The organism is Synechococcus sp. UW69 (assembly GCF_900474185.1).
Lineage (GTDB): Bacteria > Cyanobacteriota > Cyanobacteriia > PCC-6307 > Cyanobiaceae > Parasynechococcus.
In genome coordinates, this window is record NZ_UCNW01000009.1 from 511,431 (window position 1) to 567,780 (window position 56,350).

The 56,350-nt window shown below is 58.5% G+C and carries 54 protein-coding genes and 1 tRNA gene (2 of these 55 only partly in view); 30 read left to right on the plus strand and 25 right to left on the minus strand.

Annotated elements, in window-relative coordinates:
• Positions 1–599: the beginning of a selenide, water dikinase SelD gene (gene selD, locus DXY29_RS10140; protein ID WP_115024879.1), read on the minus strand. Its footprint begins 1,429 nt before the window's first position; only the first 599 of its 2,028 coding nucleotides appear in the window; its start codon is at positions 597–599; its stop codon lies beyond the left edge, outside the window.
• Positions 596–1,630, minus strand: a complete 1,035-nt coding sequence (galE, locus tag DXY29_RS10145; protein ID WP_115025051.1) for a UDP-glucose 4-epimerase GalE — start codon at positions 1,628–1,630, stop codon at positions 596–598. Before galE ends, selD begins: the two co-directional genes overlap by 4 nt.
• A gap of 115 nt (positions 1,631–1,745) precedes the next feature.
• On the opposite strand from galE, the gene DXY29_RS10150 reads away from it, so the two are divergent.
• From DXY29_RS10150 to DXY29_RS10195, 9 genes are all read left to right on the plus strand, one after another.
• Entirely contained in the window at positions 1,746–2,516 is a 771-nt protein-coding gene (locus DXY29_RS10150) for a peptidylprolyl isomerase (protein ID WP_244279370.1), read from the plus strand.
• Entirely contained in the window at positions 2,513–5,443 is a 2,931-nt protein-coding gene (locus DXY29_RS10155; protein WP_115024881.1) for a type I secretion system permease/ATPase, read from the plus strand. The genes DXY29_RS10150 and DXY29_RS10155 overlap by 4 nt, the downstream gene beginning before the upstream one ends.
• Positions 5,443–6,696, plus strand: coding sequence for an HlyD family secretion protein (locus DXY29_RS10160; RefSeq protein ID WP_115024882.1), 1,254 nt, complete (start codon positions 5,443–5,445; stop codon positions 6,694–6,696). Before DXY29_RS10155 ends, DXY29_RS10160 begins: the two co-directional genes overlap by 1 nt.
• An 88-nt stretch (positions 6,697–6,784) precedes the next feature.
• Positions 6,785–7,954: a glycosyltransferase gene (locus DXY29_RS10165; protein WP_371411083.1), complete on the plus strand. Its 1,170-nt coding sequence runs from the start codon at positions 6,785–6,787 to the stop codon at positions 7,952–7,954.
• Positions 7,955–7,995: 41 nt separating this feature from the next.
• The gene (hisS, locus tag DXY29_RS10170; RefSeq protein ID WP_115024884.1) at positions 7,996–9,288 is read left to right on the plus strand and encodes a histidine--tRNA ligase; all 1,293 of its coding nucleotides are present in this window, start codon (positions 7,996–7,998) and stop codon (positions 9,286–9,288) included.
• A 2-nt stretch (positions 9,289–9,290) separates the two neighbouring features.
• Positions 9,291–10,241: a UDP-glucuronic acid decarboxylase family protein gene (locus DXY29_RS10175; protein WP_115024885.1), complete on the plus strand. Its 951-nt coding sequence runs from the start codon at positions 9,291–9,293 to the stop codon at positions 10,239–10,241.
• The gene (locus tag DXY29_RS10180) at positions 10,238–11,641 is read left to right on the plus strand and encodes a nucleotide sugar dehydrogenase (RefSeq protein WP_115025052.1); all 1,404 of its coding nucleotides are present in this window, start codon (positions 10,238–10,240) and stop codon (positions 11,639–11,641) included. The genes DXY29_RS10175 and DXY29_RS10180 overlap by 4 nt, the downstream gene beginning before the upstream one ends.
• A complete protein-coding gene (locus tag DXY29_RS10185; RefSeq protein WP_115024886.1) occupies positions 11,641–12,660 on the plus strand; it encodes an NAD-dependent epimerase in 1,020 nt (339 codons plus the stop codon). Before DXY29_RS10180 ends, DXY29_RS10185 begins: the two co-directional genes overlap by 1 nt.
• 1,438 nt (positions 12,661–14,098) lie before the next feature.
• A complete protein-coding gene (locus DXY29_RS10195; RefSeq protein WP_115024888.1) occupies positions 14,099–16,468 on the plus strand; it encodes a glycosyltransferase in 2,370 nt (789 codons plus the stop codon).
• Here the strand turns inward: DXY29_RS10195 and DXY29_RS10200 are convergent.
• Entirely contained in the window at positions 16,465–17,487 is a 1,023-nt protein-coding gene (locus DXY29_RS10200) for a sulfotransferase family 2 domain-containing protein (RefSeq protein ID WP_170952192.1), read from the minus strand. The two genes, DXY29_RS10195 and DXY29_RS10200, sit on opposite strands and share 4 nt — an antisense overlap.
• 164 nt (positions 17,488–17,651) lie before the next feature.
• On the opposite strand from DXY29_RS10200, the gene DXY29_RS10205 reads away from it, so the two are divergent.
• Positions 17,652–18,122, plus strand: coding sequence for a hypothetical protein (locus DXY29_RS10205; RefSeq protein WP_136987754.1), 471 nt, complete (start codon positions 17,652–17,654; stop codon positions 18,120–18,122).
• Positions 18,123–18,235: 113 nt separating this feature from the next.
• On the opposite strand, the gene DXY29_RS10210 is transcribed toward DXY29_RS10205, so the two are convergent.
• The 6 genes from DXY29_RS10210 to DXY29_RS10235 form a co-directional block, all read right to left on the minus strand.
• Positions 18,236–18,436, minus strand: coding sequence for a photosystem II reaction center protein J (locus DXY29_RS10210; RefSeq protein ID WP_115024891.1), 201 nt, complete (start codon positions 18,434–18,436; stop codon positions 18,236–18,238).
• A gap of 10 nt (positions 18,437–18,446) precedes the next feature.
• A complete protein-coding gene (locus DXY29_RS10215) occupies positions 18,447–18,566 on the minus strand; it encodes a photosystem II reaction center protein L (protein WP_006852026.1) in 120 nt (39 codons plus the stop codon).
• 9 nt (positions 18,567–18,575) lie between these two features.
• The gene (gene psbF / locus DXY29_RS10220) at positions 18,576–18,716 is read right to left on the minus strand and encodes a cytochrome b559 subunit beta (protein WP_115024892.1); all 141 of its coding nucleotides are present in this window, start codon (positions 18,714–18,716) and stop codon (positions 18,576–18,578) included.
• Positions 18,717–18,719: 3 nt separating this feature from the next.
• On the minus strand, positions 18,720–18,968 hold the full coding sequence (gene psbE / locus DXY29_RS10225) for a cytochrome b559 subunit alpha (protein ID WP_115024893.1): 249 nt from the start codon (positions 18,966–18,968) through the stop codon (positions 18,720–18,722).
• A gap of 71 nt (positions 18,969–19,039) precedes the next feature.
• Positions 19,040–20,041, minus strand: a complete 1,002-nt coding sequence (locus DXY29_RS10230) for a photosynthesis system II assembly factor Ycf48 (RefSeq protein ID WP_115024894.1) — start codon at positions 20,039–20,041, stop codon at positions 19,040–19,042.
• Positions 20,042–20,050: 9 nt separating this feature from the next.
• On the minus strand, positions 20,051–20,449 hold the full coding sequence (locus DXY29_RS10235) for a rubredoxin (protein WP_115024895.1): 399 nt from the start codon (positions 20,447–20,449) through the stop codon (positions 20,051–20,053).
• 83 nt (positions 20,450–20,532) lie between these two features.
• On the opposite strand from DXY29_RS10235, the gene DXY29_RS10240 reads away from it, so the two are divergent.
• Genes DXY29_RS10240 through DXY29_RS10250 form a run of 3 tightly spaced genes read left to right on the plus strand, consistent with a single transcriptional unit; the run spans position 20,533 to position 22,201 of the window.
• On the plus strand, positions 20,533–20,895 hold the full coding sequence (locus DXY29_RS10240; RefSeq protein WP_011363234.1) for an NAD(P)H-quinone oxidoreductase subunit 3: 363 nt from the start codon (positions 20,533–20,535) through the stop codon (positions 20,893–20,895).
• A gap of 2 nt (positions 20,896–20,897) precedes the next feature.
• Entirely contained in the window at positions 20,898–21,638 is a 741-nt protein-coding gene (locus DXY29_RS10245) for an NADH dehydrogenase subunit K (protein WP_115024896.1), read from the plus strand.
• Positions 21,635–22,201: an NAD(P)H-quinone oxidoreductase subunit J gene (locus DXY29_RS10250; RefSeq protein ID WP_115024897.1), complete on the plus strand. Its 567-nt coding sequence runs from the start codon at positions 21,635–21,637 to the stop codon at positions 22,199–22,201. The genes DXY29_RS10245 and DXY29_RS10250 overlap by 4 nt, the downstream gene beginning before the upstream one ends.
• Before the next feature lie 7 nt (positions 22,202–22,208).
• Here the strand turns inward: DXY29_RS10250 and yvcK are convergent, their stop codons facing one another.
• The gene (yvcK, locus tag DXY29_RS10255) at positions 22,209–23,564 is read right to left on the minus strand and encodes a gluconeogenesis factor YvcK family protein (protein WP_115024898.1); all 1,356 of its coding nucleotides are present in this window, start codon (positions 23,562–23,564) and stop codon (positions 22,209–22,211) included.
• A 149-nt stretch (positions 23,565–23,713) separates the two neighbouring features.
• On the opposite strand from yvcK, the gene DXY29_RS10260 reads away from it, so the two are divergent.
• Positions 23,714–24,472 carry an ABC transporter ATP-binding protein gene (locus DXY29_RS10260; RefSeq protein WP_170952207.1) on the plus strand — a complete coding sequence of 253 codons (759 nt, stop codon included), beginning with the start codon at positions 23,714–23,716 and terminating at the stop codon, positions 24,470–24,472.
• A gap of 5 nt (positions 24,473–24,477) precedes the next feature.
• Positions 24,478–25,338: an MlaD family protein gene (locus tag DXY29_RS10265; protein WP_115024900.1), complete on the plus strand. Its 861-nt coding sequence runs from the start codon at positions 24,478–24,480 to the stop codon at positions 25,336–25,338.
• Positions 25,339–25,388: 50 nt separating this feature from the next.
• On the opposite strand, the gene DXY29_RS10270 is transcribed toward DXY29_RS10265, so the two are convergent.
• Positions 25,389–27,488 carry a putative cobaltochelatase gene (locus DXY29_RS10270; RefSeq protein ID WP_115024901.1) on the minus strand — a complete coding sequence of 700 codons (2,100 nt, stop codon included), beginning with the start codon at positions 27,486–27,488 and terminating at the stop codon, positions 25,389–25,391.
• Positions 27,489–27,496: 8 nt separating this feature from the next.
• Complete coding sequence (locus tag DXY29_RS10275; protein ID WP_115024902.1) at positions 27,497–28,894, minus strand: hypothetical protein; 1,398 nt, start codon at positions 28,892–28,894, stop codon at positions 27,497–27,499.
• A 76-nt stretch (positions 28,895–28,970) separates the two neighbouring features.
• On the opposite strand from DXY29_RS10275, the gene folK reads away from it, so the two are divergent.
• From folK to DXY29_RS10290, 3 genes are read left to right on the plus strand one after another with little or no spacing between them, the layout of a single operon-like run.
• Positions 28,971–29,483 carry a 2-amino-4-hydroxy-6-hydroxymethyldihydropteridine diphosphokinase gene (folK, locus tag DXY29_RS10280; protein WP_371411081.1) on the plus strand — a complete coding sequence of 171 codons (513 nt, stop codon included), beginning with the start codon at positions 28,971–28,973 and terminating at the stop codon, positions 29,481–29,483.
• An 18-nt stretch (positions 29,484–29,501) separates the two neighbouring features.
• Entirely contained in the window at positions 29,502–30,062 is a 561-nt protein-coding gene (locus DXY29_RS10285) for an NUDIX hydrolase (RefSeq protein ID WP_115024904.1), read from the plus strand.
• Entirely contained in the window at positions 30,062–31,495 is a 1,434-nt protein-coding gene (locus DXY29_RS10290; protein ID WP_115024905.1) for an FAD-binding domain-containing protein, read from the plus strand. Before DXY29_RS10285 ends, DXY29_RS10290 begins: the two co-directional genes overlap by 1 nt.
• On the opposite strand, the gene DXY29_RS10295 is transcribed toward DXY29_RS10290, so the two are convergent.
• Entirely contained in the window at positions 31,474–32,715 is a 1,242-nt protein-coding gene (locus tag DXY29_RS10295) for a DegT/DnrJ/EryC1/StrS aminotransferase family protein (protein ID WP_115024906.1), read from the minus strand. The two genes, DXY29_RS10290 and DXY29_RS10295, sit on opposite strands and share 22 nt — an antisense overlap.
• Positions 32,716–32,725: 10 nt before the next feature.
• Positions 32,726–33,319: a thioredoxin family protein gene (locus DXY29_RS10300; RefSeq protein WP_115025053.1), complete on the minus strand. Its 594-nt coding sequence runs from the start codon at positions 33,317–33,319 to the stop codon at positions 32,726–32,728.
• A 57-nt stretch (positions 33,320–33,376) separates the two neighbouring features.
• Between DXY29_RS10300 and DXY29_RS10305 the strand changes: the two genes are divergently transcribed.
• Positions 33,377–33,895 (plus strand): hypothetical protein, encoded by a 519-nt coding sequence (locus DXY29_RS10305; protein WP_115024907.1) that lies wholly within the window; start codon positions 33,377–33,379, stop codon positions 33,893–33,895.
• Here the strand turns inward: DXY29_RS10305 and DXY29_RS10310 are convergent.
• Together DXY29_RS10310 and DXY29_RS10315 are read right to left on the minus strand one after the other, a co-directional pair.
• Positions 33,877–34,317, minus strand: coding sequence for a hypothetical protein (locus DXY29_RS10310; protein WP_115024908.1), 441 nt, complete (start codon positions 34,315–34,317; stop codon positions 33,877–33,879). The genes DXY29_RS10305 and DXY29_RS10310 overlap by 19 nt on opposite strands.
• A gap of 14 nt (positions 34,318–34,331) precedes the next feature.
• The gene (locus DXY29_RS10315; RefSeq protein ID WP_115024909.1) at positions 34,332–35,243 is read right to left on the minus strand and encodes an FAD-binding domain-containing protein; all 912 of its coding nucleotides are present in this window, start codon (positions 35,241–35,243) and stop codon (positions 34,332–34,334) included.
• Positions 35,244–35,326: 83 nt separating this feature from the next.
• On the opposite strand from DXY29_RS10315, the gene fabI reads away from it, so the two are divergent.
• The 5 genes from fabI to DXY29_RS13090 all read left to right on the plus strand — a co-directional run bounded on the left by fabI (position 35,327) and on the right by DXY29_RS13090 (position 40,113).
• Entirely contained in the window at positions 35,327–36,109 is a 783-nt protein-coding gene (gene fabI, locus DXY29_RS10320) for an enoyl-ACP reductase FabI (RefSeq protein ID WP_115024910.1), read from the plus strand.
• A 29-nt stretch (positions 36,110–36,138) separates the two neighbouring features.
• On the plus strand, positions 36,139–36,747 hold the full coding sequence (gene hisB / locus DXY29_RS10325) for an imidazoleglycerol-phosphate dehydratase HisB (RefSeq protein ID WP_115024911.1): 609 nt from the start codon (positions 36,139–36,141) through the stop codon (positions 36,745–36,747).
• A 60-nt stretch (positions 36,748–36,807) separates the two neighbouring features.
• The gene (locus DXY29_RS10330; protein WP_115024912.1) at positions 36,808–38,277 is read left to right on the plus strand and encodes a carotenoid oxygenase family protein; all 1,470 of its coding nucleotides are present in this window, start codon (positions 36,808–36,810) and stop codon (positions 38,275–38,277) included.
• 63 nt (positions 38,278–38,340) lie between these two features.
• Positions 38,341–39,015, plus strand: a complete 675-nt coding sequence (locus tag DXY29_RS10335) for an SIMPL domain-containing protein (RefSeq protein WP_115024913.1) — start codon at positions 38,341–38,343, stop codon at positions 39,013–39,015.
• Between the two features lie 564 nt (positions 39,016–39,579).
• Entirely contained in the window at positions 39,580–40,113 is a 534-nt protein-coding gene (locus tag DXY29_RS13090; RefSeq protein WP_136987755.1) for a hypothetical protein, read from the plus strand.
• Positions 40,114–40,125: 12 nt separating this feature from the next.
• Here DXY29_RS13090 and DXY29_RS10345 read toward each other — a convergent pair whose 3' ends face one another.
• The 6 genes from DXY29_RS10345 to DXY29_RS10370 form a co-directional block, all read right to left on the minus strand.
• A complete protein-coding gene (locus tag DXY29_RS10345) occupies positions 40,126–41,673 on the minus strand; it encodes a BCCT family transporter (protein WP_115024915.1) in 1,548 nt (515 codons plus the stop codon).
• A gap of 18 nt (positions 41,674–41,691) precedes the next feature.
• Positions 41,692–42,882 (minus strand): FAD-dependent oxidoreductase, encoded by a 1,191-nt coding sequence (locus DXY29_RS10350; RefSeq protein WP_115024916.1) that lies wholly within the window; start codon positions 42,880–42,882, stop codon positions 41,692–41,694.
• Positions 42,879–43,934: a Glu/Leu/Phe/Val dehydrogenase dimerization domain-containing protein gene (locus DXY29_RS10355; protein WP_115024917.1), complete on the minus strand. Its 1,056-nt coding sequence runs from the start codon at positions 43,932–43,934 to the stop codon at positions 42,879–42,881. Before DXY29_RS10355 ends, DXY29_RS10350 begins: the two co-directional genes overlap by 4 nt.
• A complete protein-coding gene (locus DXY29_RS10360; RefSeq protein WP_115024918.1) occupies positions 43,934–44,971 on the minus strand; it encodes an SAM-dependent methyltransferase in 1,038 nt (345 codons plus the stop codon). The genes DXY29_RS10355 and DXY29_RS10360 overlap by 1 nt, the downstream gene beginning before the upstream one ends.
• Positions 44,972–45,040: 69 nt before the next feature.
• A complete protein-coding gene (gene rdgB, locus DXY29_RS10365) occupies positions 45,041–45,622 on the minus strand; it encodes an RdgB/HAM1 family non-canonical purine NTP pyrophosphatase (protein ID WP_115024919.1) in 582 nt (193 codons plus the stop codon).
• Positions 45,619–47,082 (minus strand): phosphoglucomutase/phosphomannomutase family protein, encoded by a 1,464-nt coding sequence (locus DXY29_RS10370; protein ID WP_115024920.1) that lies wholly within the window; start codon positions 47,080–47,082, stop codon positions 45,619–45,621. The genes rdgB and DXY29_RS10370 overlap by 4 nt, the downstream gene beginning before the upstream one ends.
• Positions 47,083–47,135: 53 nt before the next feature.
• Here DXY29_RS10370 and DXY29_RS10375 point away from each other — a divergent pair, with 53 nt between their 5' ends.
• Positions 47,136–48,611 carry a TM0106 family RecB-like putative nuclease gene (locus DXY29_RS10375; RefSeq protein ID WP_115024921.1) on the plus strand — a complete coding sequence of 492 codons (1,476 nt, stop codon included), beginning with the start codon at positions 47,136–47,138 and terminating at the stop codon, positions 48,609–48,611.
• Here DXY29_RS10375 and DXY29_RS10380 read toward each other — a convergent pair.
• A complete protein-coding gene (locus DXY29_RS10380) occupies positions 48,593–49,387 on the minus strand; it encodes a folate-binding protein YgfZ (RefSeq protein WP_115024922.1) in 795 nt (264 codons plus the stop codon). The two genes, DXY29_RS10375 and DXY29_RS10380, sit on opposite strands and share 19 nt — an antisense overlap.
• Positions 49,384–49,956, minus strand: a complete 573-nt coding sequence (pyrE, locus tag DXY29_RS10385) for an orotate phosphoribosyltransferase (RefSeq protein WP_115024923.1) — start codon at positions 49,954–49,956, stop codon at positions 49,384–49,386. Before pyrE ends, DXY29_RS10380 begins: the two co-directional genes overlap by 4 nt.
• Positions 49,957–49,988: 32 nt before the next feature.
• Here pyrE and DXY29_RS10390 point away from each other — a divergent pair, with 32 nt between their 5' ends.
• The 4 genes from DXY29_RS10390 (at position 49,989) to DXY29_RS10400 (ending at position 52,940) form a co-directional block, all read left to right on the plus strand.
• Positions 49,989–50,513: a hypothetical protein gene (locus tag DXY29_RS10390; RefSeq protein ID WP_115024924.1), complete on the plus strand. Its 525-nt coding sequence runs from the start codon at positions 49,989–49,991 to the stop codon at positions 50,511–50,513.
• Positions 50,514–50,525: 12 nt separating this feature from the next.
• A tRNA-Ile gene (locus DXY29_RS13550) sits at positions 50,526–50,598 on the plus strand.
• Positions 50,599–50,611: 13 nt separating this feature from the next.
• Positions 50,612–51,895: a hemolysin family protein gene (locus tag DXY29_RS10395; RefSeq protein WP_115024925.1), complete on the plus strand. Its 1,284-nt coding sequence runs from the start codon at positions 50,612–50,614 to the stop codon at positions 51,893–51,895.
• Positions 51,896–51,932: 37 nt separating this feature from the next.
• Positions 51,933–52,940 carry a Gfo/Idh/MocA family protein gene (locus tag DXY29_RS10400; RefSeq protein WP_115024926.1) on the plus strand — a complete coding sequence of 336 codons (1,008 nt, stop codon included), beginning with the start codon at positions 51,933–51,935 and terminating at the stop codon, positions 52,938–52,940.
• A 15-nt stretch (positions 52,941–52,955) separates the two neighbouring features.
• Here DXY29_RS10400 and DXY29_RS10405 read toward each other — a convergent pair whose 3' ends face one another.
• A complete protein-coding gene (locus tag DXY29_RS10405; protein ID WP_170952208.1) occupies positions 52,956–56,132 on the minus strand; it encodes a glycoside hydrolase family 15 protein in 3,177 nt (1,058 codons plus the stop codon).
• A gap of 48 nt (positions 56,133–56,180) precedes the next feature.
• Here DXY29_RS10405 and DXY29_RS10410 point away from each other — a divergent pair, with 48 nt between their 5' ends.
• Positions 56,181–56,350, plus strand: partial view of a WecB/TagA/CpsF family glycosyltransferase gene (locus DXY29_RS10410; RefSeq protein ID WP_115024927.1) — the start only. 565 nt of this gene lie beyond the right edge of the window; only the first 170 of its 735 coding nucleotides appear in the window; it begins with the start codon at positions 56,181–56,183; the stop codon falls past the right edge of the window.

Below are 56,350 nucleotides of genomic sequence, written 5' to 3' on the forward strand. Positions count from 1 at the left end.
GGGTGGCTGTCGTCATTGATCAAGTCGATGCGCGCCCGTCGCAGCACCCGTTGCAGTGCTCGATCCAGTTGCCCAGGACGCTGTTGCAGCTCCAGCGCCCGTTGCGGCCAGCGGCGACGCAGTGCTAAGACGACTTCCAAACCGGCAGCTCCCGCTCCGATTACCCGCAGGGGCTTGGGGTCGCATGAATCTTCGCTCTCCAGAAAGGCGAGCGACGCTTCCAAGGGCTTGATCGGCATCCCAGTGGCGCTCGGTCGGCTTACTGCGCCCACATCCATGCTGAGCCAATCAAAGTGGAGTGCAGGCCGATCGCGAAGCGTCAGCCAGTTCTGCTGAGGGTTCAATCCGGTGATTTCCGCTTCCACGAAGGCCACTCCGGCCCTGTCACAGAGCTGGCGCAGGTCGATGGCGAGCTCGTCGCGCTGATAGAGACCGGCAATCAGCCCAGGCACCATGCCGGAATACAGAGCTGTGCTGCTGCGGTTCACCAGCGTGATGCTGTGCGGCGGGCGTCGCTCCGGCCGCATCGCCCAGCGATTGAGCAGAAGCGCATGGCTATGGCCGCCGCCGGCCAGGAGCAGCACACCAGTTGTACTCATGGGTTGTGCCGATACCCCGCTGGATTGGCCTGCTGCCAGGCCCAGCCATCGCGGCACATCTCCTCCAGGCTTCGGCGGGCACTCCAGCCGAGCACGCTCCGCGCGGTCTGGGGGCAGGCCTCGAGGCGGGGCACATCGCCGGGTCGACGCTCCACAACTTCGTAGGGGATGGTCAAGCCTGTGGCCTGTTCGAAACCGTGCACCACGTCCAGCACGCTGAGGCCACGGCCGGTGCCGATGTTCAGGGTTAAGGGATCAGACGTTTGCCGCTCGAACAAGTGATCAAGAGCCGTGCCATGGGCTTCGGCCAGATCCATCACGTGCAGGTAATCCCGGATGCCGGTGCCATCCGGTGTGGGGTAGTCCTGGCCGAAGATGCGTAATCGATCCCGGCGGCCTGCGGCTACCTGGGTGATGTAAGGGAACAAGTTATTGGGAATTCCCATCGGGTCTTCACCGATCCGTCCGCTTGGATGAGCGCCAACCGGGTTGAAGTAGCGCAGGCAAGCCACTTGCCATTGGCCCGAGCGACAAAGGGCCCCCAGCATCTGTTCCACCGCCACTTTGGTCTGGGCATAGGGGTGGACCGGCGCCGTTGGCATGTCTTCCCGCAGTGGGAACGTTTCGGGTTCTCCGTAGGCGGTGGATGTGCTGCTGAAAACCAAGGTTCGGCAGCCGTAACGCTCCATAGCTGCCGCTAGCACGCGGCTGCCGTTCACATTCACATCCCAGTAAAGGAGTGGGTTGGCGACCGATTCCCCAACGGCTTTCAGTCCGGCAAAATGAATCACCCCATCCACGGCTCCAGCAGCGCTGAAGGCCTGATCCACAGCGCTGGGGTTACGCACGTCCCCCTCCACCAGGGTCAGCTGGGTTGAACCTGCCAGCGCCTGCACCCGCTTCAGAGCTTCGGGGCTGCTGTTGTCGAAGTTGTCGAGCACCACAAGCTCGTGGCCCTTCTCCAGCAGCACAAGGCAGGTGTGACTCCCAATGAAGCCGGCACCTCCAGTGATGAGGACCCTCCGGCTCATGTCTGCAACCGTTTGCATCCCCTGATTCTGGATCAACTTGATTGCAAAAGGCTGCCGCCATAAGCGATTTAGCTTAGTTTTTACCCATTGCATTGGGCTTGTGAAGAGCGGAACGGTGGTTCCGAAGTTGCAGCGAGCGATTGGGGTAGAAGGTCAAGCTCTTCTTGACCGGTTCAACCTGCTCAAGCCCTTGGTAGAGCAAATGCTGATCAGTGAGGCGATCGCCCACGTCGTGGTCTCACATGAACAGCTGGAGCAGGCGCGGCTCGGCTTGCTTGAGCAGCGTGGTTACGACGGCATCGAGCAGTGGGCGGAGCTTCTGGGTGAGTGGGGGCGTAGCGAGGGGGAGGTTCTGGAGCGTCTTCGCCACGGCATTCGTCGCCGCAGCTTCATTCGGGAGCGTTTCGCGGCTAAGGCTGAGGCGCGCTTCCTGGAACGCAAGAACGAGCTGGATCAGGTGGTGTACAGCCTGCTTCGTCTAGAGAACAGCTTTCTGGCGCGTGAGCTCTACCTGCAGATCGAATCGGGTGAATCCAATTTCGCCGATCTGGCCAAGCGCTACGCCGAGGGACCGGAACGCAACACCAACGGAATCGTGGGCCCCGTCTCCCTCACCCAGGCGCATCCGATCTTGGTCGAGAAGTTACGGGTCGCTCAGCCCGGTGTGCTGCTTGAACCCTTCCGAATTTCGGATTGGTGGCTGGTGGTTCGGTTGGAGCGTTACTCACCAGCAACGTTCACCGATGAGGTTTCTGATCAGATGTGCCAAGAAATGTTCGACGCCTGGATCGACGAGGAAACCGCCAACAGCTTGAGCCTGCTTGCCTCTGGAACGACAGAGCCGGCGCCCACAAATGACTTCAGCGACTTCAGCATCTCCCGATGACCCAGACACCGTCTTTCCCGTTGCTGGAGCATCCGGCCTTCCGCGGTGTCTCTGATGTCTCGGCTTACAGGTTGGAGAGCAGCAGCAATTTGCTCCGTTTCGAGCTTGGCGGGCAGCTGTGTGATCCCAACGACATCCCGGCCCGGATCCTGGTCATCCTCCAAGGCCAGGCTAGGCTTGTTGGTCGTAACAATGGCCGCCTCACGACGGTCGGCAAGTTCGGCCCCGGCAGTGTGATTGGGGCCGCCAGTCATCTTTGCGGTGCCCCTTGCGAGAACGTGATCGCCGCTGAGGAGGTGATTGCCTGTGCACTCTCCGACGAACTCTGGCGCGAGCTCTATTACAGCGAACCCACATTCCGAAACTGGTGCGATCAACAGCTCTGGCCCCAGGAGCTGCTCAAGCTGTTGGAAGCTCTTGAGCAGAACAACCCTGAGACCGAGAGCTCTGCCCTTGAAAAGCTGGACAGTGCCCTGCATTCCGCCGAGCGCTGTGCTCCGAACTCCACTGCGGTGGATGCAGCCCTGGCTGCCGGGAAGCGTCTGTATGTCACAAGTGCGTGGGGCGATCTGACCGTCGGTCAACCGGTTCGATCATTTGCGGACATGCCGTCCTGCGAACCTTTTTCGCTGCGTCTGGTGGCGCTGCCGTCAATCGAGGCTTCCGCCTTGGAGCCCCTGGATGAGAGCGATCCAGAGAAAGCCCTGACGCCGTTCGAATCCATTCAAGATGCCGAGATACTTCCCCCCGTCAGCAGCTACAGCCCAGAGCGGAATGTGGTGGACGGTCTAAGGCTGATTCGTGCTGATGGTTCTCTTCAGGAAACCTTGGCCTGTTTTCAGATGCTGGCGCAGCTGATGAAGCTGCCGTTTCGCCGTGATTCGATCGAGAAGGTTCTTCAGGACAACCTCGGTCGTGGCCTGACTCCGAATCTCCAGCTCTGTGGGCAGCTGGCGGCCAGTCTTGGTCTGCACGTAATGGCGGCAAGGGTCCCGGCGGGAGCGGGAACGCGTCTCCAGGTGCCCTCAATGCTCCCGTGGAAGGGAGGCTTTGCTCTGGTGATCGCCAGCAGTGAGCGGGGTCTGAAGCTGGCCTCGCCCAGGCAGGGCATGGTGACCCTGGCGCCGGATGATCTCGCGGAGCAGTTCCCCGATGGGATTGAACTGCTTCTGATGGAGCGGTCCAATTCCACGCCCGATCAGAAGTTCGGCCCAGGGTGGTTTTGGCCTGCTCTGAAGCGCTATCGAGGCGTGTTGATCCAGGTGCTGTCCGCCAGTTTTGTGGTGCAGCTGTTCACCCTGGCCAATCCGCTGCTGATCCAGGTGATCATCGACAAGGTGATTACCCAGCGCAGCCTGGACACGCTGCAAGTACTTGGAATCGCCCTCGTGGTGGTGACCATTCTTGAGGGGGTGCTCGGCAGCCTCAAGACCTTCCTTTTTGCGGAAACCACCAACCGGATTGATCAGCGCCTTGGGGCTGAGGTGATCGACCACCTGTTGCGTCTTCCCCTTGGCTATTTCGATCGGCGCCCTGTGGGTGAATTGGGAACTCGGGTGGCTGAACTGGAGAAGATCCGCAATTTCCTCACCGGTCAAGCCCTCAACACCATCCTGGATGCCGCCTTTTCTGTGATCTACATCGCGGTGATGCTGATTTACAGCTGGCTGCTCACGTTGATCGCCCTCTCCGTTCTTCCGATTCAGATCGGACTGACGATCGTGGGTGCGCCCCTCTTCCGCCGTCAGTTCCGTGCGGCTGCTGAAGAAAACGCCAAGACCCAGAGTCATCTGGTGGAGGTGCTCACCGGCATCCAGACGGTGAAGGCCCAGAACGTGGAGATGGTCAGCCGCTGGCGCTGGCAGGGTTTCTATTCCCAATACATCGCCCGCACCTTTGAGAAAACCATCACCGGCACGGCCCTGAATCAGACCAGCCAGGTGCTGCAGAAGATCTCTCAGTTAATGGTGCTCTGGATTGGTGCCTCCATGGTGCTGAGTGGCGATCTGACTCTGGGGCAGCTGATCGCGTTCCGGATTATCTCCGGTTACGTCACCCAACCCCTGCTGCGCCTGTCCACGATCTGGCAGAACATCCAGGAACTGCGCGTCAGCTTTGAACGGCTTGCCGATGTGATCGATACACCAGAGGAATCCGATGAAGTCGATAAATCAAAGGTGATGCTGCCACCGCTGCAGGGAGACGTGCGGTTTGAGAATTTGTCCTTTCGATTCCGTCCCGGGCAGCCGCAGGTGCTGAAGGAAGTGAATCTTGAGATTCCTGCCGGCACCTTTGTGGGCATCGTGGGCCAGAGCGGAAGCGGCAAGAGCACGCTGATGAAACTGCTGCCCCGGCTCTATGCACCCGAGGGAGGCCGGATCCTGATCGATGACTACGACATCGGAAAGGTCGAGCTTTATTCCCTGCGTCGTCAGATCGGCATTGTTCCTCAGGATCCCCTCTTGTTCAGCGGAACCGTGAGTGACAACATTGCGCTCACAAACCCTGAAGCGTCCAGTGAGGAGATCGTGCGGGCCGCACGTCTCGCGAATGCCCATGACTTCATCATGGATCTTCCCAGTGGCTACAGCACGCCTGTTGGTGAACGGGGTGCTGCCCTCAGCGGAGGACAGAGACAGCGAGTTGCCATCGCCCGCACCTTGCTGAGCAACCCCAGGCTGCTGGTGATGGATGAGGCCACAAGCGCCCTCGACTACGAAACCGAACGGAAGGTCTGCGACAACCTTCTCGACAACCTCAACGACCGCACCGTCTTCTTCATCACCCACCGTCTGTCGACCATCCGTAAGGCCGACGTGATTGTGATGTTGCACCAGGGAGCTGTTGTTGAAGTCGGCACGCACGATGACCTCATGACGCACCGCGGTCGCTATTACGCCCTTTACCGCCAGCAGGAGAGCTCCTGATGAAGATGAATCCTCAAAAGTTGACGGCCCTCGTCAGGCAGGGGTCCAGCAATCTGGTTGGCACGTCCCGGGACTTTCTGCGTCGCTTTGACCCCGGCGACATGGGAGATGCAACCGATCTCAACACCTACGACGAATCGATTCTTCAGCAGGGTCGCTTCTGGATGCGCACCGTCACCTGGACCCTGATTGGCAGCAGTCTGTTCGGTGTGGCCTGGCTGGCCTTTGCTCGGACGGAGGAGATCGTCGTAGCACCAGGCCAGCTGGAGCCGATCGGATCAGTCCAGGACATCCAGATGCCCGTGGGCGGTGTGGCGGATCAAATCCTCGTGGCCGAAGGTGATCGTGTGAAGGCCGGCCAGGTGCTGATGAAGCTGGACACTGAAGCCAGTGAGGAACAGCGCGTGAGTCTTGAAAAAAACATCAAGCTCATGCAGGAACAACTGCAGTTGAAAGAGCAGGAAAAGCTCAAAACCATCCAGGTCAATCAGGAAGAGGTGCTGATGTTGGAGAACAATCTGCAGTTGCAGGCCGAAATCCTGGAGCGCTACGAGCAGTTGGAGGCAGCTGGTGCCTTTTCCGAAGTGCAATACCTCAATCAGCAGAACGTCGTTGTCGAAACCCGCGGAAAATTGATGCAGACCAAGGCGGAACGCTTGCGCCAGATCGCCCTTCTCGATCAACAGACGGCTCAATTGAAGTCGGAGCTTGCCGATCTCAATGGGCGCTTGGTGGAGAGCAAGGTCACCCTGCGTTATCAGCAGCTCAGGTCGCCTGTGGATGGCGTGATCTTTGATCTCAAGCCCACGTCCCGTGGCTTCACCGCCCAATCCACCCAGACGGTCATGAAGGTGGTGCCGATGGGTTCGCTCGAAGCGAAGGTGGAGGTGCCAAGCAACAAGATCGGTTTTGTGCAGGTGCCACCGGGTTGTCCTGAAAAGCGTGACGCTTGCATGACTGCCGATATCAGCATCGACTCCTTCCCTTCCACTGATTTCGGAGTGCTCAAGGGCAAAGTGATTCGCATCGGTTCCGATGCCCTAGAGCCTGACCCCCAGGAGCAGCGTCAGGAACTCAGTTTCCCGGTCACGATTCAGCTGGATGATCAACAGCTGAAGCTCAAGACGGGATCCTCCTTGCCCCTGCAGGTGGGCATGAGCCTGACGGCGAACATCAAGCTGCGCAAGGTCTCCTACCTGCAGCTGCTGCTGGGAGAATTCCAGGACAAGGCGGAATCGCTACAGCGTCTCTGAGTCAGTGCGGATCCTTTTCGTTCATCAGAACTTTCCAGGGCAGTACGTCCATATCCTTCGCCGTTTGTCTCGACTTGGTGGGCATCAAGTGATTGGGTTGGGGATTAATGAAGTCGGTCCTTTGGGCAAGCTTCCAGATAATATTGCTTATTTTCGTTATTCCCTTAGTCAGGGCAATGGTGCAGGTGTTCACCCCCTGGCAAGAGAAACTGAAACCAAAGTGATTCGGGCGGAGGGGGTCGCCCGAGCAGCTTCTCGACTGCGTGATCAGGGATTTTATCCAGACTTGATCTGTGCTCATCCTGGTTGGGGTGAGGCTATGTTTTTGCGTACCGTTTGGCCGGATACTCCAGTTCTTTGTTATCAAGAATTTTTCTATCGTGAGCATGGTTTCGATGCCAATTTTGATCCTGAGTTTCTAGATGAAAAGCGGGATTGGGATTACGTTGCGCGAATAATCATGAAAAATGCTTATTTGCAAGTAACGCTGGAGCAGGCCACATGGAATGTTTCTCCAACCCATTTTCAGGCGAGCAGTTATCCGGAGCACTGGCGTCGAAAAATCAGCGTGATTCATGACGGCATTGATCTCCAGCAGGCTCGTCCCCATCCATCACCGGAGCCGCTCAAGCTGCCTGATGGCACCGTGTTGGAGAAGGGTCAACCGATCGTCACCTTTGTGAACCGCTGCCTGGAGCCCTATCGGGGCTGCCACACCTTCATCCGGGCCATTCCTGAACTGCAGCGGCAATACCCCGAAGCGCGGTTGGTGATCGTCGGCAAGACCAAGGGGGTGAGCTACGGCGCTGAGTGCCCGGACGGGGAGTGGGGTGAGCGCTTCCTGGCGGAAATCGATGGTCAGTACGACCCGAGCCGGGTTCATTTCACGGGCCCCTTGCCTTACAGCCAGTTCATTCCCTTGCTGCAGCTCAGTGCTTGCCACGTGTATCTCACCTACCCCTTTGTGATGAGCTGGAGCTTGCTGGAGGCAATGGCCTGTGGTTGTGCGGTGGTGGGGTCCGACACGGCTCCGGTGCGGGAGGTCGTTCGTCACGGCCAGAACGGTGTGCTGGTGGATTTCTTCTCACCCGCAGATCTGGCCGCGGCGGTGGTTGAGCTGCTCAACGATCCTCAGCGCGCTGCTGGCTTTGGTGCAGCGGCCCGAGAGACGGTCGAACGTAGTTATGACCTTGATGCCTGCGTCACTCGACAACTGGCTTTGATGGACCTGGTGGCCACTCGCAGCATCGTGGCCTGAGGTCACCCGGCAGACTGGGCCGCTGTACCCGCATCCCGCACGTGAGTCAGCTCCAGAGCCTCAGGGGCATGGTGGATCTGCTGCCGGAGGCGCTTCAGCGCTGGCAGGCGGTGGAGGCGATGGCTCGGGAGTATTTCCAGCGTTCAGGGTTTGGCGAGATTCGGACGCCGCTTCTGGAGACGACCGATCTGTTCTGCCGTGGCATCGGTGAGGGCACCGATGTGGTGGGCAAAGAGATGTACAGCTTTCAAGACCGGGGCGATCGCTCCTGCACCTTGCGGCCGGAAGGCACGGCCTCCGTGGTGCGTGCGGCCCTTCAGCACGGTTTGCTCAGTCAGGGTGCACAGAAGCTCTGGTATGCGGGGCCGATGTTTCGCTACGAGCGCCCCCAGGCCGGCCGGCAGCGTCAGTTCCACCAGATCGGTGTGGAGTGGCTGGGTGCTAGCAGTGCCCGTAGCGATGTTGAGGTGATCGCTCTGGCTTGGGACCTCCTGGCCAGCCTTGGGGTTGGGGGATTGGAGCTGGAATTGAACAGCCTTGGCACGGCGGAGGACCGCCAGGCCTACCGCAATGCACTAGTGGCCTGGCTCGAACAGCGGTCTGACGCTTTAGATCCTGATTCCCAGGCCCGACTCAGCACCAATCCGCTGCGGATCCTTGATTCCAAAAACAAGGACACTCAGACCCTGCTGGAGCAGGCACCCACTCTTGTGGATGCGCTCTGTGATGCCAGCCGTGAGCGTTTTGCCGACGTGCAGCAGGGGCTGACCGCCCTTGGCATTCCCTTCCGACTCAATCCCAGGCTGGTGCGTGGCTTGGATTACTACAGCCACACGGCTTTCGAGATCACCAGTGACCAACTCGGTGCCCAGGCCACCGTGTGCGGTGGTGGCCGTTACGACGGCTTGATCGGCCAGTTGGGAGGAGCCCCAACCCCCGCCATCGGTTGGGCTCTTGGAATGGAACGGCTTTTGCTCGTGCTTGAGGCTGCTGCGCAGGCGGATTCTCAAGGAGTCGCCGCCCGACTGACGGCGACTCCATCAGCCGAGGTTTATGTGGTGAACAGAGGTGGGGAGGCTGAGTGTGTTGCCCTGTCCTTGGCACGGGAGCTTCGGGCCGCTGGGCTTTGGGTCGAATTGGATGCGTCGGGCTCCTCTTTCGGCAAGCAGTTCAAGCGGGCCGATCGCAGCGGTGCGCGCTGGGCGCTGGTGCTCGGCGATGAGGAGGCCCAGGCGGGAATGGTGCGCCTCAAGCCGTTGCAGCAGCAGGGTGAGGAATCCACCGTTGCGATCTCGCCGGTGGCCGCGATTGTGGATGCACTGCGCACCCCCTGAGTATGCAGATCCACCTCGTCACTGGCGGTGCCGGCTTTCTCGGCTCCCATCTGATCGACCGCCTGATGGAGGGCGGTGATGAGGTGATCTGTCTCGACAATTACTTCACCGGCCGCAAGGCCAACATCGCCCGCTGGATTGGCCATCCCCGCTTCGAGCTCATCCGTCACGACGTCACGGAACCGATCAAGCTGGAGGTCGACCGGATCTGGCATCTGGCCTGTCCTGCCTCGCCGATTCACTATCAGTTCAATCCGGTCAAAACGGCCAAGACCAGTTTTCTCGGCACGTACAACATGCTGGGTCTGGCTCGGCGGGTAGGAGCGCGGTTGCTGCTGGCCAGCACCAGTGAGGTGTATGGCGATCCTGAGGTGCATCCCCAGCCCGAGAGTTACTGGGGTTCTGTCAATCCGATCGGTGTGCGTAGTTGCTACGACGAGGGAAAGCGCATCGCTGAAACCCTTTGTTTTGATTACCAGCGCATGAATGGTGTTGAGGTGCGGGTAGCGCGCATCTTCAACACCTATGGCCCGCGCATGCTCCTGGATGACGGCCGGGTGGTGAGCAACTTCATCGTTCAGGCTCTGCGGGGCGAACCACTGACGCTCTACGGAGATGGCCGCCAGACCCGCTCGTTCTGTTATGTCAGTGATCTCATCGAGGGGCTGATCCTCCTGATGAACGGTGAGCACAACGGGCCTATCAACCTAGGCAATCCTGCTGAATTCACGATTCGAGAGTTGGCGCAGCTGGTGCGTATGCGGATCAATCCGGAGCTGCCTTTGGAGGAGATGCCCTTACCACAGGATGACCCTCAACAGCGGCAACCGGCGATTGACCTCGCCCGTCAGCAGCTCGACTGGCAGCCGACTGTGTCACTGGAGCAGGGTCTGGCTCCCACCATCGACTCCTTCCGTAATCTCCTGGAACTTGAAGAAGGTTGCGGGACGTGAAGATTCAACGGATCTGCTGCATCGGTGCGGGGTATGTGGGCGGACCGACCATGGCGGTGATCGCTGATCGCTGCCAGCAGGTTCAAGTGCAGGTGGTGGATATCAACCAGGCGCGAATTGATGCTTGGAATGATCCCGACCTTGGCAAGTTGCCTGTGTATGAACCAGGGCTCGACCGCGTGGTCGAACGGGCTCGGGGACGCAACCTGCATTTCTCCACCGATGTGGCCGCTTCCATTGCCGCTGCGGACATGGTGTTCATTTCGGTCAACACGCCCACCAAGACCAAGGGGCTCGGAGCTGGACAGGCCAGTGATCTCCGTTGGGTGGAAGCCTGTGCCCGTGAGGTGGCTCAGGCGGCCACCGGTCACACGATCGTCGTGGAGAAGAGCACCCTGCCCGTGAGAACGGCTGCCGCCATTAAAACCATCCTGGAAGCAGCTAGTGACGGAGAGGATCAACGGACCTTTTCGGTGCTCTCCAATCCCGAGTTTCTGGCGGAAGGAACGGCCATTAGCGATCTGGAGGCCCCCGACCGGGTCTTGATCGGTGGTGATGATCCTGCATCCATTGATTCCCTCGCCGAGATCTACGCCCACTGGGTTCCTCAGCAGCAGATTTTGCGCACCAACCTTTGGAGTAGTGAGCTCTCAAAGCTCACCGCTAATGCCTTCTTAGCGCAGCGCATCAGCTCGATTAACTCCATTGCTGCCTTCTGCGAGGCCAGTGGGGCGGATGTACGTGAGGTGGCTCGGGCGATTGGCACCGACAGTCGGATCGGCCCGAAATTCCTCAATGCTGGGCCGGGGTTCGGTGGTAGCTGTTTCCAAAAGGACATCCTCAACCTGGTGTATCTCTGCCGTCATTTCGGCCTGCCGGAGGTGGCGGATTACTGGGAGAGTGTGGTGGCTCTGAACACGTGGCAACAGCACCGCATTGCCCGGTTGGTGGTGCAAAAGTTGTTCGGCACTGTGACTGGAAAGCGGCTGGCGATTCTTGGTTTTGCTTTCAAGGCCGACACCAACGACACCCGCGAAGCTCCGGCGATTCGCATCTGCCGAGATCTTCTCGAGGAAGGTGCTCAGCTGTCCATTCACGATCCCAAGGTGTCTGCTCAACAGATGGCACGGGACCTTCAACAGGAAGCAGCACCTCAGGCGGGCTCCCTCAGTGGAACCGGTAGTTGGGCTGAAGCCGGCACCATTGAAGATGCCGTGACAGGTGCCGATGCCGTGTTGGTGCTCACTGAATGGCAGCAATACCGCGATCTCAATTGGATGTCTCTTGCCGGCCGGATGCGCAAGCCGGCATGGGTCTTTGATGCGAGGGCGGTTGCCGACCCCGAACAGGTGAGAGCCGCGGGCCTAAGCCTTTGGCGAGTGGGGGATGGTGAGGGTTGATGGGGCGAACAGTTCTTGTCACTGGCGCTGCAGGCTTCATTGGCGCAGCCCTCTCGAGACGACTTCTGCAGCGTGGTGATCGTGTTGTCGGTCTCGACAATCTGAACAACTATTACGACCCCAGCCTTAAGCAGGCAAGGTTGGGTCAGATCGAAGCCGTGGCTCCTTCTGGAGCCTGGCGTTTTGAGCGTTTGGCGTTGGAAGATGGTGAGTCGTTGACGGCACTGTTTGCTGAAGAAAGGCCCAAGGTGGTGGTGAATCTGGCCGCGCAGGCTGGTGTTCGTTATTCCCTGGAGAACCCGGCGGCTTACATCCAGAGCAACCTGGTGGGCTTCGGGAATTTGCTCGAGGGCTGCCGCCATTCCGGCACCGAAAACCTTGTGTACGCCTCAAGTAGCTCGGTTTATGGCGGTAACCGTAATTTGCCGTTTCACGAACGTCAGCCGGTGAATCATCCGGTGAGCCTGTACGCCGCTAGCAAGAAGGCGAACGAGTTGATGGCTCATACCTACAGCCATCTCTATGGGCTGCCGGCTACAGGGTTGCGCTTTTTCACGGTGTATGGCCCCTGGGGGCGCCCCGACATGGCTCCGATGCTGTTTGCCAAAGCCATCCTTGCGGGTGAACCGATCAAGGTTTTCAACCACGGCAAGATGCAGCGTGATTTCACCTACATCGACGACATCGTCGAGGGGGTGTTGCGTTGCTGCGACAAGCCGGCGACTTCCAATGCTGCCTTTGATCCGCTGCAGCCGGACCCGGCCACGGCGGCGGCACCGCATCGGGTTTTCAATATCGGCAACAGTCAGCCCATCGAACTATTGCGCTTTATCGAGGTGATGGAGCAGACACTGGGCCGTGAGGCGGTGAAGGATTATCAACCGATGCAGCCGGGCGACGTTGTTTCTACGGCTGCCGACACATCAGCTCTTGAGAGTTGGATTGGTTTTAAACCTGCAACATCTCTTGTCTGCGGCATAAAAAATTTCACCGAATGGTTTACTGATTTCTATGATTGAGAAATTACTAATACTTTGTTTTGGGAGGAAAAATTTTCCTTTGGGCATTCGCTATTTGCGTTTACACGATCGCCACTTTGAAGGTTCAGCAGTTGTTGCTGGAAAAATCTACTGAATTGGCTTATTGAATGAAGCCAATTCTTGCTCGTGCCGATTAGTTCGTGATATATCAATTTTTTTACGATAATATTTTGGTGGCTTGCAGATTAATCGATCGCTTTTGATTTTCCTAGTCTTTCCCCGATTTTGGCTGGTTAATGCGATTTTATTAGTAAAAGCTGAAAGCTGGAAAGAGCCCTGAATATAGTAGATAACAATATTTTCTAGTGCTGTGTATTGGCACTACTCCTTATGCAGAGGTTGAGCTCTTAAATGATGATTTTAAATTGTGGTCTGAACTTTTTGCCGAAATCAGTGTTGCCTGTCATTGATTGATTTCTTGTCTCTCTGAAGTATTTATTAGTTGTTATAATTGATTTTTGAAGAGGCTTCTTGCGTTACGGCCATTAGACTTATAACTATAATGTCGATATCGCGCTCTTCGATTTTTAATAAACATGCACTATAAATTTAAGGGTAGACAGATAGTTGACAAGATGACTGCTCACAAATACTTGTTAATTGCAGGAAGTTGAAACTGTGGAATGATCTATTCGCATGATTGCTAAGTCTAGGTAGGCTGTTCACAAAGATCTCATAAACTAATGCCTTTTTTGGCAGGCATCTTATCTGTATTCCTGAAAACGTTAATCACTATATCGATTATATTCAAAAGAAATCGCAATTTCTAGAGTCGTTAGGCTTCATTAAATTATCAACAGATTATTCCCAAATGCGCAGTCATGAGCTGCATAATTGCGCAAAGCATATGTAATACAATTGTCCACATTTGGCTCAAATTTCTTTATCAAGAAACCCGATCGATCGATTTGAGTCTGCATTTATTCGCTACATGTTACAGAATAGAATACGTTGCCAGGAAACTATGCATGAAGCCAAGGCTGGTTTCAGCATGATCTTGCCAGGAAAAATATTCTTTCGCATTAAAATATTGGCGTGAATTTCACGCAGAAGTTGGCATTTGTCTATACGATAATCTGCTTTTGAATTCTGCTCAGTCTCAATAATATCCTCCATTGTTTCGACATTAATCATCATATTGCTGCATCAGATGTAGAGTCTAGATCTAATGATTCTCTGCCAAACTAAAAAAGACAGCAGTAATTTGCAAAGCTAAACCCTTCTTAGAAGCCAACAAAAATGCAATCAATTACCATAAGCCATGTATTCATAAATTAGAGCCAATGATCATCGAGATCTCAGCTCGTGGCTTGAAATTTGAACTGCTTTTGATGTGCTTTGGCCTTAATTGAAATCACTGTTCTTGCTTGACAGGATCACGGCGGGACAGCTATGATTTATATAACAAACTATTGCTATGGAATATTTTAATCGCATAAGTGATTTAATTCATCATAAGCATGATTATGAGAGTGCTTCATATTATATAAAAGAACTGCTTTCGAATAAAAGTTTAAGCAAGCAAGATGAGACCTTGCTAAAACTAAAGCTGAGATATTGTGCCTTAAAGCGTGGAAAAATTAAGTCCAAGTCACTAGTGGCCATTGATGAATCTGAGTGGCATTTAAGTAAAGCATTAGAAACAAATTTAGTAAGTCTTGGTGAAAATGGGCATCATTTAACAGAACTATCTATTTCGCCTAAAGTTACGATCATTTTGCCTATCTACAATGCCCCTATTGCTTTGAAAGGGTGTTTAGATAGCCTTTTAAATTGCACGCCTTCTTCTGTAAGAATTATAGCAATTAATGACGCTAGCACTGATCCTGAGATATCAAATTTACTTGACTCTTATTCAATAGCCCAAAATTTAGATATATATACAAATGCTGAGAATTTAGGCTTCTCAGGGACTGTAAATCGTGGATTTTCTTTGGCAAATAATAACGATGTGATTATACTCAACAGTGACACTGTTGTTACTCCTGGCTGGGTCTCTAATTTAAAGATCAAAGCTTATTCTAACCCTAGAATAGCAACAGTTACTCCTCTATCTAATAGCGCTGGTCCTTTCTCAGTTGCAAAAACTTGCTCACCAAGAGAAGCTATTCAAATTCAAAAGCTTCTTAATTCTCTCGGTTGTGAGCATCACTTTGAGAGTCTTCAAGAAATGCCAACAGGCCATGGTTTCTGCCTTTACATTAAATCCAAGGCTTTTGAAGAAGTCGGTTATTTTGATCAAGTTAACTTTCCTCGCGGCTATGGAGAAGAAAATGATTTTTGCATGAGACTAAAAAAGAAACAATATATAAATACTCTTGATACCAAAACTTATATTTATCATGCTGAAGCAGCCAGCTTTGGATCTGAGAATAAGATGTCTATGGTGAAAGAAGGTCGTCTCAAGGTTGACGAATTACATCCAGAATATACACAAGAGATAAGAGATTATTTTGCAAGCTTCAATTACAAGCAAGCTATTGAAAATTTGAATAGTTTTTTGCAAGAGAATATTTCCACTTCGGCAGCGCGTAACGCATTATTTTTGGTGAATGTTAAGACTGGCGGCACCCCGCAAACCAATCGCGACCTGATGATTGCACTAAAAAAGAATTATAATATACAACCTTTTTGCCTTTATGTAAGGAAAAGTGCTGCCCAGCTAAGTCTAATTGATAATAATTTTGATGAAATATTTGGGGCCGAATATTCTATTCCAGAGACAAGATTGCCATCCCATGCCAATCAATTTCTTGAAAGAATCTATATTCAACTTCTTGAAAAATTTAGATTCTCCTTTGTTCATGTTCGCCATATGGGTTGGCATAGCGTAAAAATATTTGATATTTTAAAGTTTTTTCATGTCCCTTGTTTCTTCAGCTTGCATGATTTTTATACGGTTTGTCCTAATATAAAATTGCAAGATGCTGATAACAAGCATTGTGGAGGCGATTGCCTGCACTCGAAAGCGGCGAATGATTGTAAATATGAATTATGGGATCACCCTTTTTCTAATGTTCTTAAGAATGATGGTGTTTATAAGTGGCAAAGCATATTTAAACAATGTTTGTCAGATGCCAATGCATTGATTACTACATCTCATACAGCTTTTGAGATAGTTCAAAGTGTGTACCCTGATGTTGTGTCTTGCAAGGATTTTCGCATTATTGAACATGGCCGAGAACTATATCTCTCATCATCGAAGTCTAGGAAACCCAAGAAACCAAGTACCGAGTCGAAACTCAAGTTACTTGCACCTGGCAATATTACAGATACGAAAGGTGGATTACTTATCAAGCAACTCGCTCAGGATGAGCAGCTAAGTAGTTGTTTAGAGGTTCATATTTTAGGTAATATTCAAAATCAACTTAATATTAACGATAACTCTTCGATAATATGTCATGGTGGTTATGATCGGAATGATTTTCCCGAAATAGTTGCTGCTTTGTCGCCAGACATTGGCCTAGTTTTGTCTATCTGGCCCGAAACGTATTGTCATACGTTGACTGAATTGTGGATGTGTAATGTGCCTGTTATTGGTACTAATCTAGGAGCAGTGGGTGATAGATTGAGGAAATGTGGTGGTGGATGGGTTATCGATCCCACCTATGGCTCGTTAAAGTTTATTTTAAACAAGCTTTTGAAAAATCGTGATTTGATCAATGATGCTCAAGATTCAATAATTAATAGATCGGATTATGGCTTATACCCTTTCATACTTCCAGTTAATGTGATGGCGAGAGAGTATATGTCGATCTATAGAACTTACTGCCAAGATCTAGCTTAGATCTCTTCAATTTGTTGTCTAGATAAGCTTCTGTATTGATCAATTATTTCTAGCATTTTTGTTATTTTTTCTGGTTGAATGCCTTCTTGGGATGAGATAATCAGGTTCAGATTTAATTCGCAATGCTTTACTTTCAATAGGGTCTGGTTGTAAAGAGCATTCACTGATTCTCTTACTTTGTTTTCCTCCATTTTTCGCTGGCCCTCAGTACGATGGATGTCATTTATTTTTTGGGTCGTATTTGCAAACAATGAGTCAAGTTCCTTGAGAAGCTTTAGATATAAGTTGTCTAAGGTTTTTTCTCTCCAATCAATTATGGTCTGCACTTTGCTTTCTATGCCATTATCCCCATCCAGTTCATCGGATTGAAGCGAGTTCTCCTCAGTATCTTTGTTGTCTATGAGATTGTATCCAAAAGCCTTGAAGTCATATTTATAGAACTGATTGATTGCTTGAATTGCTTTAGTGTTCAATTCAGACTTGTCAGCACGGCTCGAAAAGCTCTTAGCATTTTTCTCGGTCGGTATTTCTATATCGCTAATAGAATTATTTTCGCGAATATAGAATTCTGCTATGAATTCAATTCCATCCTCAAGCTTAAATATATTACACGGTGAGCTTGTATCAACAAAGTCGAGACACGTGCGGAAATGATTGTCTGCAAAACTGCAATCCACTGATGCTTTTTCCAGTGATTCTACGATCCACTCATTAATCTCTGGCTTGTCACATTGTTCTGTATTCCTAAATTGCCAGTTGAATTCAGATACAATTCTTGCGTATGGATTTCGTACAATGATAAATATATCCTCTAGCTTTTTCATGTTTACTATTGATTTTAGTTTTTCGCATGTTTGATGTTGTGGGGAAGCGGTTAGGCAATCTTGTGGTGGCAGACCACGCATTTCAAGCGTAGAAGAATAGCCATTGCTTTTAAATAGTTTATCAACCGAAGAGCCCCCACACTTTGGTACGTGTAAAAACAAAATTGAATGATTATTTTGTATGAATAGCGTCACGGCCGATACTATTTGATTTTTTATTATAGCCTTGCTAAGGCTTGGTGCTGATAATCTACCTGATCATCACGGTAGTGTAGACGAGGTTGATTTGCAAAGCCTCATTTTCGCTTTTGTTCATCGTTGCTTGTCGTGTATCATAGATAAGTTTCAAGCTTATTGACTTGGTTCATTCAAAGGCCGATAAAGGCTCTTATCTGCCTAGTTTATTGGAGTTGACTCAAGCTCTTGGCGGCTTAGTTGCCGATGTGGAAAACGCGAAAAGATTTAGCAATGTACAATTAGATCTTCTAGATCAGCGGTTAGGTGAATTTAAGTCATTAACGGAAGAGAGGGATGAAGCGCTTCGTTCGCTTTCTGTGTTGAGAGAGCAATTGGACATCAATGTCAAAGAGAAAGAACAGTTATCTCAGCAGGTTTCGGATATGAGCAGCCAGTTGGAAGAGCTTGATAGGGCTCGAAAGGAGAGCCTAGAAGCACGCCACCAAGTTGAATTGGTTCTACTCCAATTGGGTCAAGTGCAAGAGGAATTAGAGCATTATTTTCTTTTGAGTCGTCATCAGTCTGAATTGTTAAGGGCAAACGAGGAGTTGCAGGCGAGATTCGCTCTTTTGCTTGCAAATGCAGCCGATTAGATGTCTGCTGCAACGAGGTATTAACGAGGTATTCCCCATTTAATGCCTTGAATTAAATACAAAAAAACCGGCATTAGGCCGGTTTTGTATGTATTTCTGAATTTCAGCTCTGATCAAGCGGAGCCAACGCCTGTGTAGGAACCGTAGAAAAATAGACCCACAACAAACAGCACGGCCATTCCTCCTGCAGTAGCGACAAGCCATAGAGGAAGGACGCCTTCGGTCCAGCGTGACTTCCAGGGAACTGCGGGGCGGCCATCGGGCAGGCGATCTGGAATTCGACCGTCGGGAAACAGGGATTTTTTTCCGCTCATGGAATAAACCTCAGTTGAAGAAGTAGCTGGACATGAGCACGCCGGTCACGAAGACAAACAGCAGACCCAGGTAGAGGCTGGTGCGGTTGAGTTCAACCGGAAGGTTGTTGGGGTTGGGATTGCGTTCCATGAATCGGAATCAGCGGCGGATGAACTGCATCGCGGCGAGAGCGCCAAGGAAAAACACCGTCGGGATGCCGAGGGTGTGAAGTGCCAGCCAACGCACCGTAAAAATCGGATAATTGCGTGGCGTTGTGGAGACGGGGGGTGCTTGGGTCATGGCTTATTTCAAACGAATGTCGAGGTTGGATTTGCCCTCGTAACGCTGGGTAACCACGGGAGCCTTGCTTTCGGATGCCTGGAAGTAGGCGTCGGGGCGTGGGGTGCCAAAGGCGTCATAGGCCAGGCCGGTGGACACGAACAGGAACCCAGCCAAAAAGATGGAGGGGAGTGTCACAGCGTGAATCACCCAGTAACGGATGCTCGTGATGATTTCGAAGAACGTACGTTCTCCTGTTGAGCCGGCGGCCATGGCGTTGGGCGTGTCAGGACGATGATCTTAGGAGGTAGCGCTGGTCAGCTGAGGCTGAGGCTGCACCTCAGTTACACAGCGTTGCCGACCCAGCGCAGCAAATTGCCGCGCTCTCCGAGCACAAAAGCGTGCTCACCGTCGAAGACCATGCGCGTGAAGTTGCTTGGTTGACGGTCGCCAACGGGATCGTTCTCCCAGCTGTCGCCCCCGTCTTGGCTCACGAGAAGCGTGCCGTTGCCGCCACCGGCCCAGATGGCGCCGTCGTCATCCCAGGCCAGATCCATGTAGCCGTAGCCATTGGTGATGGGAATGATGGCTTTGCTCCAGCTGTCGAAATCCCCGGGCTCATCGTTGAGGCGTATTTGGGCGCCGCGAGCGACCATCCAGAGATTGCCGTCGGGTTGAAAGCCAATGCTTTGCAGGCGCTGACTGCTCACGCGCTGGTGGACTTGCCAGACAGAATCGCCCGGTTCCCAAGTGGCATAGAAGTTGCCCAGGCCACTCACACTCACATAGCTTCCGTCATTGCTGCGTCGCAGATCTCGCACGGCTCCCGCCGCATCGGTCACCTTCGCTTCCCAGCTCGACCCATCGTTGTGGGTCTCGTAGACAGCACCCACGTTGGTGGCGAGCTCCGCTGAGTGACGATCCAAAGCTGTAATCAGGTAAGGCTCGCCGGGCAGTTTTGTGTCGAGGAAAAGTCGTGTCCAGTTCTGGCCGCCGTCCTCGCTGTGCATCAGCAATCCCGGCTGTCCGGCAATCCAGCCTTCATCACCATTGAAATCGATACTGATTAGCCGGAAGTTCTCTTCGTCGGGAAGATCAAGGCTGCGTTCGTTCCAGTGAGCTCCGCCGTCGTTGGTTTCTCGGATCATGCGATTGCTGCCCACCAGATAGCCGTGGCGGCTGTCGGTGAAGGCCACATCCAATGGATTCGCTTGGGTGTCGAGGTCCAAGGCTTGCCATGGACTCGATGTCGCCATCGGAACATGAGTCGTGACGCACCCGCTGAGGCTGACCCCCAGGACAAGAATCAGCAAAAGCTGAGTCGCAGAGTTCAACAGACGTTTCATGAGTTGGCCTCAGCGCAGGGAGTAAAGGGATAAGAAGAAGGCGAAGCCGAGGGCAAGGCCGCCAAAGATCAGAACATTCTTCTGTCCTGGGGTCATTCGGTTGACACCGAGGCCAAAATTCAGATTTTCATCGAAGCCGCTGGCTTTGGCGCGCGGGCCGATGTCGCGGAAAGCGGCCACCCTGCTCCTGCAGACCGGACAACGAAACGACATCGGGTCGAGATCTTCGAACGCCGTTCCGGCTTCGATACCAACCTTTTTGACTCCTTCCTCAGGGTCGTAGACGTAGCCACAGCTGCGACATTCGAAACGGTGTGTCCGTGGATCGCTTTCCGGGGCAGTTTCAACCGCTGGCTCCACCGCCTCGGTCGCTTCGACCGGCTGGACGGACTGTTGTTCGTCGCTCACCGCTGTGTTGCTTGGCGGGTTGACTCTATCGGCGACAACTCCTGGCAGTGAATGCCAGACTGGCTCCGTCTACGGGGACCTCCATGTTTGCCCTGCCCGGCTACGACGCCTTCCTGGGGTTTCTGCTAATTGCAGCAGCAGTGCCTGTGTTGGCTCTCGTGACCAACAAGTTGGTGGCGCCGAAAAGTCGTGCCGGTGAGCGCCAGCTCACCTACGAATCCGGCATGGAACCCATTGGCGGCGCCTGGATTCAATTCAATATCCGCTACTACATGTTCGCGCTGGTCTTCGTCATCTTTGATGTGGAGACCGTGTTTCTTTACCCCTGGGCTGTTGCGTTCAACCGTCTCGGCTTGTTGGCCTTCATTGAAGCCTTGATTTTCATTGCCATTCTACTGGTGGCTTTGGCCTACGCCTGGCGCAAAGGCGCCCTCGAGTGGAGCTAGTCATGTCTGAAAACACATCCCCCTCTATTTCTGCTGTTCGCGATCTGCGCGAAGCCAGCTGCGGTCCGATTGGTGCCCCGACGGTCACCAACGACCTCAGCGAGAACGTCATCCTCACCAGCTTGGATGACCTGCATAACTGGGCACGTCTGAGCAGTCTCTGGCCCCTCCTCTATGGAACGGCCTGCTGCTTTATCGAGTTTGCGGCTTTGCTTGGTTCTCGCTTCGACTTTGACCGTTTTGGTCTTGTTCCTCGCAGTTCCCCACGTCAGGCCGATCTTTTGATCGTGGCCGGCACCGTCACCATGAAGATGGCTCCGGCTCTCGTACGGCTCTATGAGCAGATGCCAGAGCCGAAGTATGTGATCGCCATGGGCGCATGCACCATCACAGGCGGCATGTTCAGCGCTGACTCCACCACAGCTGTGCGCGGCGTCGACAAGTTGATTCCGGTGGATCTTTATCTACCTGGCTGCCCGCCCCGCCCCGAAGCCATTTTTGACGCCGTCATCAAGCTGCGCAAGAAAGTCGGGGATGAGTCGCTGGCGGAGCGGCGCAAGCATCAGCAGACCCATCGCTACATGACGGTCTCCCATCAGATGAAGCGTGTGGAGCCTGTTGTGACCGGCGCCTACCTCCGGGCTGAATCCCAAAAAGCTGCCCTTGCTGCTGCTCCAGCCGGTCAGACCTTGGCCACAGATGCCGCCGTGCTCACCCCTGCTGCTGAACCCGTCGAGTCATGAGCGAAACCCCCTCCAAAAAACCTGCCGCTTCCGATGAAGCTGGTGCTGTCGTTGCGCCGGAGCCTGGTCCGGTAAGCCAGTGGCTGAACAAGCAAGGCTTCGATCACAACAGCCTTGAGCCCGATCATCTTGGTGTCGAGCAGATCGGTGTGGAAGCTCCCGTTCTCCCGATGATTGCTGCGGCTCTCAAGAGCAATGGCTTCGATTATCTGCAGTGCCAGGGCGGGTATGACGAAGGGCCTGGCGAGCAGTTGGTTTGTTTTTACCACCTGTTGGCGATGGCGGAACAGGTTGAAGCCATGGCGGCTGATCCTTCCGCAAAGCTGCGGGAAGTGCGGATCAAAGTGTTCCTCAGCCGGGAGGGCACCCCGTCGCTTCCATCGATCTACGGCCTATTTCGTGGAGCTGATTGGCAGGAGCGTGAAACGTTCGACATGTACGGCATTCAATTCGAGGGCCATCCCCATCCCAAGCGTCTTTTGATGCCGGAGGACTGGAAAGGTTGGCCGTTGCGCAAGGACTACGTCCAGCCAGATTTCTACGAAATGCAGGACGCCTATTGATCGCGTCTCAGGATGCGTGTTGGGAGCGGTGGCTGCGGTAAAACCTGATGACTGCTAGAGCCAGGCTGCGGGAATCGTGACGCAAGGTCGCTGTAGGTCGGATTCCCTGCAGAGGTGCTTGGGTGACGTCATAACCATCCGATCGAAGCCCTTCGGCATCACAACGCACCGGATCCGCACCCCGGCTTTGGTAGTGGCGCACCAGGTCTGAAGGTGGAAGGTCGTCTTGGGCAAGAACGGCATTAAACAGCCTGGGTTCAATGCCGAGGCTGGCCAACTGCGCTTCGATCGCCCGGATGTGACCGCGCACATCCAGGCCGTCGGTCTCGCCGGGCTGTGTCATCAGGTTGCAGATGTAGAGCCGTGGTGCTCGGCTGCGTTTGATGGCACTCACTAGCTCCGGCACCAGCAGATTTGGGAGCAGAGACGTGTAGAGGCTGCCCGGCCCGAGCACGATCAGGTCGGCGTTGGCGATCGCTTCGAGCGCTCTTGGTAGGGCAGGCGGGCGTTCTGGAATGCAGCCCAGACGAACGATGGGGCTGGGGGCGTTTCCGATGTTGCTCTCTCCTTCGATCCGTTGACCGTTTTCGAGCTCTGCCCAAAGCCGCACATCCACATTGGTGGCAGGGACCACTTGTCCTTGAACTGCCAGAACACGACTGGAGGCGGTGATGGCTGTTTCCAGATTTCCCGTGATGGCCGTTAGGGCTGAAAGAAAAAGATTGCCAAAGCTGTGACCTTCCAGGCCGCTACCGGCCGAGAAGCGGTACTGGAAAAGGCGGGTGAGCAGAGGCTCTTCTGTTGAGAGTGCTGCCAGGCAGTTGCGGATGTCACCTGGGGGCAGCACCCCCAATTCCCGCCGGAGCACACCGCTGCTGCCGCCGTCATCCGCGACGGTGACGATGGCGGTGATGTGACTGCTGTAGCGCTTCAAACCACTCAGCAGGGTCGATAAGCCGGTGCCGCCGCCGATGGCCACGATGTTGGGGCCCCGGTTCAAGCGGCTCTTGGCCCGCAGGGCATCCACCAGCACGGTGTCTTTGTCGGGGGCGAGAGCCTGTTGAATCGAGCCGAAGCTGCGGCTTTGACCCCAGAGGAGCAGGCCACTGCCGATCAAGACCACCAGTGGCCCCGTAAATTCACGGGGCAACACCGTGGTGAGGGTGCCCAGCAGCCAGCTGAGGGTTTCCAAAATCCAGTAAATCGGCTTCAGATCGGCCCAGATGGCGGCACCCAGCAGAGCCATCAACAGCCCCAACCCGGATGTGAGCAGCCAGCGCTTGACCACCAAGCCGGGTTGCAGCCAGCGCACTGCCCTTTGGGATCGGGTCATCAGATCCCGACGCCGCATGTCGCGCATCATCCGGGCCTGGCGTCTACTTTTCGGGGTCTTTGGCGCCAAGGAAAGACTTGGTCCGCTAGTTCCCCAAACTGTACGGAGCTTGTCGAAAGGCGGCAGGATGTCTGTGTTTTTCGGCCCAGATCGTGCCGCAGTCTGAACCCGTCGTGGAGATGCGGGACCTCACGATGCAGTGGGGACCTAAGCCTGTGCTGAATCGGGTCAATCTGACCCTGCGCCCGGGGGAGCGGTTGGCCGTGGTGGGCCCATCGGGTGCGGGAAAGTCAACGGTGCTGCGCCTGCTGGCCGGTCTGCAGTTGCCCACCAGCGGTGAACTGCGCGTGTTCGACCAACCACAGACGTATCTACGGCTGGATCAGACCGATCCGCCCGACGTTCGGCTGGTGTTCCAAAACCCCGCCTTGCTGGCCTCCCTCACGGTGGAGGAGAACGTTGGTTTCCTGCTGCGCGAAAGGGCGCAGCTGTCGCAGAAGGAGATTCGTGATCGTGTGAATGCCTGCCTCGAAGCTGTTGGGCTCTATGACGTGGCCCATCTCTACGCCGGGGAATTGAGTGGTGGTATGCAGAAGCGGGTGAGCTTCGCCCGTGCGCTGATTGATGATCCCCAGAGGGGGGATCAGTCGATGCCCTTGCTGCTGTACGACGAGCCCACGGCAGGCCTCGATCCTGTGGCCTGCACGCGGATTGAGGATTTGATTGTGAAAACCACCACCGTGGCGCAGGGGTGTTCGGTGGTGGTGAGTCATGTACGCAGCACGATCGAACGGTCTGCGGAACGGGTGGTGATGCTTTACGACGGCCAGTTTCAGTGGGAAGGCTCAGTGGATGCGTTCCGCACCACAGACAACCCCTATGTCGTGCAGTTCAGGACGGGTAGCCTGCGCGGACCGATGCAACCGGCGGAGCACTGATCACCATGCGACGCAGCGTTCGTGATGCCATCGTCGGATTCACTGTGATCGGCGGCATCATCGGCTTTGCTTCCACGGCCTTGTGGTTGCGAGGTGTTCGTTTGGGCTCCAGCCACTGGACCCTGACCGCACGTTTCAACGATGCGGCTGGGCTGGCGGAGCGCTCCCCTGTGACCTATCGGGGGATCCTGGTGGGTTCGGTGCGCTCGATTGCGGTGACCCCCGAAGCGGTGGTGGCTGAGCTCGAAATTGACAAAGGTGATCTGCTCCTGTCGCTGCCCGTCACGGCCACGGTGGCCTCCGGTTCCCTGCTGGGGGGAGATGCGCAGGTCTCACTTGTCAGTCGCGGCACACCGTTGCCCAAAGGTGCCCCTCTCCCGCGTGCTGCTGACTGCCGGGCTGAACAGCAACTCTGTGATGGCAGCACTGTGGAAGGGAGTGAGGCGGCCAGCCTTTCGACAGTGACGGAAACCCTGCAAGAGCTGCTGGCCCAGGCTCAGCAAGAACGGGTCATCCCAAATTTGGCTGCATCACTTGAGCAGATTGAGGCCACCACAAAGGAATTTGAGCTGTTGACCGTGCAGCTCCAGGAGGAGCTGGCCCAGGCTGTTCCGGTGATTCGCAATCTGGAGGCGGCGACGGCGCATGTGAACAACATTGCGTCCTCTCTCGATAATCCCCAGACGTTGAGTGAGCTCAAGCAGACGGCCGCCAATGCCGCACAGCTCACCGCCAAGATCGATGCGGTCGGCGGCGATGTGGCTCAACTCACAGGAGATCCTGAGTTCATGCAGGGCGTGCGCAATATCACCATTGGCTTGGGTGAGTTGTTTGGTGAGATTTACCCGGCCCAGACCGCTCAATAGGCACGATATTGTGCCTGTGATTTCACGATTTATTCACGATATCGTTCCGTTTAGATGTTGGTGATCGCATCCATCGCCACAGCTGCGATGGCCTGATCGCTTGCCTTGGGCAGCTGCACGTATTTGCCTCCGGCGGCTTCGGCGAGATCTTTTCCCATGCCGCTGCCGATGAACTTGCGCTCGGTGTCGATCACCAGCAGCTTGATCCCGAGCATCCGGTAACGGGCCGCTACATCCAGCACCTCCTGCTTTAGGTCGGGTTTCTCCTCGCCCTCCAGCTCGGGTTGGCCCAGAGAGGTGCTGAGTGGCACGTTTCCGCGTCCGTCGGTGATCGCCACCACCACCACCTGGCCGAGATCGCCAGTGGCCAGTGCGTTCGCACCGACACGGGCGGCCTGGGTGAGGCCATGGGCTAGTGGTGAACCGCCGCCGCAGGGCATCGATTCCAGCCGGCGGCGGGCTGCCGTGATTGAGCGGGTGGGGGGCAGAAGCACTTCGGCCTGATCGCCTCGGAAGGGGATCAGGGCCACTTCATCGCGGTTTTCGTAGGCCTCGGTGAGCAGCCGGATCACGGCGCCCTTGGCGCTCTGCATCCGGTTCAGGGCCATCGAACCGCTGGCATCGACCAGGAACACCACTAGGGCACCGGCTTTGCGCTGCAGAAGCTTTGCCCGGAGGTCGCCCTCTTCCACGATCACGGTGCGACCGGGTTCCCGTTCCCGCCGGATCTTCTGGTAGGGCGCGGCGGCCCGCAGGGTGGCGTCCACGGCGATCCGGCGGACCGGACCGCGCGGCAGCATCGGTTTCACATAGCGACCACGACTGTCGCTAAGCACCACCGAACGGCTTCCGCTGTTGCCGCTTTTGGCTTTGGCGGCGTTGAACAGCAGCAGGTCGGGGTCGACCTCGATCGCTTCCGGATCGAGCATGAACTCTTCGGGAACAGCCGGTGGAGCCTGATCCTCCTCGCCGTCATCGTCGCTGCTGTCGTCCTCGCTGTTGTCTTCCGGTGGGTCGGCCTCCTCGTCGTCCGATCCCTCCGGTGGTGGGGGTGGGTTGTCCTGTTGCTGATCCCCCTGGTCCTGCGGTGGTGGCGGTGGCTCCTGGTCTTGCGGCGGTGGCGGTTCCATTTGCTGGTCCGGTGGCGGCATCTGGGAGGCCCGTGGTGCGATCACCAGGGCGACGGCCACCTGGAGGTCTTCGGCTTCAACCCGATCCCGGCCGCTGAGGGCCGCATGGGCCCGGGCCACCCGTACTGCGTAGAGCTCGGAGCGGTGGCCTTCCACGCCGCCGCGGATGGCTTCAGTCACCAAATATTCGATTTGTTCGCGGCTGATCTGCACATCCGGCAGCCACTGGCGTGCCAGTAGCAGCTGGGTGGCCAGGGCATCCGTTTCTTCCCCCCACTTTTCGGCAAAGCTGCGGCTGCATTGGCCATGGCTGATGACGGCATTGGTGATTTCAACCCGCTGCTCGGTGCTCACCAACTGGTTGGCCGACAGCACAATGGCGAAGCGATCCAGCAGGTGATCGCGAATGTTGCCTTCCTCCGGGTTGTAGGTGGCGATTAGCAGGGGGCGGCAGGGGTGGCTGAGGCTGAGACCTTCCCGCTCCACCCGGTTCTCGCCGCTGCCCACGGCCGCCAGCATCAGGTTGACGATGCCGTCGTCGAGCAGGTTCAGCTCGTCGACATAGAGCACGCCGCGATGGGCATCCGCCAGCAGGCCCGGCTGGAAAACGGCACTGCCACTGGAGAGTGAGGCGGCCACATCCACGGCACCCACCAGACGGTCTTCGGTGATTCCGAGAGGGATCTGGACGAAGGGGGCGGCGATGACCGTGGAGGGGGCTTCACCTGAGATCCGCTTTCGGGTGGCCGCATCCCATTCCTCTGGGTTCTGTGGGTCGAGGTTGCGGCCCACGCCACCCTCTGCATCCAGAACGTCGATGGGTGGCAGAAGGGCATGCAGCCCCCGGGCCAAGACAGATTTACCGGTGCCGCGTCCCCCGGCAATCACCACACCGCCCAAGCCTGGGTCGACTGCCGCCAACAAAAGGGCGAGCTTGAGGGTTCCGTGGCCGGTAATTGCGGCCAGAGGAAAAGCGCGGGTCGCTTGGTCGTTCTTGAGTGCTACACCGCTTGCCGCCATGGACGCGTTCAACCCGCTTTCAGGGCAGTCTTGCTGATCGTGCCAGGCTTTTGAGCTGTTGCGCTGGCATCGAAACGGCCTCGATCGCGCCATTGCGTCTCAAGGCATTCGATCACCAGAGTGTTGAAAAGCAGTTGGATCCGGTGCTGCTGTAGCTCGGGGTCTGAAAAGTCGGTGCTTTGTGGATCGATCTGAATGAGCTCTTTTTCCATCTCCTTATTCATTCTGGGGGTGAGATGGTGAGTCAGATGCTTCTCGATAAAAAATAAAAGTGCCGCCTTTGGCGAATCAGTTGCGCTAATTAATTTGGCTTCATTTGTGAAGCTTTGAAGGATTAGTCTCGAGGCAGTCTTGGCGATACTTTCAATGTTTGAGTGAGTTAAATCTTTCCATATTTTGATGGCTTCCTCGTGTTTCTTGAGGGCTGACAGCGCTTCTCCTTTGAGCTGAAGAGCGGCGAGATTACCTGCATCAAAGTCAAGAATGGTGTTTATGATATCAAGAGAGGCATGGGGATTGTGGTTCCTAAGGGCACCTCTGGATTCTTTGAATATTAATTCCTTGATGTTGATATCTTCTTCAATGTGATCGGTTTCGGGGATATATTCAATTTTAAGGGAATTTTTTCTAGCTGCTGATTTTGCCTGCTTGGCAAGGTAGGTATTTAATTTTGATTGATGATAGTTTGAATTTTGAATTAGTTCTTCTTCGCTGCTGGTAAATAGTGCTCTGAGTTGTGGGTTCTTGATTGTCTGCCTGAGCTCCCTGAGTAATTCGAGGGCCTTCACTTGTTCCCCCATCATGCTGATGGAGAGTGCTTTGTCATGAACGAGCAGCGGTGATTGCAGGCCGGCTTGCAGGCTTTGATCGATCAGGTAGGCCGAGAGCCCTGGTAATTCGGCGGTGCGGGCAAGTTCGGCCTCTTTGCGAATGAGTTGGATGATGTCGGTGTTTGGCGTCCAATCTTTGGAGTTGGGCAGGTGTTTGAGGGGATGCTGGTAATCCCTTGCCTTTTCATGGAGATTTTCCAGTAAGAGCTTTGTTGCTTGGCGTTGAGTCTCTTTGGATCTTTCAAGATGTTGCTTCGCCGAATCGGCGAGTTTTGGTTTGTTTTGGAGCTTGCTCAGGTCGCTCCAAATATTATGGGCTTTCTCGTATTGTTTGATTTGCGATAAGAGAAAAGCCTTGTTGAATAGAAGTTGATTGCTTGTGGTGCCATTCTCTATTGTTTTATTGATGAGGAGAAGGGCTTGATTGTATTTTCTTTCTGCAATTAGTTTGTTGGCTTCGTCGAGGCTAATGCGTGCCGACTCCTCTTGGAGGGCCCGCTTGAACCTTTCGTACTTGAGGCGTTTTTGGTTGCCACGAAAGGGTGAAAGTCGCTTAAAAAATTGAGTAAAAACCATTTTTTATTGCCCGAAAGTTATATTTGAATTGTAATGATCATTGCATGGGTGGCTTCTTGGTGTCGATTCCTGAGTCGTGTCGACGTGTGTAATGGCATCGTTCCCTTTGGAATCAGCGCTTGCTGTTGGGCTTGGAGCCAACCTGAGCAGCTCTCACGGACCACCTGAATCCACCCTGCGTTGGATTGCACCGCGCTTGACGGACTTTCTCTTGGAGTGGGGCCATGCGGATGCTCAAGATGTGCGCTGCTCTGCGTTTCTCAAGACCCAGCCCCTGGGCGGTCCTCCAGGTCAAGACGACTACTGCAATGCCGTTCTTCTGATCTCCCGCGTCGAGCGTCCGCCGTCTGAGGCAGCGGCGCTCGAGCTGCTGGAGGCATTGCAGTGTTTTGAGCAGAGCTGCGGTCGCGATCGTGCGCGGGAGCAGCGCTGGGGACCTCGCAGCCTGGATCTGGATCTGTTGTTTTGGGGTGAATTGAGGCTCGAACATCCCCGTTTGGTGTTGCCCCACCCGCGGATGCACTTGCGTAGTTTTGTTCTGGAGCCCCTGCTCCAGGCGATGCAAGGCGCTCACCCGCCATGCTGGTGAGCCGTCACGTCTGCTCCTATGGCGCCGCTGCCGGCCCCGGAACCCTTTGAGTTGCTCGACACCGTTGAAGCGGTCGATGCTCGCAAGATTCGTTTTGAACGCAATCGGATCAAGCTGCCGATGGGGGTGGAGGCCACCTTCGGGATGATCCGCCATCCCGGTGCGTCCCTGGCGGTGCCGTTCACCGACGACGGTCAGGTGGTGCTGTTGCGGCAGTATCGCTTCGCGGTGCAGGCGCGTTTGCTCGAGTTCCCTGCCGGCACCTTGGAGGAGGGAGAAGACCCCTTGGAGTCGATGCAACGGGAGCTGGGTGAAGAAGCCGGCTACAGCGCGACCCGCTGGGATGCCCTGGGGCCGATGCTTCCGTGCCCGGGATACTCCGATGAGGTGATCCACTGCTTCCTGGCCCGGGAGCTCACCCCATTGGAAAACCCGCCAGCTGGCGACGATGACGAAGACCTGGAGGTGGTGCTGATGAGCCCAGCGCAGCTCGATGCGGCGCTTGCTTCGGGCGATGAATGGCTTGATGGAAAGAGCGTCACCGCCTGGTTCCGCGCCAAGCAGGTTCTCGGCCTCTGATGACGACCCCTCGCGTCTTGTTCTGGCACCGCCGCGATCTGCGCCTGGCGGACAATTTGGGTTTGGCCGTCGCTGGGGAGATCAGCCCTGCGGTGACCGGCGTGTATGTGCTTGACCCCAAGGTCATCGATCCTCCTGAGCATCTGCCGGCGATGGCGCCGGCTCGTCTGTGGTTTCTGATCGAGAGCCTGGTGGAATTACAGCAGCGCTGGCGGGAGGCCGGTAGCCGTCTGGTCATTCTCGAGGGGGATCCTCCGGTTGTGCTGCCACAGCTGGCAGAGCAAATCGGCGCCGAGGCCGTGGTGTGGAACCGCGATGTGGAGCCCTACGCCCGTGAGCGTGACCGCCAGGTGGCGAGGCGGCTCCAAGCCGATGGTCGGAAGGTGTTGGTGGACTGGGATCAGCTGCTGATCGCTCCTGAGCTGGTCAAGACCGGTGGGGGTGATCCTTACCGGGTCTACGGCCCCTTTCTGCGCAACTGGCGCGGCCAAGTGCTGGCCAAGCAGCCCAGCACCGTTGCCGCCCCCATCGGGCTGGTGGATCTGGATCCCCTCCACGTGCCGGCGGGAGATCCCCTTGCGGCATTGCGGGAGAGCCATGGGTTCAAGGGCACTGAGATCTGCCCCTGCCTTCCCGGAGAGACGGCGGCCTTGGAGCAACTCATGAGGTTCTGTGATGGACCGCTGCTCGGCTACGAGCCTGATCGCAATTTTCCCGGTACCGCCGGCACCTCGACCCTCAGTGCTGCCCTCAGTGTGGGCACCCTCAGCCCCCGGCAGGCTTGGTGTGCCGCCCAGGACTCCCGCGCGCTGGCCCGCTCCGAGGAGCAGCTCCATGCCATCGCCGTGTGGGAGCAAGAGTTGTGCTGGCGCGAGTTTTACCAGCAGGCGCTGTTCCATTTCCCCGAACTGGCCGATGGCCCCTACCGCGAGCAGTGGCGCCGTTTCCCTTGGGAGAACAACGAGGACTGGTTCGACTTCTGGAAGGAGGGCCAGACCGGCATGCCGATCATCGATGCCGCCATGCGTCAGCTGAATCAGACCGGCTGGATGCACAACCGTTGCCGCATGATCGTGGCTTCTTATCTGGTCAAAGATCTGATCTGCGACTGGCGTTGGGGCGAGCGCGCCTTTATGGAGCTGGAGGTGGATGGCGACCTAGCCGCCAACAACGGTGGTTGGCAGTGGAGTGCCAGCAGCGGCATGGATCCCAAGCCGCTGCGCATCTTTAACCCCGCTACCCAGGCCTCCAAGTTCGATTCAGCCGGTGATTACATCCGCCACTGGGTGCCGGAGCTGCGCCATGTGAACACCAAGGATTTGCTCAGCGGAGAGATCGGTGCCCTTGAGCGGAGGGATTACCCCGAACCACTGGTGGATCACAAGAGGCAGCAGGCCAAGTTCAAGGCGCTTTACGCCACCATCCGGTCCTGATCGCGCCCTTCGCTGCGGCGGAACTGGGCCGGAGCATTGGACACCAGCAGTTGTCGCAGGGTGTCGATCACCGTTTGTTGCTGGTCTTCCTTTAACTCAGGGAAGATCGGCAGGCTGAGAACTTGGCTGCAGAGCTGTTCTGTCACCGGCAGGGAGCCCTGCTTCAAGCCGAGGTGGGCGTAGGCCGGTTGCCGGTGAATCGGAATCGGGTAGTAGATGATCGTGCTCACACCGCGCTCATGAAGGGTCTGTTTGAGCCAGTCGCGGCAGCAGCTCTCCGGGATCCCGTGGCGTGCACTGGTGGTGGAGGTATTACAGCTGGCGTTGCAGAGCGGTTGGCCGGTGGGGCAGCTGCCGATGCGCACGACGAATTGGTTCCAGCTGTGGCCTTCGTTGGAGGACGGCAGGGTGAGTCCTTGGAGATCCCCTAGGGCATCTCGGTAACGGGAGGCAATGGCTGTGCGGTTGCTGATCCAGCTCTCCAGCTTCGGCAGTTTCACATTCAGCACTGCTGCCTGAATGGCATCAAGTCGGCTGTTGTACCCAAGGCTCGTGTGCAGGTAGCGCTCGGGCATGCCATGCACGGCCAGCTCGCGCATGGCCTGGGCCAGATCGGCATCGCTGGTGGTGACGGCACCAGCGTCACCGGCCGCACCGAGGTTTTTGGTGGGGAAAAAACTGAAGCAGCCCGCATCACCAAAGCTGCCTACGGGTTGGCCGTTCCAGCGGGCTCCCGTGGCCTGGGCGCAGTCTTCGATCACCTTCAGTTGATGGCGCTCCGCAATCGCCATCAACTGGTTCATGTCCACCGCACGGCCAAACAGATGCACCGGCATCAGGGCCTTGGTGGCCGGGGTGATCGCGGTTTCGATTTGGTCGAAATCGATCAGGTAGGTGCTGGGGTCGACATCCACGAACACCGGTGTGGCGCCGACGGCGCTGATGGCTTCAGCGGTGGCGAAAAAACTGAACGAGCAGGTGATCACCTCATCGCCTGCACCAATGCCGAGGGCACGCAAGGCCAGGATCAGTGCATCGGTGCCGCTGTTGCAGCCCACGGCGTGGTCGCAGCCGACGCTGACGGCAAAGGCCTCCTCGAATTGTTTGATCTGCGGTCCGCCGATGTACTGACCGCTGCGCAACACCGCAAGAACCGCCTCTTCGAGGTCCACACCCAGATCGTTGATCTGCTGGCCGAGGCTGAAGGGAGGTACCTGCATGAAGGAAAGCTTAAGTGGCTCCGCCGAACCACTCCGGTTCGTGTCCGGGGTTCCACTTCACATTGCAGCCCACTGAGGCTGTCTGCTCCGGGTTCACCGGTGCTCCCGTCAGCACGGAAATGAGGGCGGCCCGCAGGTCTCGGCCGTCGAGGGGCTGATCATTGCCGGGTCGGCTGCCGTCCAACTGGCCCCGATAACGGAGGGTCTGTAGGCCTTTGCTATCGGGTGAAAACAGGTAGAACTCCGGAGTGCATGCAGCCTGAAGCGCTTTGGCCAGGTTCTGCTGCTCATCCAGCAGATATGGAAAGCTCCAGCCGTGGCGCCGGGCTTGATCCGCCAGTTGTTCCGGCCCATCCTGGGGGTGGGTGATCAGGCTGTTGCTGCTCACGCCGACCAGTTGCACCTGGTCGCCGAAGTCGTGCTCCAGCCGGGTGAGCTCTGGCTCCACGTGTTTCACAAACGGGCAATGGGCACAAAGCACCATCAGCAGCAGGGGCCGATGGTCCAGCGATTGGCTGTTCAGCCGGCCGCCCGTGACCTGGGGCAGATCAAAACCGGGCAGCGGCGTGCTCAGCGCCAGCATCGTGGATGGTGTCAGGGCCATGACGCGCAGGCAGATGCGGCGAATCTGCTTCAGGATGGCCACCTCCGGTGGTGATGGATGCCGCGCCTGCGTCTGATTTGGGGAGTTTCGTTACTGCTGGCGGCCTGCGGTGCCCCTAAGGAACCGCCCAGCTGGCGCTTGTTCCCTTTGCAGCGGTACGTGCCCCATGACGGCGTGGCGGTGGTGAGTCAGCCGGATGGGTATGGGATTCATATCTATTTGGAAACAGACACCAGCTTCGCGGGGGTCTGTCGTCCCCGATGGCTGCCAGATCCAGCCCGTCTTTTCAACGGCAACGGATCCACCCCATTCAGTTCTGGTCTGGCGACCCGCCAGGAGTTTTTCGATGCGGTGTCCCGGCGTGATGTGCGGGCTTTGCTGGAGAAGGAGCTGGAGGCACTATGCGAGGCCCGCGCACCAGATGAGCGCTGGCAGTGGACTGAGCCGCCCCTCAGCGAAGAGCAAGTGCTCCCCGTTCAGTTGCCATCTCTGGAGGAAGAGGACCTTCTGACCAATCCTGTGGAGGAACTGAAGCGGGTCCGGCAGTTGCTTAAGGATCAGCAGGATGGGGAGTAGCCCGCCCAAACCACTGCTTCGGCGTCCCGCCAGTAGCGGCTGAAACGCCCCAGCCGCGGTGGACGTTTCAGCTCCACGAAGGGCTTGGGATCCATCAGCTCCAGCGGAAGTTCCGCATCGATGGCAGCGCCAATACGCTCCAGGCGAGGATCCACCACTGTGCTGCTGATCACTCCATCGGCCTGGTGGCGGCGCCCAAAGGCCAGCACCTCGGCGGCTACATCCCCCTTGCGCAAAGTGAGGGGCAGGTCGAGAGCGTTTTCGTAGAGGAAGCCGATCCGTTTGCGGCTGATCCGTGCTTCCTTGATCCAACAGGTATCAAAAACGAACACCGCTGGGGCCTCGGGCCAGGCCAGTAGCGCCGGGTTGCTGGCGCCGAGAGCTTCCTCGTGAATCCAGAGGATCGGACGTTGAAAAGACATGAGGACTCTCCTGCTTATCGCTTGGGACGGGCCAGGGCGGCACTGGTGCCTCCGCTGCTCCGGCGTTGGCGGTTGCGTTGGTGGTTGCGGTCGTTGCCGCTGTTCCGAATCGCAGGCATCGGGGAGAACAACTGGTTCTCCAGTTGCTCGTAGCTGCCGTCGAATGGGCAGTTGTTGGCACTGGAGCAGTTGTCGCAGTAGTGCCCGTCGCTATACCGCTCCAGGTTGCCGCGGTTGAAAAAGTAGGGCTTATGGCTGAAGGTGCTGGCCACCCACTGCCAGCTCAGATGGTTGCTGGCTGGGTCGCCATCCAGCAGGTGCTCCAGGAACCAGTCGGCCCCGGCCTTCCAGTGCACCCGTCGCCAGTGCACGAGCCAGGCGGCCATCCACATGCGGGCGTGGTTATGCAGCCAGCCGGTGCTCACCAGTTGATCGCGAAAACGATCCATGCAGGCGAGCCCCGTGGTCCCTTCGCGCACATCGGCCGGCAATTCCCGGGTATAGGAACCGGCGTCATGGCCCGTTTTGAACGGTTCCTGATCGTTGTGGATGTCGTCGCCTAGATCGAGCCACATCCGTTGCCAGAAGTCGCGCCAGCCGAGTTCGTTGATCAGCTTTCCGCCCTCATCGCGGTTGCGGATTCGTGCAAACACGGCATCGCGCACCTCGGCCAGGTCCAAAACGCCATGGCGGATGTAGGGCGACAGTCTGGTGACCGCGCCCTTGAGATGGTTGCGGCTTTTGGCGTAGCGCCTTGCGTCAATGCGCCGCAGCTTGTCATCGGCTGCCTCACGACCACCTTGGATCGGGCTGAGAGTCCCTTCCGCCTCTGGAAACTCCTGCGCCAACAGGGCATTTAGGGCATCGCGTGAGGCGAATTGCCGCGGCAGGTCGCCGTTGATCGGGGGTGACGCAGCGCTGGGCACCGGCCTTCGTCAGCAAAGGAGCGGTGATCTTGGCGGGGGATGGGGGAGAATCGCGCGAATTCAACCCGTTCCGGTCTGTCCTGATGCTGCTTGATCTCACCGGCAAGAAGATTCTCGTTACCGGCATCGCCAATAACCGTTCCATCGCCTGGGGCATTGCTCAGCAGTTGAAGGCGGCCGGCGCTGAGCTGGGCATCACTTATCTGCCGGATGAAAAGGGCCGCTTTGAGACCAAGGTGCGCGAACTCACCGCACCCCTCGAGCCCAGCCTGTTTTTGCCCCTGAACGTGCAGGACGCCGACCAGATGGCCGAGGTCTTCGGGGAGATCAAGGAAAAATGGGGTGTTCTCGACGGCCTGGTGCATTGCCTGGCTTTTGCAGGCAAGGAAGAGCTGATCGGCGACTACAGCGCCACCACCGCTGAAGGCTTTGCTCGTTCCCTCGATATCAGCGCCTATTCCCTGGCTCCTCTCTGTGCTCATGCCAAGCCGCTGTTCAGCGAGAAGGCCGGCGTGATCACCCTGTCGTATCTCGGCGCTGAGCGGGCTATCCCGAACTACAACGTCATGGGTGTGGCGAAGGCCGCGCTGGAAGCGTCTGTTCGCTACCTCGCCGCTGAGCTGGGTCCCGAGAAGCAGGTGCGCGTGAATGCCATTAGTGCTGGCCCGATCCGCACCCTGGCCAGCTCCGCCATTGGCGGCATCCTCGAGATGATCCACAACGTGGAGGAGAAGGCTCCCTTGCGTCGCACGGTCACCCAGATGGAAGTGGGCGGCACCGCAGCCTTCCTGCTCAGCGATCTGGCCAGCGGCATTTCCGGTCAGACCATTTATGTGGATGCGGGCTACTGCGTCACGGGGATGTAAGGCACGATGTGAACAGAGGAGGTGGAGTGATGTCACGCCAGGGAGACATTCATCGGGTCACCGGTGAAACCGATGTGAAGGTGCGTCTGGATCTGGATGGCTCCGGCCAGTGCCAGGCCAATACCGGAGTGGCATTCCTCGATCACATGCTTCACCAGATCAGCAGCCACGGACTGATCGACCTGGAGATCAATGCGGTGGGAGACACCCATATCGACGATCACCACACCAATGAGGACGTGGGGATTGCCGTGGGGCAAGCTTTGGCTCAGGCCCTGGGAGACCGCCGTGGTATCCATCGCTTCGGGCACTTTGTGGCACCCCTGGATGAGGCCCTGGTGCAGGTGGCACTGGATTGTTCCGGTCGCCCGCATCTCAGCTACAGCCTGATGATTCCCAGCCAGAAGATCGGCAGCTACGACTCCGAGCTGGTCAAGGAGTTCTTCGTGGCGGTGGTCAACAACAGTGGCCTCACCCTGCACATCCGTCAGCTGGATGGTGTCAATTCACACCACATCGTGGAAGCCTGTTTCAAGGCCTTTGCCCGGGCACTGCGCATGGCCACCGAGGTGGATCCACGCCGGGCCGGTGCCATCCCCAGCAGCAAAGGGGTTCTGGAGCAGGCCGGCGCCAACTGATACCGGCGCCGCGCTTCATAGTCCGTTACGAGAGGATGGGAGAACGTTGATCGTTCGCCCGTGACAGTCGCCCCCGCCCGCAGCTACGACCGCAGCGACTGGTCCAGCGCCTTCGTCAATGTTGAGGAGGAGCTCACCGATGTGGCCTTAACGCCGGTGCGTGGAAGGGTTCCGGCGGAGCTTCAGGGCACCTTCTACCGCAATGGCCCCGGGCGTCTGGAGCGCGATGGACACCGCGTCCATCACCCCTTCGATGGCGACGGAATGATTGCGGCGATGCGGTTTGAGAACGGCAGCGTCCAGCTCAGCAACCGTTATGTCCGCACCGAGGGCTGGCTGGCGGAGGAGAAGGCTGGCAAGGTGCTTTACCGGGGGGTCTTCGGTAGCCAGAAGCCCGGTGGTCGTTTGGCCAATGCGTTTGATCTGCGCCTGAAGAACATCGCCAACACCAACGTGGTGCGCCTCGGCGATCAGCTGCTCGCTCTATGGGAGGCTGCCGAGCCCCATGCGCTGGATCCCCGCAGCCTGGAGACTCGCGGTCTTTCGCGGCTCGATGGTGTGCTGAAAAAGGGTGAAGCCTTCAGTGCTCACCCCCGCTTCGATCCCGGCCATAACGGCCGTCCCTGCATGGTCACTTTTGGGGTGAAGACCGGCCCTCGCAGCACCATTCGCTTGATGGAGTTCGCCACCGATGGCCCCCAGGCCGGGGCGTTACTGCACGACCGCTCCGACAGCTTTCCCGGTTTCGCCTTCCTCCACGATTTCGCCATCACCCCCAACTGGGCGGTGTTCCTGCAGAACGCCATCGCCTTCAATCCCCTTCCTTTCGTAACCGGCGAAAAGGGTGCGGCTCAGTGCCTGGCGTCCCAACCCGGTGGGAAAGGGCGTTTCTGGCTGATACCGCGAGACTCCGGTCGTTTTGCCGGTCAGAAGCCGCGCATCCTCGAAGCCCCCGACGGCTTCGTCTTCCATCATCTGAATGCGTTTGAAGACGGTGATCATCTCGTGGTGGAGAGCATCGTCTACGACGATTTCCCGTCCATCGGTCCCGATGACGACTTCGCTCAGGTGGATTTCGACACGGTGCCGGAAGGAATGCTGCACCGTTGTCGCCTGGATCTCAGCAGGGAATCCGTGCAGACCGAGCGGATTAGTGAGCGCACCTGCGAGTTCGCCATGGTCAATCCCGAGCGTCAGGGTCTCAGCGCTCGCTACGCCTGGATGGCTGTTGCGGAGCGTGAGACGGGCAATGATCCGCTGCAGGCGATCCAGAAGCTTGACCTCGATTCCGGTGCCACCCACACCTGGAGTGCGGCGCCCCGTGGCTTCGTGAGTGAGCCGCTGATGGTGCGCCGACCCGGTGCGGAGTCCGAGGACGATGGCTGGGTTCTGGATTTGGTCTGGAACGGAGCCCGTGCCGCATCTGATCTGGTCATCCTCAATGCCCGCGATCTCGCGGAAGTTGCGGTGCTGGAGCTGCCGTTGGCGGTGCCCCATGGCTTGCACGGCAGCTGGGCCCCGGCAAGCTGACAGCTAGTAGTTGCTTCGGTTGTGCGGACCCCGCGTCAAACATTGAGCGTCGGTTGGGGCGCCTTGTCTGTTGCAACCACGGGCTTGCTGCTGCTGTCTCCGCGGGTGCCTGTGATGGCCCATGCCCCGTCCTGTGCGGGGACGTTGTTGCAGTTGTCTGTTGTTGAAGAGGGCAAGACCGCGGTAGCCAGTTTTCGCTTCTCATTGGCTGTGTCCGGTGAAGGATCCACGGGGCAGGCTGCGTTGACTCAGCTGAATCAACGCTTGGCCCGGTTGCGTCACTTGCTGAAACCGTTCATTCAGGGACGCCTGATCGTTCCATCTCCGTCCACCTATCCACGTTCTGGAAGCAATGGGGCCAAACAATCCTTTGTTGCCAACACCGGTGTCTCCGGTGAGGTGAATCGGCAGATGTACAACCAGCTCATCCAGACAGTGGGCGGACAGCCCGGCGTGCGGATGCAGGGGATGAAGTCCATCGCCAATGACAAGGCCGAGACAGCACTTCAGCAACGGTTGACGGCTGCGGCACTGCGGCGTGGCATGGCCGAAGCCGATCACACCGCGGCGGCGATCGGAGCCACCCGGGCGCGACTGCTCAGGATCAATCGCAGTAACGCGATGCATGGGCCCCGGCGGGTTCAGCTGTCAGAGGCCATGCGCGCTGGTTTCGATCCAGGTGAAGCCCCGGAACCAACGGCAACGGTGCGGATGGAGCTCCTCTACTGCCTCACATAGCCAGCTGATACCTTGAGCTCTCAGGCTGGGAATCTGGTGTCGATTGAATTCACGCGTCCGCAAATCAATCGTGATGAGCGGATGCTGTGGATCCATGCCGGTCCCCATAAGGCAGCCAGTAGTTACGTCACCGAGCGACTTCGACAAAACCGGGACCATCTCGCAGCCCAGGGTGTGTTGATGGACGGTGATGACAATCGTCTGGCCAATGCCATCGCACAAAAGAACTATGCGCCTGTTGAGGAAGCGCTCGCCACCCTGCCTTCTTCACTTCACAGGGTTTTGCTTAGTAGTTCCTCTTTGGATGATCGGATCCTTAGCCGAACTGCCTTGGGTAGATTGCAGGCTCTGGTTGAGCGTCAGGGGTTCAAATTAGGAGTCAGTTACTTCGTTAGAGATCAGCAGTCTTGGTTGAATTCAGTCTACGCACATCGAGTTCGACGGTTTCGTGAGACGCCTGATTTTGAGCGATATTGTGATTACATTATGCATGATTCTGACTCGTGGGATATTTCTTATCCATCCAAATTTCGTGTGCTGAGTCGCTTCCCCTCGATTGCGACGTTGTTTCTTCCTTTGTCCAAGCAGGTGGCGATCACCGATCCGTTTCTGGCCTTGGTTAATGCTCTGGGTCTGGATGCTCCATCGGGTGAACAGGGCTGGTTGGCGGGCCGTTCCTCGAAGCAGAACATCCAGCCTGGCGCCCGGGGTATCTGGATGTCGGCTCTGTGTCGCCGCTTGATGGTGGAGACGGGTTTCGATCCGGAAGTGCTGAAGCGGAAGGGCAAGGTCATCCGTGACCTCGCGATCGAACTTGGCTGGGATCGGGAGAAGTTTGACGGTTTCGATCAACCGCTTCATGACAGGGTGTCGGCCTTTTATGCCAGCTCTAACGAGGCTTTTGCGCAGCAACACTGGGGTGTCAGTTGGGACAGCCTCTTCCCAGTGCGGCCTGCGGGGCAACAGGTTTATTCGGGGCCTGAGGCCGAGGTGGAGCGGAAGGAGATGCGAGGTCTGATGGTTCGCGTGCTGCGGGAGCTGCGTTTCCCATGGCGCTTGCGGCGTCGTTTCTTTTCTCTGTACGACGCCGCTGTGTGAGGGCGGCTTTGATCAGCTAAGGCCTTCGCGCTTGGCCTCTTTCCAAGCCAGCCGTGGCGCGCTCCATAGGGTGGCCAGCACCAATGGGGTGACAGGTACAGCGGTTATCACGATGAAGGCCTGCAAGGCATCGATGGAGGTGCTGTCCCCTAGGCCTGTGCCAATGCGCAGCAAAACCAAGGTGAGGCTGCCAATCATCAAGGCCCAGAACAGCCGCAGAAGAGCTGGCGGCTCATTGCGGCCGCTCACCACCATGGCTGCGGCGTAACTCATCGAGTCGGCGCTGGTGCACATGAACAGCACCACCAGCAATAGGCCGATGGGGATCAGCACTCCGGCAAGGGGCAACTGGCTGAGGATGGTCAGCAGTGCTGCGGCGGCACCGTTCTGGGCCAGGGCTTCACTGATGCCACCCCCGGCCAACTCGAGATGCAATCCGGTGCCCCCAAGCAGGGTGAACCAGACGTTGGTCACGATCGGGCAGAGGATCGCCACGGCCAGTACCAGCTCACGGATGCTGCGGCCGCGGCTGACGCCGGCGGTGAACAGCCCCATCAGCGGCGCATAGCCAAGGAACCAACCCCAGTAGAAGACAGTCCAGCCGTTCACCCAGTTCGAAGGCGCTGCGTTGGGTGCAAGAGCCATCTGCGGCAGATGGACCAGATAAGTGAAAAAGCCGCTGAAAAAGTGCTGGATCAGCCAGAAGCCAGGGCCTAAGAGCAGAAGGCCTGCTGCCATGGCCAGAGTGAGCCAAACGTTGAGCTCCGACAGCCACTTGATGCCCTTTTGAATGCCGCTGACGGTGGATGTCGCAAAGACGGCCGTCAGAAGCACCACCACCAGGGATTGCAAGCCTGCACTGTCGGTGAGCCAGGGCAATTGCCCTGCAGCGTTGCTGAGCTGCAGAGATAGGAATCCCAGGGGACCAACGGTGCCGGCGATCGCTGCCACCACAGACAAGCCGTCCGCTAGGTGACCGATCGGGCCATCCACCCAGCTGCGCGGAACGATGTTCACCAGCAGGGTGCGGGGACGCAGGGGTTCACCGCGTCGTTCCAGGATCGAGAAGGTGATCGTGGTGGTGGTGGCCACAAGAGCCCAGGCCAGGAACCCCCAGTGCAGAAAACTCACCGCCAGGGCGGGATCCACCGCGGCTGCTGTGCTGCCTTCGACCCCTGCAAACACCGGTGATGGGGTCTGGAAGTGATACAGCGGTTCGGCAGCGGACCAGAACACACCCCCTCCTGCCAGCAGGGTGCAGATCAGCACCGCACACCAATCGAAGAATTTGAAGCTCGGCTTGGCATCCGCTCCGCCAAGCCGGAGTTTGCCGATAGGGCTGATGGCAAGGATCAGCGCGATCAGGAACAGCAGCACCACCATCCATTGCCAGACCGCCCCCAGGGCATCACTGATCACGGCTTTGCCAGTTTCAGTGAAATGCTTGGCCAGAGCCAGGTCGATGGCCGAGACCAACAGAAAAATCAGCAGCGGGATGGCGCCGACCCAGAGCGGGGGCTGTTGCCACCAGGAGCGCTGGTTCGCGGGGTTGTCAGACATCGGATGAGGGGTGAAAGATCAGGCTCGGACGGCGTCGCGTTGGTGGCTCCAGCAGGAGAGATCCACTGCAGGTTGTTCACCACTGGCGAGGCGTGCCAGAGAATCACCGATCAGAGGAGCGAACTTGAAGGCCTGGCCGGAGCCCCCTGCAAACAGACTCAGCTTCGGGGTGAGCCGATCCAGCACGAAGTTCACATCGCTGGCCATGGAGTACGGGCTGATCACGGTCTCGACTCGCTCCTGAACTCCCTCCAATTCGTTGAAGAGGAAGGTGTCGAGCAGCTCCACCAGTCGGGCTGGTGGCTCGGTGACCATGGCGTTGGGTGCGGCGACCCTCAGTTCTCGTGGGGCCCAGTCGATGCCGGCCTTGATCCTGGGCCTGCCATCCGCCGTTTGGCTCAACACGGGGAAGCCGTAGTACAGGCCACCATCGTCGCCTCGTTCTTGCTGGAAGCAGAACCACTGGGGGTAGCGATCAGCGAGTGCTGGGTTGACGGTGTAGTGAGCCCAAAGCATCGGCCACACCTCCAGTTTCGGTGCCAAGCCGAGGGGGGCGAGCAACAGTTGGCTCCAGATCCCGCAGGCCACCACCAGTTGGCTTGCGGCGATGTGCTCGCCGCTCTGCAGGGTGACGCCTCCACCATCGGGATCGAGTCCGGCCACGGGGCAGTGCTCGATCAGCTGATGGTCGGCGTTACGGGCGGTATTGATCCAGTGGGAGAGAACTTTGTCGCTGCGTACGGCACCGGCGGTGGGTTCGAACAGGCCAGTGAAACCGGCCTTCGGCTTCAGCGGGAAACGGGCAGCGATCTGTTCGGCATTGAGGGCCTCGTAGGGGATTCCCTGATCGTCCATGACCCGGCGGGCCCCGGGGATCGATCCCTCGATCGTTTCCTCATCCCAGCTTTCGCCGTAAAAGAGCAGGCCGTGGGTCTCTCTCAGCTGCTCGCCGGCGTGAGTTTCCTCGTCCCGCCAAAGGCGATTGGCCTCCTGGGCCAGACGGCAGAGCACCGGGTCGGAATACATCTCCCGGAACATCCGGGTTTCGCCGTAGCTGCTGGCCTTGGCGTGGGCCAGGGTCTTGGCTTCCAGCAGCACCACATCGCGCACGCCGCGGCGGGCAAGGGATGCAGCGCAGCTCAGGCCCGCCATGCCGCCGCCGACGATCACGACCGCTGCGCGGCTGGGCATTGAGGAGGGCGTGCTCATTCGCTATCTCCAAAGCTCAGGCCGATGGGATCGGTGGAGGGTGTCGCCGCCACTTCCTCGAGGGCGTCACCAACCGACAAACCCTGTTCGCGCTGATTGAGATAGTCGCTTGCCCGCCGGCGCACCTCATCGCGTACGAAGGCATAGACGTCCGTGGCGCCTGCGTCCTTCCAGGCATCTGGGGAGAACCGCTCGATCGAATCGGCGATCACGGCGCCAGCATTCACAAGAGGGTCCGGCAGTACCCGCACACCGCGGCGACGCAGGTCGTCTGCTAACTGCGGTTGCTGGAAAGGGGCATTGGCTGCAGGAACCACGGCGGGGGTCTTCAAGGCCGTTGCCATTTCGGCGTTGATCAACCCGGAGATGGAACAGGGCAGCACCAGGTCGAGGTCCAGTTCCCACCAGGCACAGCTCTCAGGCAGAGGCGTCGCGCCGGGAAAACTGGCTCTCTCGCGATCCAGATCCACGGTGAACACCGTCCAGCCGTGATTAACGAGATGACGGGCCACCGTTCCGCCGACGGCACCGCAGCCGTGCACGAGGGCCCGGCCGGGAATGGCGTCTTTGAGGTCCTTCTCCAGCACTGCCTCCACGGCGCCGAGGGTGCCATGGGCGGTGGCGGCACTGGCGTCTACTGGGCTGCCGACCGCCGCCAGCACATGCGGTGTGAGCGCCGTCAGACGCTCCATGTCCTCCAGGCTGGTGTTGAGATCGCAGCCAGTGATCATGGCGCCATCGAGCGACTCCAGCAGCTCGGCGGTGACGCTGATCAATTCATCCTTGACCGCATCGGGCTCCGCTGCCCGGGCGACGATCTTGCCTCCAGCAAAACCGGTGCCGTAGAGATCGTGCTTGTGGGTCATCAACCCCGCCAGCCGCTGTCCGTCAGCGATGCAGGCCTCATCGCTCGGGTAATTCAGCAGGCGCAGGCCCCCGTTGGCGGGGCGCTTGGCATCAGTGTCTTCCGCCACCACGAACACCGAGAGGTGGTCGGAGACGTGTTCCGCCAGCACCGACACGGTCGGCGATGCTTTCTTGCTGCTGCTCATTAGGCCACCTTCTCCATCATCTGGTGGTGTTCGACATAGTCGAGGCTCCATTCGCTGGGGGTTTCGGCGATGCGCTGTTGCAGACGCTCGTACACCGTGTCTGCAGCGGCGTCCCCGGCAGCACTGGCGAAGCTATGGCGGCTCCAGCTGCGGATCGTCGCCATCAAGCCGGCGGCGAAAGCGGTCGTGTCACCGTTGTCGTTCCAGCGGCGTCTGTAGGGGCACTTCACATAGACCGTCCGCTCGTCCACGAGGCGCAGTCCGTTGCGGTAAGCGGCGCTGCTCTCGTCCTTCAGCGGAGCCATGAACTCCTCGGGGGACTTGTAAAAATTCAGAACGGTGCCTTTTTTGTATTGCTCTGCGCTGATTAGGCCTTCCTCGGCCATGCCGCGCCAGATCTGGTGCAACTGGTCGTGCACATTGCGGGTTTCGCCGCCGTTATGACCGAGATAGCGTCCTTCTTCATCGCGTGAAAGGTTCACGGTCAGCAGTCGCCCGCCCACCTTCAGCTCGCGACTACGCAGTTCAAGGATGTAGTTCCAGTCCTTCATCGCCTGGGCGGTGAAACGCTGAAGGGCGTCGGCATCACCGGAGGCCAGCACATGGGTGTGGCTATCGAGTGGTCCGGGCGAAGCGCTCAGCCAGTGCATGGCGGTTGCGGAGAAGCCGAAGCTCACGCTGTCCGGGGCTACGGAGGGCTCGTAGAAGCTGCGGGCACTCACCAGCACTGTTGGCTTTGGATCCCGGGGAATCTGCAGGGCCAGGTTTTCTGCCAGAGCGAGGTTGTCGTTGCTCGGTAAGTCATTACCGATCAGCGTCAGATGAGCATTCGGCTGGTTGGCATGCAGGCGATCCAGCACCTGATTCCAGAGCCCTACAGCAGTGCCGCCATCGGCAGCTCCGTAATCGATCAGAACATGGCTGTCTGCGACAGCCAGTTGATTCACACAAGTCAAGGCCCAGTCCGAGGCGGCTTCAATGCACAGAAGAGCGCCTTCGGTCTGCGCGCTGTAACCCGTGGTCATGGCGATGGCCATGGACCTCGTCAGCGGCAGGCCTCACCGTACAGACCATGGCTGAACTGACTACCAATTAACGCGTCTGCTTCACGTTGCTTGGAGCAAATGACGCAGTTGGGGTTCCAGGAGGCTGAAGGCTCTGCCGCGATGGCCATGCTGTTTTTTCTCAGCCAGGGGCATCTCGGCAAAGGTGCGGCCCGTTCCAGCGACTTCGAAGATCGGGTCGTAGCCAAAGCCTTGCTCCCCCCGAGGTGACGCCGTGATCAAACCGTCGCAACGGCCTTCCACCTCAAGCAGAACGGATCCATCGGGGGCTGCGATGCAGAGCGCAGCGCAGAAATGGGCTTGGCGTTGCTCTGAGCCGTTCAGCGCCTTCAATAGTCGCGCGATGCGTTCCGGATCGGTGGGGGCGTAGCGGGCGGAGTGAACACCCGGGGCGCCATCCAGGGCGTCCACGCTTAGGCCTGAATCGTCGGCCAACGCCCATTCCCCTGTAGTGGCTGCAACCGCTTGGGCTTTGAGGCGGGCATTGGCGGCAAACGTGCTGCCTGTCTCCTCCACCTCCAAACCCTCAGGCTGGGGCCGCACGCTGACGGGGAGGGCCTGCAGCAGACCCTGGAATTCACGAATCTTTCCGGCGTTGCCGCTGGCGATGACCAGTGCCTTCATGCGGCCTCCGCGAACTGCCTGCCCCAGGCCAGCACAGCATCCACCCGATCGGCATCGGGCCCTTCGCAGTAGAGCCGCAGTAGAGGTTCGGTTCCGGAAAAGCGCAGCATCAGCCAGTGGCTGGGCCCCATTCTCAGTTTGATCCCGTCTGTGGTGATCACCTCCAGCACCTTTGCCCCTGCGATGGTCGAAGGTGTGCTCTGGGCAAGCAGCGTCTCGAGCCGTCGGCGTGCCTCCATGTCAGCCAGTCGCAGGTCGAAGCGGTCGTAGTGGCTACTTCCTCCGTGCTGCGCTTGGAGAGTATCCAGTCGAGCTCCCAGGGGTTGCTTCCCTTCAACAAGGGCTTCCAGCACCAGCATTGCTGCGAACAGTGCATCCCGCTCGGGCAGGTGCATGCCGAAGCCAACTCCACCAGACTCCTCGCCGCCGATCAGCACGTCCCCCGCCAGCATCTCCGCGGCGATGTACTTGAAGCCCACAGCGAGCTCAAGAACATCGCGTCCCTGCGCTTCCGCCACCAGCCGCATTAGATCAGATCCGCTCACGGTCTTGACCACTGCTCCAGGCAGCTGCCGGGCGCGGGCCAGGTGATCGATCAGCAGGGGCATCAGCAGCTGGGTGCTGCAGAACCGACCGGTTTCATCCACAGCGGCAATGCGGTCCCCATCGCCGTCGAAGACCAATCCCACGGCAGGGCTCCCGGCGTCGGTTGAGGTCTTCACCGCTGTGATCAGCTCTTCGAGATAGGTCGCAAGGGGTTCCGGCGGATGACCACCAAATAAAGGATTGCGATCGGTGCGGATTTCCTCCACCACCCCATGGGCCTCAGGCCCGAGCAGCTCCGTCACACACCCGGCGGCTGAGCCATGCATCGGATCCACGATCACCTTCAGGTTGATGGCCTTGAGGCCCCGCAGCAGTGCGGTGAGATCGAGCTTGCGGCGGAGACCTTCGAGATGCTCGCCCCGACCATCAAAACGGGGGACCTCCGCTTTGATCGGTGCTGTGATGCCGCCGGCGGCCAGTCGTCGTTCGACGGCGGCAGTGAAGTCGCCCTCGACTGACCCGCCGAAGGGGCCTTTGATCTTCAGCCCCAGCCATTCCGGCGGGTTGTGACTGGCGGTGATGACCAGCGCTCCAAGGGCTTTGCGCTCCACCACGGCCCAGCTGCAGGCCGGTGTGGGGACAGCGGTGTCCGTTAGTAGGGGCTCGAGTTCACAACCCCGCACGGCGGAGGCGATGGCTTCCGCTAGTTCGGGAGCCAGGAAGCGCCGGTCATAACCGATGACCACCGTTCGGCTGTTGTGGCCTTCTGGGGCGCGATGCGCGAGCTCCTGGGCCGCGGCAGCGGCAACGGGCAATAAGCGATCCACGGTGATGTCGACACCGATGATTCCGCGCCAGCCATCGGTGCCGAACTTGATTGGAGCTGGGCTTAGGGGGAGGGGAGCCGATGCCATGGCACAGCCTGCACTTCAGTGGATCTAGCAGCTGGCAGCCGTAGGGTCGGCGGATGGGTGACACCCCGCCTGCCGACAACGCCCTCACCGACCGGTTGCTGCGCAGTTGGCTGCGTTGTCGTCGCAAGGCCTGGCTCGATCGCCACGGAAATCCTGCTGAGCGACGTTGGACTGCCCATCGCAATCTGCTGCTGGATGACCAGCAGCGATGTTTTGTGGGATTGATGCCCCGCAAACCAGGCCATGGCTTGGCCGCCTGTGTTGCCGGTGCCGACGCCGTGGTGGGTCTGCGCCTGAAGGGTCTGGGCCCTTCCGGGGAACCGTTGGAGGCGCATCCTCCCCTGCTCAGGCGGGTCAAGGGCCAGAGCCGCTGGGGCGATTTCGCCTATCAACCGGTGCTGGCACGTCAGGGCCGCCGCACCACCCGGGAACATCAGCTTCCTCTGGCGCTGATGGCTCTGCTGCTCGAGCAGGTGCAACAGGGCGATGTCCCATCCATGCTGGTTCTCGGCGGCGGCGGCTGGCGGCTGGAACAGGAGCGGGTCCATCTGTCGAACAGCATGCGGCGACAGCTTTCGGAAGGGTTGCGCAAACTGCGTGAGGACCTTGAGCGGTCGGTCCCCCCTCCTCTGGCAGCCGATCGACGCAAGTGCTCACTCTGCAGCTGGCGGGGTGTTTGCAACGCCGTGGCGGCGGAGCAAGGGCATCTAAGTGAGGTCAGCGGCATCGGAGCCAAGCGCCGCGAGATGTTGCTGGAGCTTGGGATTCGCGGCCTATCTGATCTGGCCGCTGCTGATCCGATGCAGCTCGCTGTGCAGCTTCAACGCTTCGGTGATCAGCATGGTGAGGTGGCTGCAGCCTTGGTGGCCCAGGCCAGGGCGCAGCGCGATGGTCGGGTGGAACGTTTGGACGCTGCACCGGCACTTCCGGAACTTCGTGACTGCCCTGGTGTGCTCCTTTACGACATCGAATCCGACCCCGACGCCCGTCACGACTTTCTCCACGGTTTTCTGGTCTTACACAGAACCGAACGTGGGGGCTGGGACCTCGCTTCAGTGGCTTATCACCCGATCCTGGTCCTGGCCGAGCACGGTGAACCCCGTTGCTGGCTTCGGTTGCAACGCCTGCTGGATCACTACCGGGGGTGGCCAATTCTTCACTACGGGGAAACAGAAAGCCTGGCCTTGCGACGCTTGGCCGAGCGGCAAGGTGTCGATGAGGCTGAACTGCAGCAACTTCGTCACCGTCTCGTGGATGTTCATGCCCGGGTGCGGCGTCACTGGCGCTTGCCATTGGCCAGTTACGGCCTCAAGGCCGTGGCCGGTTGGCAGGGGTTCCTTTGGACTCAGCCCGGTGCTGACGGGGCCAGGGCCTTGTTGTGGTGGCGGCAGTGGCAGGGCGATGGCCCTGATCGACGCGGCAACAGGCATGGGCTGCGCTGGATCTTCGATTACAACCGCGATGACTGCCTAGCCACCTGGGCCGTTGCTGCCTGGTTGCTGCAACAGGATCAGACGTCGGGATCCTGAAACGCCTCAGGTCGGCTGATCTGGAGCAGTTCTCCATTGGGTCCCTCCAGCGTTTCACTGGCAAGACATTGGCGGCGTACCAGGGCTAGTCCAATCCACGCGTTGTCGTGTTCGAGAGCACTGGTGATCACCCCGGCCCGCTCTCCCTTCAGCGTGAGTTTTGTGGCGCTCGACAGCGGGCTGCGGCAGCTCCAATAGCGCAGCTCTTGTTTCACCCTCGCTTTCCCGATGAGTTTGGCCATGGTCTCCTGGCCCAGATAGCAGCCCTTCTCTGTGCTGATCCGTGCGACGAGTCCGAGTTCCAGAGGGTTGGTCTCGCCATTGAGTTCACCGGGTCCCGGTGGGAAGCCGCTCTGGAGCCGCCAACGCTCCAACACTGCTGCATTGACGGGCTGTCCGGATGCCCAAGGTTCCGGCAGTGCCGCATTTGGCTCGAACCAGGCCGCAGCAGTGTTGGGCTCCAGCCACTGCAGCCGGCGCAGCTGGTCCAGAGGCTGGAGTCGTATCCGATCGGCCGGAAAGATCACTTGATCGAATCCGGCCTGAACGGCAGATGCATCCCCCGCCAGAACGATCACATCAGCTCCGTCCGCATCCAGACGGACTTCCAGCACCGCACGCAAGCGTCCCGTCGCCGTTAGCCAGCAGGTTTGAAGCAGATCTCCAGGGTGGAGTGTGCTGAGGTCAGCACTGGTCTGGCCTTGGAGAAACTGGCGCGCTCCGCTGCCGTTCAGGCGCAGCCGGGGAAGGTTGGCGTCCCAAAACAGCATGGTCATCCCGGTGTGAAAGCGGCGATTTCAGTCAGTTTGTAGAGGCTGATCAATTTCAGATCGTCAGCGGCCATGGCGGCGTCGCCCCCTTCTTCCCGGTCGACAATGGTGACGACCCGGTTCACGCCGTAGCCGGCGTCGCGCAGCTGCCGGACCGCCTTCAGGGAGGACCCCCCAGTGGTCACAACGTCTTCCAGAACTGTGATCAGAGATCCGGGGGCTGGTAGCGGTCCCTCCAGCCATGCTCCGGTGCCATGGCCTTTGGCTTCCTTGCGCACGATCAGTGCATCCAGGTTCCGGCCCTGATCGGCGGCGGCCATGGCGACACCACTTACTAGTGGGTCGGCACCGAGGGTGAGGCCGGCCACGGCGACCGCATCAGCTTCCACGTGCGTCAGCATGGCCCGACTGATCAAGGCCAGTCCGGAGCCGCTCAGGCTCACGGGCTTGCAGTTCACGTAATGCTCGCTCTTGCGGCCTGAGGCAAGGGTGAAGTCTCCGCGCCGGTAGGCCAGGGTGGCCAGGCGGTGCAGCAGGTTCTCCCGCTCAGTCAGGACACTCGACGATTCAGGCATGGGACTGGCCGCGCTTCGCAGGTGTCCTTAGTTTGCGCGTAGAGCTGTTTCTTCCGGTGCTGCTGCGCTCGTTCTTTTGCTCAGGATTGCTGGTGCTCGCCGGTCCATCGGTGCTGGCAGGCCCGCTGTTCTGCACCACCAGCGTCGAGGCTCCTCCACCCGGCAGTCGTTCTGCACCCGTGGAGGTGACGGTGTGCCATCCCACGGAGACCACCAGTGAGTTGATCAACCGTCGCCTCTACACCTGGACGTCACCCATGGCCCGGGGCGTGGATCCCCTGCATCAACTGACCGATTTTCTGGGTATCGCCGTTGGAGGAATCGAGGGGAATCGGGTGATGGGGCTGGGTTTTTCGGACCAGACCCTGGTCTGGGACGGGTCTGCACTGCACAACACGACGGGAGCTCTGCTCGAGGAACAGACCCCGGCACTGCCGTTGCGAACCCTGGATATTCCGAGTGGATTTGATGGCAGTCTCGCGGCCACCGGCGTGAATGAACCTGGTCTAAAGCCGCCCCGAGCTGAAGACTTCCCCGACATCACTCCCCTGTGGTAACACTCTTCTTGAGGGGGTCTAGCAATCTGGTGAATGCAGCGAACTCATAATTCGCCTAAGGCGAGTTCGATCCTCGCGACCCCCATTCCCCCCTGTTGATGCGGCTCCTCTTGCTGGCTGTCCTGCTGGTTCTGCCGGCCTTCTTCGCGGCCGCAGAGGTGGCTTTATTGCGGCTTCGCCCCAGCCGCGTCGAAGTGCTGGTGGAAGAAGAGCAGGCTGGCGCTCGTTCCATCCAGCGTCTGCAGCGACGCTTGCGGAGAGCGCTGCTGGTCTCCCAGCTGGGGGCCACTCTCGCTCTGGTGGCCCTGGGTTGGGCCGGCCGCGGTCTTGGGGGAAGGCTTTGGTCGGATGGGGCCCTGGGTGTGGCCTGGCGCGACACAGGGCTGTTCCTCGGCATCGTGCTGCTGGCCACGCTGGTGGCTGGTCTGTTGCCCAAGGCTTGGGTGCTGAACCGTCCGGAATCCTCGGCGCTTCGACTTGTGCCCCTGCTCGAGGTGGTGATGCGTTGTCTGGCACCGCTGCTCAACTTGCTTGAGGCCCTGGCGGGCCTGCTGATGCGTCTGCTTGGTTTGGCTCCCCAGTGGGATGTGTTGGTGCCAGCACTCTCTGCCGGTGAATTGGAAACCCTTGTGGAATCGGGGCGGGTCACGGGTTTGTTCCCCGATGAGAAAAGCATCCTTGAAGGTGTCTTCGCTCTGCGGGACACCCAGGTGCGGGAGGTGATGGTGCCGCGGTCCGGGATGGTCACGCTGCCGGCCACGGTCCGTTTCGCCGAAATGATGGAAGCCGTGCATCACACGCGTCACGCGCGGTTCCCTGTGATCGGCCAGTCGCTGGATGACGTGCGCGGTGTTCTGGATCTCCGCCAGATGGCCGAACCGATCGCAAGGGGGCAGCTCCAGGCCGATTCGCTGCTGGAGCCCTATCTCCAGCCTGCGGTGCCCGTGCTGGAGACTTGCACCTTGGCGGAGCTGCTGCCGATGATTCGCAGTGGCCAGCCGCTTCTGTTGGTGGTGGATGAGCACGGCGGTACTGAGGGGCTCGTGACAGCAGCAGATCTCACCGGAGAAATCGTTGGTGATGAGGATCCCGGCGAGACCGATGAGCCAGATCTGCTCGAGGACAAGGACTGCCCTGGTGTTTGGCTGGTGGCGGGAGATCTGGAGATCTTCGAGCTGAACCGTCAGCTGGACCTTGATCTGCCCGAGGCGGATGACCATCACACCCTTGCGGGTTTCCTGCTGGAGCGGCTTCAGCACATTCCATCCGCTGGGGAAGCGCTGCATTTCAACGGCCTGCAGTTCGAAATCACGGCCATGGCAGGGCCGCGGATTGACCGCGTCCGGCTCGTTCTTCCTAGTCCAGAGGATGATTCCGACTGAAGGCCGATAGTCTTCCCCCAACCGACTGCCCGTTCTGATGTCTCCCGACCCCATGGTCCCAGTGAAGGTCGGGGTGATCGGAATCGGCAACATGGGTTGGCACCACGCTCGTGTGCTCAGCCTTCTGCGGGATGCCGACTTGGTGGGAGTTGCGGATCCCGATGCCGAGCGCGGACAGCTCGCTACGGAGCAATTCGGCTGTCGCTGGTTTGGGGATTACCACGCCATGCTTTCTGAGGTGGAGGCGGTCTGCATCGCTGTTCCCACCCTTCTGCATCACCCCGTCGGCCTGGCCTGTCTTCGAGCGGGTGTGCATGTTCTGATCGAAAAGCCGATCGCGGCGAGTCAAGACGAGGCCACCGCGCTGATCGAGGCTGCGACAGCAGCCGGTCGTCTGCTGCAGGTTGGTCACATTGAGCGGTTCAACCCCGCTTTTCGTGAACTCACCAAGGTGGTGGCCAACGAAGAAGTCGTGGTCCTCGAGGGGCGTCGCCACAGCCCCCATTCCGATCGAGCTAACGACGTCTCCGTGGTGCTGGATCTGATGATTCATGACATTGACCTTGTGCTGGAGCTGGCCAAGGCACCCGTTGTGAGGCTTGCTGCTGCCGGTGGTCGCAGTGCCGAGGGACCGATTGATTACGTCAATGCCACGCTGGGTTTTGAGAATGGTGTTGTGGCCAGCCTCACGGCGAGCAAGATGAGCCACCGCAAGATCCGCAGCCTTAGTGCGCACTGCCGCTCAAGCCTGGTGGAGACCGACTTCCTTAACCACACTCTGCACATCCATCGCCGTGCCCATGAGTGGTATTCCGCAGATCACGGTGAGCTGCTGTACCGCAATGACGGCTTCATCGAGGAGGTGAGCACCACGTCCATCGAACCGCTCTACGCCGAGCTTGAGCACTTTCTCCAGTGCGTGCGCGGCCGGGAAACCCCTGCTGTGGATGGTCTTCAGGCGTCGCGTGCACTCAAGCTGGCCGACCTGATCGAGCAGGCGGTCGAACACCCGGATACCGGGGCACCCTTGCCTGCACCGATCTGACGGGCCTGACTCGGATCAGACCAGCCCTTCTTGTTCGGCCAGCTCCCGCAACGCCGTGACCTGCCAGCGCCGACAGTCACCGGGAGAGGATCGATAGAACTGCCCCCAGGCCTGGGCTTTCTGCTGCGGGTAGTTCTCAGGACTGAGGGATGGATGACTCTGTTGCCAGCCCACCCGGACGGCATGACCGATCACCACGTCGAGGGCTAGGTCATCCTCGAAGCGCACCTCCGGATTGGCTTCGACAAAGGCCATCAGTGAGAGCAGGCATTCGCTGCAGAGTTGCCGGTATTCCGGTGCTTTGATCCGACTCAGCAGATGGTCGACTTGGGCGGCGAAATTGCGTTCGCCGGGTGTTTTCTCGAGGACGAGACGGCTGTTAAGTCGATTGCGCCGTTCCAGCTTGTCGCCGATGACCAGGCCGCGGCAGTGTTGCAGCAGGGCCCAGATACCGGCATAGAAATCGCGGGGAACTTTCTGGAATGAGCCCAGGCGGATGCGGTGCTGAAGCCAGTCACCGCCCCCGGGTGTTTCCTCCAATGGGTCGGGAACGGACCATTGCACCCTGCCGCTTACGTGCAGCTGCTCGCCGCGTTGCAGGGCGGCCCTCGCATGCTCCACATCACCGAGCACGGCGCGCAACCGTTTGCGGATGGCGTGGGGTGCTTCGCTGCAGAGGGCTTCAAAGGCCTCGTCCTGGCTCAGACTTTTTTCTAGGGCCAGTTCCGATGTCAGCAGCAGCATCAGCTGCCCCAGCTGCAGGGTGAGGCTGCCCTTGAGCAGGGCTGGCTCCCGCCGCGCCACGCTGTCGAGGGCCAGCAGGAGTTCCTGCTCGAGCATGCGTTCACGACCGTCGATCCCGCTAGTCGTCTCAATCCGTTCGGCGATGGCAGCGCTGTCCATCGGTTGACGGAGCCTGGAGTCGCCGGTGTAGTTGCGTCCCACCACCACTTGTTTCTGGCGGACGAGAAGATCGGTTAGGGCATCTTCCAGCTGGGGATGCACCATGCCCATGGCGCCGGCACAGCGCCGCACCACATTCCAGTCTTCACAACGCAAGCCCCGTTGATACACCTCTTCGAGCAGCTTGCGCAGGGCCACCGGATGCCCATCGGGGCTGAGTTGTAACCCCTGAGGGCCGAGACGCCGTTGCAGCAATTCGAGTACTTCGGCCTGTTCATGCAGCAGCGCACTGCTCCAGAGGCGCTGGCTCAACTGTTCGAGTGGGGTGTCATCCAGCTCCTGCTCCTCAGCGGCAGTCAGATCCCGAAGATCGGTGGCGTCGCGCAAAACGTGCTGGGGTTGATCGGATGCCGGGACGGGCTTCTGCTGAAGCGGTGGGAGCTGGACCTCTTGCCCCTGATCCACCAGCTGACTCAGGCGGCCCAACCGGACGGGGATGGTTTCAATCACGCCGCTGCCGAGTTGATCGGCAAGTTTGAGGACGACGTCACGGTGCTGATCTAGGGCTGTTTCACGAATGGGAATGACCAGAAGGGGCAGTCCCGCACCCCGCCAGTGCCGTTGCAGCAGATGCAGCTCGTCCACAACGCTCTCCAGCAGCTCCTCAGGGTCATCGGCCAGATAGCTGCTGCGGTCCTCCAGAACCGACGGGGTGAACACGCTGATAGAGCCGTCTTGACGGTAGACGCGAGCGGTGTCCTCAGTTTCCACGCGGTGCCCAGGGCGTCCGCTGAGCTCCAGCCGCGGATTGGTGCCGGCCGCTTTCAGCCGTTGTTTCAGCTCGTCAGACGACAGCACGGGAATCACCGTGGTTGGGTCGATCGGCACCTCTGCAGCCAGTAGTGCGTGGCGCACGGCATCCGTCTCGGGAGCCATCGCCACAAGAACTGCCTCGGCGCCCAGTTGCTTTGGATCCCTGCGCCCACAGGGGTCGATGTCTTCGGGGCGGATCAGATCGTTGAGCAGCATTTCCCCCAGCCAGACGAGGCTTTGGGTCCAGATCAGCGGCAGATTGGTGTTGGCTTCCCGGGCCTGGCTGCCTGGATTCAGCCGTTCCTCGTTGACGGCACTGGCAGGGACTTGATAAAGCTCCGGGTAGAGACGTTCGCCGTCTTGTTCGACCGCCAGCGCCTTGAGCTGGCTGTGCAAGCGCTGGGCCTCGTCCGAGCGCCCTTCGCAGCATGCGGTGACCAATTCGAAGGCCAGAAACAATGGCCACTCCGACTCGATCCCCTCAAAGGCGGCGAGCTCCTCAGGTTCGTAGTGCAGGCGGCTGACGTCTTCCACCACCGTCTGGTGACCATCCCGAAGGAAGCGTTTGTAGCCGTAGGCCCCGCCCAGTTCCCGTCGAATGCGACGGCCCGTGCGCTCCACCAGGGCAGCATCTTCCACTGCCCAGGCGGGATAACCAATCACGGAGAGACAGGCACTGTCTGCTTCCTTGCTGGCGGATTCCCGTGGCAGGAGTCCTTGCAGGGCGCGACGCAGGCGCACGATGGCCCCCTGAGGAATCAGCAGGACGCAGCTGCCGTCGCCATGGGGGCCGTAGAGGTCAAGCCCATCAAGCGATTCCAGGGCGGCCTTGGCCATGCCGATTGAGCTCGCATTGCGCTCCGGCAGTCCATGGTTTCCCTTGTCACCGCGTTCCCAGATCCCGTAATCGGGGGTGCGGTACGCCCTGGAGATGTAGTGCACGAGGTTTTGGAGGAAATCCACCTCGTCACGGCTGTGCACCACGGCGCAACCGCCCTTGGTCAGCTGCGCCAGCTGCAGCAAGAACAGAGAGGTGGCATCCAGTTGAAGATGGCCCCAGGCGTCATCGGCCACCACCGATTCACCGGTGCAGCTGTCGTATTTGGCGTGGAGCGCGTCGAGGGGATGCAGGCTCTCCTTAAAGCGCTCCACTTTCACGGCTTGGCGCATCATCGAGCGCATCAGGCCGCGCATGAGGGCTACCACCCGCTGCTCCAGTTCCCAGGATCGTCGGCTGGTTTGCCCCTGTTGACGGCGGTGGGCCAGGGCCAGTCCCCAAACACACTGCACCGAATAGACGCAGTCCCGCACCCAGGCATCTCCATAGTTGCCATGGATGGTGTGGGCGGTGCTGGCGGGGAGCAGGCCGCTGATCGGGTCCTGCCGATCGAGAACGACCCGTTGGATCGATTGATCCAGACGCTGAAGGTTTGTGGCGTGCTTCTGCGGAAGGTTTTCCGTCGTCGTCACAACCATGCCCTCATCCATCACCACCCCTAAATTCTCCAACGCAGCCCCTCGGCCATGGATCCTGTTAGCACCACTCCCGATGACCGTCGCCGCTGCGAGGTGCTCGGCGTGCCTGTGGATGCCTGCCGCGACGTCTGTGCTGCAGCTCTCGGCCTGCACGCTCGGGGAGGGGGACGCATCGTCACCCTCAATGCCGAGATGACGATGTCTGCTCGGGCGGATGC

Bases quoted from the DNA above. Each gene is read 5' to 3' on its own strand.
- DXY29_RS10395 (WP_115024925.1), top strand. From the start codon at position 50,612: ATGCGGCTCCTCTTGCTGGCTGTCCTGCTGGTTCTGCCGGCCTTCTTC.
- fabI (WP_115024910.1), top strand. From the start codon at position 35,327: ATGCTGCTTGATCTCACCGGCAAGAAGATTCTCGTTACCGGCATCGCC.
- DXY29_RS10380 (WP_115024922.1), bottom strand. From the start codon at position 49,387: ATGACCATGCTGTTTTGGGACGCCAACCTTCCCCGGCTGCGCCTGAAC.
- DXY29_RS10300 (WP_115025053.1), bottom strand. From the start codon at position 33,319: ATGGCCCTGACACCATCCACGATGCTGGCGCTGAGCACGCCGCTGCCC.
- DXY29_RS10245 (WP_115024896.1), top strand. From the start codon at position 20,898: ATGTCTGAAAACACATCCCCCTCTATTTCTGCTGTTCGCGATCTGCGC.
- DXY29_RS10270 (WP_115024901.1), bottom strand. From the start codon at position 27,488: ATGGCGGCAAGCGGTGTAGCACTCAAGAACGACCAAGCGACCCGCGCT.
- hisB (WP_115024911.1), top strand. From the start codon at position 36,139: ATGTCACGCCAGGGAGACATTCATCGGGTCACCGGTGAAACCGATGTG.
- DXY29_RS10240 (WP_011363234.1), top strand. From the start codon at position 20,533: ATGTTTGCCCTGCCCGGCTACGACGCCTTCCTGGGGTTTCTGCTAATT.
- DXY29_RS10345 (WP_115024915.1), bottom strand. From the start codon at position 41,673: ATGTCTGACAACCCCGCGAACCAGCGCTCCTGGTGGCAACAGCCCCCG.
- DXY29_RS10260 (WP_170952207.1), top strand. From the start codon at position 23,714: ATGCGGGACCTCACGATGCAGTGGGGACCTAAGCCTGTGCTGAATCGG.
- DXY29_RS10355 (WP_115024917.1), bottom strand. From the start codon at position 43,934: ATGAGCAGCAGCAAGAAAGCATCGCCGACCGTGTCGGTGCTGGCGGAA.
- DXY29_RS10195 (WP_115024888.1), top strand. From the start codon at position 14,099: ATGGAATATTTTAATCGCATAAGTGATTTAATTCATCATAAGCATGAT.
- pyrE (WP_115024923.1), bottom strand. From the start codon at position 49,956: ATGCCTGAATCGTCGAGTGTCCTGACTGAGCGGGAGAACCTGCTGCAC.
- DXY29_RS10215 (WP_006852026.1), bottom strand. From the start codon at position 18,566: ATGGAACGCAATCCCAACCCCAACAACCTTCCGGTTGAACTCAACCGC.
- DXY29_RS10175 (WP_115024885.1), top strand. From the start codon at position 9,291: ATGCAGATCCACCTCGTCACTGGCGGTGCCGGCTTTCTCGGCTCCCAT.
- DXY29_RS10295 (WP_115024906.1), bottom strand. From the start codon at position 32,715: ATGCAGGTACCTCCCTTCAGCCTCGGCCAGCAGATCAACGATCTGGGT.
- DXY29_RS10265 (WP_115024900.1), top strand. From the start codon at position 24,478: ATGCGACGCAGCGTTCGTGATGCCATCGTCGGATTCACTGTGATCGGC.
- galE (WP_115025051.1), bottom strand. From the start codon at position 1,630: ATGAGCCGGAGGGTCCTCATCACTGGAGGTGCCGGCTTCATTGGGAGT.
- DXY29_RS10160 (WP_115024882.1), top strand. From the start codon at position 5,443: ATGAAGATGAATCCTCAAAAGTTGACGGCCCTCGTCAGGCAGGGGTCC.
- DXY29_RS10275 (WP_115024902.1), bottom strand. From the start codon at position 28,894: ATGGTTTTTACTCAATTTTTTAAGCGACTTTCACCCTTTCGTGGCAAC.
- DXY29_RS10305 (WP_115024907.1), top strand. From the start codon at position 33,377: ATGCCGCGCCTGCGTCTGATTTGGGGAGTTTCGTTACTGCTGGCGGCC.
- DXY29_RS10350 (WP_115024916.1), bottom strand. From the start codon at position 42,882: ATGAGCACGCCCTCCTCAATGCCCAGCCGCGCAGCGGTCGTGATCGTC.
- DXY29_RS10285 (WP_115024904.1), top strand. From the start codon at position 29,502: ATGGCGCCGCTGCCGGCCCCGGAACCCTTTGAGTTGCTCGACACCGTT.
- DXY29_RS10290 (WP_115024905.1), top strand. From the start codon at position 30,062: ATGACGACCCCTCGCGTCTTGTTCTGGCACCGCCGCGATCTGCGCCTG.
- DXY29_RS10370 (WP_115024920.1), bottom strand. From the start codon at position 47,082: ATGGCATCGGCTCCCCTCCCCCTAAGCCCAGCTCCAATCAAGTTCGGC.
- rdgB (WP_115024919.1), bottom strand. From the start codon at position 45,622: ATGAAGGCACTGGTCATCGCCAGCGGCAACGCCGGAAAGATTCGTGAA.
- yvcK (WP_115024898.1), bottom strand. From the start codon at position 23,564: ATGATGCGCGACATGCGGCGTCGGGATCTGATGACCCGATCCCAAAGG.
- DXY29_RS10210 (WP_115024891.1), bottom strand. From the start codon at position 18,436: ATGAGCGGAAAAAAATCCCTGTTTCCCGACGGTCGAATTCCAGATCGC.
- DXY29_RS10250 (WP_115024897.1), top strand. From the start codon at position 21,635: ATGAGCGAAACCCCCTCCAAAAAACCTGCCGCTTCCGATGAAGCTGGT.
- DXY29_RS10400 (WP_115024926.1), top strand. From the start codon at position 51,933: ATGTCTCCCGACCCCATGGTCCCAGTGAAGGTCGGGGTGATCGGAATC.
- psbF (WP_115024892.1), bottom strand. From the start codon at position 18,716: ATGACCCAAGCACCCCCCGTCTCCACAACGCCACGCAATTATCCGATT.
- psbE (WP_115024893.1), bottom strand. From the start codon at position 18,968: ATGGCCGCCGGCTCAACAGGAGAACGTACGTTCTTCGAAATCATCACG.
- DXY29_RS10360 (WP_115024918.1), bottom strand. From the start codon at position 44,971: ATGGCCATCGCCATGACCACGGGTTACAGCGCGCAGACCGAAGGCGCT.
- DXY29_RS10185 (WP_115024886.1), top strand. From the start codon at position 11,641: ATGGGGCGAACAGTTCTTGTCACTGGCGCTGCAGGCTTCATTGGCGCA.
- DXY29_RS10310 (WP_115024908.1), bottom strand. From the start codon at position 34,317: ATGTCTTTTCAACGTCCGATCCTCTGGATTCACGAGGAAGCTCTCGGC.
- DXY29_RS10405 (WP_170952208.1), bottom strand. From the start codon at position 56,132: ATGGTTGTGACGACGACGGAAAACCTTCCGCAGAAGCACGCCACAAAC.
- DXY29_RS10230 (WP_115024894.1), bottom strand. From the start codon at position 20,041: ATGAAACGTCTGTTGAACTCTGCGACTCAGCTTTTGCTGATTCTTGTC.
- DXY29_RS10375 (WP_115024921.1), top strand. From the start codon at position 47,136: ATGGGTGACACCCCGCCTGCCGACAACGCCCTCACCGACCGGTTGCTG.
- DXY29_RS10155 (WP_115024881.1), top strand. From the start codon at position 2,513: ATGACCCAGACACCGTCTTTCCCGTTGCTGGAGCATCCGGCCTTCCGC.